General features: G+C 59.1%; 38 protein-coding genes and 3 pseudogenes (1 of these 41 running past the window's edge). 23 read left to right on the plus strand and 18 right to left on the minus strand.

Going from position 1 to position 57671, the window contains the following annotated elements; genetic code table 11:
- Window positions 1-76 (minus strand): annotated as a pseudogene (locus tag ACTHL0_RS24765) (RNA chaperone Hfq); the annotation flags it as partial.
- Window positions 77-436: 360 nt separating this feature from the next.
- Between ACTHL0_RS24765 and ACTHL0_RS24770 the strand changes: the two are divergent.
- Window positions 437-2017: an FAD-binding oxidoreductase gene (locus tag ACTHL0_RS24770; RefSeq protein WP_440569707.1), complete on the plus strand. Its 1581-nt coding sequence runs from the start codon at window positions 437-439 to the stop codon at window positions 2015-2017.
- Between the two features lie 26 nt (window positions 2018-2043).
- Complete coding sequence (locus tag ACTHL0_RS24775) at window positions 2044-2463, plus strand: hypothetical protein (RefSeq protein ID WP_440569708.1); 420 nt, start codon at window positions 2044-2046, stop codon at window positions 2461-2463.
- Here ACTHL0_RS24775 and ACTHL0_RS24780 read toward each other — a convergent pair.
- The 4 genes from ACTHL0_RS24780 to ACTHL0_RS24795 all read right to left on the minus strand — a co-directional run bounded on the left by ACTHL0_RS24780 (window position 2456) and on the right by ACTHL0_RS24795 (window position 9405).
- Entirely contained in the window at window positions 2456-4246 is a 1791-nt protein-coding gene (locus ACTHL0_RS24780; protein ID WP_440569709.1) for an AMP-binding protein, read from the minus strand. The two genes, ACTHL0_RS24775 and ACTHL0_RS24780, sit on opposite strands and share 8 nt — an antisense overlap.
- Before the next feature lie 97 nt (window positions 4247-4343).
- Window positions 4344-6908 carry an acyl-CoA dehydrogenase gene (locus tag ACTHL0_RS24785; protein WP_440569710.1) on the minus strand — a complete coding sequence of 855 codons (2565 nt, stop codon included), beginning with the start codon at window positions 6906-6908 and terminating at the stop codon, window positions 4344-4346.
- Window positions 6909-6950: 42 nt separating this feature from the next.
- Window positions 6951-7871 carry a TetR/AcrR family transcriptional regulator gene (locus tag ACTHL0_RS24790; protein ID WP_440569711.1) on the minus strand — a complete coding sequence of 307 codons (921 nt, stop codon included), beginning with the start codon at window positions 7869-7871 and terminating at the stop codon, window positions 6951-6953.
- A gap of 301 nt (window positions 7872-8172) precedes the next feature.
- A complete protein-coding gene (locus ACTHL0_RS24795) occupies window positions 8173-9405 on the minus strand; it encodes an MFS transporter (RefSeq protein ID WP_440569712.1) in 1233 nt (410 codons plus the stop codon).
- Between the two features lie 219 nt (window positions 9406-9624).
- On the opposite strand from ACTHL0_RS24795, the gene ACTHL0_RS24800 reads away from it, so the two are divergent.
- The 6 genes from ACTHL0_RS24800 (at window position 9625) to ACTHL0_RS24825 (ending at window position 27456) form a co-directional block, all read left to right on the plus strand.
- Entirely contained in the window at window positions 9625-10173 is a 549-nt protein-coding gene (locus ACTHL0_RS24800) for a GNAT family N-acetyltransferase (RefSeq protein WP_440569713.1), read from the plus strand.
- A gap of 192 nt (window positions 10174-10365) precedes the next feature.
- Window positions 10366-11715, plus strand: a complete 1350-nt coding sequence (locus ACTHL0_RS24805; RefSeq protein WP_440569714.1) for a hypothetical protein — start codon at window positions 10366-10368, stop codon at window positions 11713-11715.
- Window positions 11716-11872: 157 nt separating this feature from the next.
- Complete coding sequence (locus tag ACTHL0_RS24810) at window positions 11873-16336, plus strand: DUF6603 domain-containing protein (RefSeq protein WP_440569716.1); 4464 nt, start codon at window positions 11873-11875, stop codon at window positions 16334-16336.
- A 67-nt stretch (window positions 16337-16403) separates the two neighbouring features.
- Window positions 16404-18641: a hypothetical protein gene (locus ACTHL0_RS24815; protein ID WP_440569717.1), complete on the plus strand. Its 2238-nt coding sequence runs from the start codon at window positions 16404-16406 to the stop codon at window positions 18639-18641.
- A gap of 22 nt (window positions 18642-18663) precedes the next feature.
- Window positions 18664-22722, plus strand: a complete 4059-nt coding sequence (locus tag ACTHL0_RS24820) for a hypothetical protein (protein WP_440569718.1) — start codon at window positions 18664-18666, stop codon at window positions 22720-22722.
- Window positions 22723-22815: 93 nt separating this feature from the next.
- Window positions 22816-27456: a YncE family protein gene (locus ACTHL0_RS24825; RefSeq protein ID WP_440569719.1), complete on the plus strand. Its 4641-nt coding sequence runs from the start codon at window positions 22816-22818 to the stop codon at window positions 27454-27456.
- 178 nt (window positions 27457-27634) lie between these two features.
- On the opposite strand, the gene ACTHL0_RS24830 is transcribed toward ACTHL0_RS24825, so the two are convergent.
- The 5 genes from ACTHL0_RS24830 to ACTHL0_RS24850 all read right to left on the minus strand — a co-directional run bounded on the left by ACTHL0_RS24830 (window position 27635) and on the right by ACTHL0_RS24850 (window position 35219).
- Window positions 27635-28117 (minus strand): hypothetical protein, encoded by a 483-nt coding sequence (locus ACTHL0_RS24830; protein ID WP_440569720.1) that lies wholly within the window; start codon window positions 28115-28117, stop codon window positions 27635-27637.
- A 1057-nt stretch (window positions 28118-29174) separates the two neighbouring features.
- Complete coding sequence (locus tag ACTHL0_RS24835) at window positions 29175-31193, minus strand: PAS domain-containing sensor histidine kinase (protein WP_440569721.1); 2019 nt, start codon at window positions 31191-31193, stop codon at window positions 29175-29177.
- A 353-nt stretch (window positions 31194-31546) separates the two neighbouring features.
- Entirely contained in the window at window positions 31547-32680 is a 1134-nt protein-coding gene (locus ACTHL0_RS24840) for a porin (RefSeq protein WP_440569722.1), read from the minus strand.
- 118 nt (window positions 32681-32798) lie between these two features.
- On the minus strand, window positions 32799-34139 hold the full coding sequence (locus ACTHL0_RS24845; RefSeq protein WP_440569723.1) for an MFS transporter: 1341 nt from the start codon (window positions 34137-34139) through the stop codon (window positions 32799-32801).
- Window positions 34140-34316: 177 nt separating this feature from the next.
- Complete coding sequence (locus tag ACTHL0_RS24850) at window positions 34317-35219, minus strand: LysR family transcriptional regulator (protein WP_440569724.1); 903 nt, start codon at window positions 35217-35219, stop codon at window positions 34317-34319.
- A gap of 133 nt (window positions 35220-35352) precedes the next feature.
- Between ACTHL0_RS24850 and ACTHL0_RS24855 the strand changes: the two genes are divergently transcribed.
- From ACTHL0_RS24855 to maiA, 7 genes are read left to right on the plus strand one after another with little or no spacing between them, the layout of a single operon-like run.
- Window positions 35353-36339: a 2Fe-2S iron-sulfur cluster-binding protein gene (locus tag ACTHL0_RS24855; RefSeq protein ID WP_440569725.1), complete on the plus strand. Its 987-nt coding sequence runs from the start codon at window positions 35353-35355 to the stop codon at window positions 36337-36339.
- Between the two features lie 49 nt (window positions 36340-36388).
- The gene (locus ACTHL0_RS24860; protein ID WP_440569726.1) at window positions 36389-37645 is read left to right on the plus strand and encodes an aromatic ring-hydroxylating dioxygenase subunit alpha; all 1257 of its coding nucleotides are present in this window, start codon (window positions 36389-36391) and stop codon (window positions 37643-37645) included.
- Window position 37646: 1 nt separating this feature from the next.
- Window positions 37647-38120 (plus strand): aromatic-ring-hydroxylating dioxygenase subunit beta, encoded by a 474-nt coding sequence (locus tag ACTHL0_RS24865; protein WP_440569727.1) that lies wholly within the window; start codon window positions 37647-37649, stop codon window positions 38118-38120.
- Window positions 38121-38128: 8 nt separating this feature from the next.
- A complete protein-coding gene (locus ACTHL0_RS24870; protein ID WP_440569728.1) occupies window positions 38129-38440 on the plus strand; it encodes a non-heme iron oxygenase ferredoxin subunit in 312 nt (103 codons plus the stop codon).
- 16 nt (window positions 38441-38456) lie between these two features.
- On the plus strand, window positions 38457-39503 hold the full coding sequence (gene gtdA, locus ACTHL0_RS24875; protein ID WP_440569729.1) for a gentisate 1,2-dioxygenase: 1047 nt from the start codon (window positions 38457-38459) through the stop codon (window positions 39501-39503).
- Window positions 39504-39547: 44 nt separating this feature from the next.
- Window positions 39548-40246 carry a fumarylacetoacetate hydrolase family protein gene (locus ACTHL0_RS24880; RefSeq protein WP_440569730.1) on the plus strand — a complete coding sequence of 233 codons (699 nt, stop codon included), beginning with the start codon at window positions 39548-39550 and terminating at the stop codon, window positions 40244-40246.
- A 15-nt stretch (window positions 40247-40261) separates the two neighbouring features.
- Window positions 40262-40906, plus strand: a complete 645-nt coding sequence (gene maiA / locus ACTHL0_RS24885) for a maleylacetoacetate isomerase (RefSeq protein WP_440569732.1) — start codon at window positions 40262-40264, stop codon at window positions 40904-40906.
- A gap of 36 nt (window positions 40907-40942) precedes the next feature.
- Here maiA and ACTHL0_RS24890 read toward each other — a convergent pair whose 3' ends face one another.
- The 4 genes and pseudogenes from ACTHL0_RS24890 to ACTHL0_RS24905 all read right to left on the minus strand — a co-directional run bounded on the left by ACTHL0_RS24890 (window position 40943) and on the right by ACTHL0_RS24905 (window position 45031).
- Window positions 40943-43039 (minus strand): acyltransferase family protein, encoded by a 2097-nt coding sequence (locus ACTHL0_RS24890; RefSeq protein WP_440569733.1) that lies wholly within the window; start codon window positions 43037-43039, stop codon window positions 40943-40945.
- Window positions 42975-43535, minus strand: coding sequence for a hypothetical protein (locus ACTHL0_RS24895; RefSeq protein ID WP_440569734.1), 561 nt, complete (start codon window positions 43533-43535; stop codon window positions 42975-42977). Before ACTHL0_RS24895 ends, ACTHL0_RS24890 begins: the two co-directional genes overlap by 65 nt.
- A gap of 45 nt (window positions 43536-43580) precedes the next feature.
- A pseudogene (locus ACTHL0_RS24900) lies at window positions 43581-43985 on the minus strand (molybdopterin-dependent oxidoreductase); the annotation flags it as partial.
- Between the two features lie 44 nt (window positions 43986-44029).
- Window positions 44030-45031, minus strand: a complete 1002-nt coding sequence (locus ACTHL0_RS24905) for a bestrophin family protein (RefSeq protein WP_440569735.1) — start codon at window positions 45029-45031, stop codon at window positions 44030-44032.
- Window positions 45032-45586: 555 nt separating this feature from the next.
- On the opposite strand from ACTHL0_RS24905, the gene ACTHL0_RS24910 reads away from it, so the two are divergent.
- From ACTHL0_RS24910 to ACTHL0_RS24920, 3 genes are all read left to right on the plus strand, one after another.
- Complete coding sequence (locus ACTHL0_RS24910; RefSeq protein WP_440569736.1) at window positions 45587-46066, plus strand: carboxymuconolactone decarboxylase family protein; 480 nt, start codon at window positions 45587-45589, stop codon at window positions 46064-46066.
- Between the two features lie 71 nt (window positions 46067-46137).
- Window positions 46138-46545 carry a cupin domain-containing protein gene (locus ACTHL0_RS24915; RefSeq protein ID WP_440569737.1) on the plus strand — a complete coding sequence of 136 codons (408 nt, stop codon included), beginning with the start codon at window positions 46138-46140 and terminating at the stop codon, window positions 46543-46545.
- A gap of 136 nt (window positions 46546-46681) precedes the next feature.
- The gene (locus ACTHL0_RS24920; RefSeq protein WP_440569738.1) at window positions 46682-47890 is read left to right on the plus strand and encodes an NAD(P)/FAD-dependent oxidoreductase; all 1209 of its coding nucleotides are present in this window, start codon (window positions 46682-46684) and stop codon (window positions 47888-47890) included.
- A gap of 122 nt (window positions 47891-48012) precedes the next feature.
- Here the strand turns inward: ACTHL0_RS24920 and ACTHL0_RS24925 are convergent, their stop codons facing one another.
- Window positions 48013-48513 carry an Ohr family peroxiredoxin gene (locus tag ACTHL0_RS24925; RefSeq protein WP_440569739.1) on the minus strand — a complete coding sequence of 167 codons (501 nt, stop codon included), beginning with the start codon at window positions 48511-48513 and terminating at the stop codon, window positions 48013-48015.
- 669 nt (window positions 48514-49182) lie between these two features.
- On the opposite strand from ACTHL0_RS24925, the gene ACTHL0_RS24930 reads away from it, so the two are divergent.
- The 5 genes and pseudogenes from ACTHL0_RS24930 to ACTHL0_RS24950 all read left to right on the plus strand — a co-directional run bounded on the left by ACTHL0_RS24930 (window position 49183) and on the right by ACTHL0_RS24950 (window position 55708).
- Window positions 49183-50208, plus strand: coding sequence for a LysR substrate-binding domain-containing protein (locus ACTHL0_RS24930; protein ID WP_440569749.1), 1026 nt, complete (start codon window positions 49183-49185; stop codon window positions 50206-50208).
- A 403-nt stretch (window positions 50209-50611) separates the two neighbouring features.
- A pseudogene (locus ACTHL0_RS24935) lies at window positions 50612-50917 on the plus strand (lecithin retinol acyltransferase family protein); the annotation flags it as partial.
- A 264-nt stretch (window positions 50918-51181) separates the two neighbouring features.
- A complete protein-coding gene (locus ACTHL0_RS24940; RefSeq protein ID WP_440569750.1) occupies window positions 51182-52699 on the plus strand; it encodes an efflux transporter outer membrane subunit in 1518 nt (505 codons plus the stop codon).
- 34 nt (window positions 52700-52733) lie between these two features.
- Window positions 52734-54050 carry an HlyD family secretion protein gene (locus ACTHL0_RS24945; protein ID WP_440569740.1) on the plus strand — a complete coding sequence of 439 codons (1317 nt, stop codon included), beginning with the start codon at window positions 52734-52736 and terminating at the stop codon, window positions 54048-54050.
- A 104-nt stretch (window positions 54051-54154) separates the two neighbouring features.
- Window positions 54155-55708: a DHA2 family efflux MFS transporter permease subunit gene (locus tag ACTHL0_RS24950; protein ID WP_440569742.1), complete on the plus strand. Its 1554-nt coding sequence runs from the start codon at window positions 54155-54157 to the stop codon at window positions 55706-55708.
- 17 nt (window positions 55709-55725) lie between these two features.
- Here the strand turns inward: ACTHL0_RS24950 and ACTHL0_RS24955 are convergent, their stop codons facing one another.
- The 3 genes from ACTHL0_RS24955 to ACTHL0_RS24965 all read right to left on the minus strand — a co-directional run.
- Window positions 55726-56241 (minus strand): Ohr family peroxiredoxin, encoded by a 516-nt coding sequence (locus ACTHL0_RS24955; RefSeq protein ID WP_440569743.1) that lies wholly within the window; start codon window positions 56239-56241, stop codon window positions 55726-55728.
- Between the two features lie 210 nt (window positions 56242-56451).
- Entirely contained in the window at window positions 56452-57456 is a 1005-nt protein-coding gene (locus ACTHL0_RS24960) for a LysR substrate-binding domain-containing protein (RefSeq protein ID WP_440569744.1), read from the minus strand.
- 161 nt (window positions 57457-57617) lie between these two features.
- Window positions 57618-57671: the end of a DedA family protein/thiosulfate sulfurtransferase GlpE gene (locus tag ACTHL0_RS24965; protein ID WP_440569745.1), read on the minus strand. 951 nt of this gene lie beyond the right edge of the window; the window shows 54 of its 1005 coding nt (coding positions 952-1005); its start codon lies beyond the right edge, outside the window — the gene reads right to left on this strand; the stop codon is at window positions 57618-57620.

Below are 57671 nucleotides of genomic sequence, written 5' to 3' on the forward strand. Positions count from 1 at the left end.
TTTCGACGCGCTTGCGCTCCTTGCGCGCGGCGTTCATGAAGTCGTTCTGCGGATGCGATTCGGACGGATTCGGCATTGCTGGTACAGCAGCGAGGGCTGCTCCACGGTTGGTTGGCGGCTGCGCGACAAGACGCGCACGATTCACAGTTGGCCGGGATTTTACCCCGGGCGCGAGAAGCGCGTGTCGATTTGGCGAAGATCGACTATATCCGCGCGCGCCGAAGTCGTTTTTCGACGATGTTTCGCACTGTCTCGGCGCACGGCGCGTCCCGATGGGGCGGATGCGCCTGCTCGGGGCCGCGAAAAGCCGCATATCGCACACACGTTTTCTTGATGCCGCGGCACGGATGCCTATCATGAATGAACAATATTCAGGCGGCATCGTCCGGTGCGAGGGCCGCCGCGCCATTTGACCCATCCCGCGGACGACAGCCGAATGACGAACGTGCGCCCTCCGAACCTGTCCGAACCGCGCTTTTTGCGGGCGCTACGCGAATGGATGTCGATCGTGGGCCCAGCGAACGTCCTGACGTCGGCCGACCGGCTGAGCGATTATGCCGATCCGTTCACGCCGCATCCGATGTCGAGGCCGTTCGCCGCTTCGGCAGTCGTTCTGCCCGGGGCCGTCGACGAAATTCGTGACGTGCTGCGCGTCGCGCGATCGTATGGCGTGCCGCTATGGCCTGTCTCCACCGGGAGAAATTTCGCATATGGCGGCGCCGCGCCGCGTTTGCGAGGCTCGGTCGTGCTGGACCTGAAGCGGCTGAATCGGATCCTGGAAGTCGATGAGACGCTGGCGTATGCCCTCGTCGAGCCGGGCGTCACTTATTTCGATCTGCATCTGTATCTGCAGCGGCATGGCGCGAAGCTGTGGATCGACCCGGCCGCCGCGGGGTGGGGCAGCGTCGTCGGCAACACGTTGGAGCGCGGCTTCGGCTACACGGCCTACGGCGACCATGCGGCCAACCAGTGCGGCATGGAGATCATGCTCGCGAACGGCGAACTCGTGCGTACGGGGATGGGGGCCATCGAGATCGGTCGCGCATGGCAGCTCTATAAGGCGGGGTTCGGAGCATCGTACGACACGATGTTCATGCAATCGAACTTCGGCATCGTCACGAAGCTTGGCCTATGGCTGATGCCGCGGCCCGATGCCTATCTGGTCGCGCACGTGAAGGTGCCGCGCGAAACGGATCTGGAGGCGGCGGTTGAAACGCTGAGGCCGCTGAAGCTCGACGGGACGATTCGCAACCATGCCGTGATCGAGGGTGCGATTCGCTATGCGGCGGGCGTGTCGGTGCGTACGGACTGGTACGACGGCCCGGGGCCCCTGCCCGACTCGGTTGTCGACGAGATCGTCAAGCGGCTCGACATCGGGTACTGGACCGTCAACTTCGCGCTCTACGGTGCGCCCGATGTGGTCGATGCGCAGTTTGCGGCGGCCGGACGTGCGTTTGCGCGTCTTCCCGGGGCGAGGCTCGATGCGCGCCGCTACACGGCCGGTATGGTGCCGGCCGGCGGCGGCGACGGGAATATGGCCGGCGTGCCAGCCATGAGTGCGTTTCGCATGCTCGACTGGCGTGGCGGGGCGGGGGCGCACGTCGATTTTTCGCCGATCTGCCCGTTCACGGGGCGCGATGCGCTGCGCCAATACTGGGTCGCGAAGGCGCGCTTGGCCGAATACGGCTTTGACTACCACGGCGGGTTCACGGCCGGGGATCGCCACTTGCACCACATCGTCGCGACGATTTTCGATCGAGGCGATCCGAACGAAACGGACGCGGCAGCGGCTGTGCAACGCGAGTTGATGAGCGACGCGCGTGCCGAGGGCTACGGTGTCTACCGCACGCATCTCGCGACGATGGATTTCGCCGCGTCGCAGTACGATTTCAACGACGGGGCGTTACTGCGCCTGTCGGAGACGATCAAGGACGCGCTCGATCCCGACGGCATTCTGGCGCCGGGCAAGTCCGGGATTTGGCCGCGTGTGTGGCGCGGCAAACGCGGCGAAATCTGAGCGGCGCGACATTCAGGAGTTCGACGTTGAAGCGACGCACATTCACGTATGCCAGCCTCGGTGCCGCCGCGATCGCCTATGCATGCCCTTGGCGCGAGGGTTTCGCTGCCGATCGAGCATCGCACGAGCGGGTGCTCGTGCTGACGGATTCGACGTTGCCCGCCAGCCGCGCCTACGCGGCGATGTATATGGCAGCAGGAAGGCATCGCCTGGAAACCGGTTCGGACGTCGGAGCACTATGGCACAGCCGCTTGCGCGAGTGGGCGGGGACAATCCGGGGCGTGCTGCGACCATCGGATTGTTTCGTTCTCCAAAATTTATCGGTATCCGAAGGGCGGGCATTTTTCTCGATGCCGATCGACCCGCATCGGGATGCGGTCTCCGAAGAGGCCTTTGCGAGTCGGCACGCCCTCTTGGCGAGCGCGGTTGTATTCGAGATCAGGTAGGTTGACGCACCGTCCCCATCTTGGCCAGCTCTTCGTCACGCAAGGCGCGGCGCAGAATCTTGCCGACGTTCGTCTGCGGCAACTCATCGCGGAACTCGATCAGCTTGGGCACCTTATAGCCCGTCAGATGTTGGCGGCAGTGCTGCAGGATCTCCTCGCGCGTGAGCCCCGGTGCGCGCGGCACGATGAATACCTTCACGCGTTCGCCATGCGTATCGTCGGGAATGCCGATCGCCGCGACTTCGCGTACGCCAGGATGCATTGCGATCACATCCTCGATTTCGCTCGGGTAGACATTGAAGCCCGAGACGAGAATCATGTCCTTCTTGCGATCGATAAGCTTGATGAAGCCGTTCGAATCCATGGCACCGATGTCGCCGGTCGCAAGCCAACCTTCGGCATCGAGAACGTTCGCCGTCTCATCAGGCCGCATCCAATAGCCTTTCATGACCTGCGGACCTTTCACGCAAAGCTCGCCGGCCTCGCCGATATTCGCCCAGGTGCCGTCTTCTTTACGAAAGCGCACGATCGTCGATGGCGCGGGCAACCCGACCGAGCCGTCGAACTCGCGCAGGTGCTTCAAATCGACGGGACTCAACGCGACGATCGGCGAGCATTCAGTGAGGCCGTATCCCTCGACGATCGGCTTGCCCGTGACGGCCTTAAACCGATCCGCCACGGCCCGCTGCGTCGCCATCCCGCCGGCCATCGCGAGCTTCAGGTTCGAGAAGTCGCGTTTGCAGAATTCCTCGTTGTCGAGGAAGGCTTTGTAGAGCGTGTTGATGGCAAGGATGCCCGTGAAGGTTTGATTGCGCAAAATTCGCATGACGCGCTTCATGTCGCGTGGATTGGCGATCAGGATATTGCGCCCGCCCAGGCCGAGGAAAATCAAGCCGTTCACCGTCAGCGAGAGGATGTGATAAAGCGGCAGCGGGGTTAGCACCGTTTCGATGTCGGCGGTCAACTGCGTTTCGGCCCAGGCTTTCGCTTGCAGCAGATTCGCGACGATGTTGCGGTGCGTGAGCATCGCGCCTTTGGCCACGCCCGTGGTGCCACCTGTGTACTGCAGAAACGCCAATTCGTCGTGCGTGAGAATCACCGGTGCAAGCGGCGAGCGCGCGCCCAGCGTGAGTGCTCTGCGCATTCGCACGGCTTGAGGCAGGTGGTAGCGCGGCACCCTCTTTTGCACGTGCTTCACAGCGAAATTCAGCAGCCGGCCCTTGGGATTGATCTGCCCGCCCAGCAGATCGCCGAGCGCCGTGATGACAATATGCTCGACAGCCGTGCCCGGTAGCGCTTGTTCGAGCGTCTTTGCGAAGTTTTCGAAGACGACGATCGCTTTCGCGCCACTATCCTTCAGTTGGTGTGCGAGTTCGCGAGGCGTATAGAGCGGATTCACATTGACGACGACGGCACCCGCCTTTAAAGCACCAAACAAGGAAACAGGGTACTGAAACGTATTGGGCAGCATGATCGCGACCCGGTCGCCGCGCTGAATGCCGATGCGTTGCAAATAGGCTGCGAATGCTTTCGCTTTTCGGGCGAGGGTGTCGTACGACATCTCCGAGCCGATGCTGACGAAGGCTGTCCGGCCGCGAAAGCGGGAGGTGCAGTCGTCGAAGAAATGGACAACCGATTGATACTGTGTCACGTCGATGTCGCGCGGTACGTCGGGCGGATACGAGGCGTACCAGACGCCGTCAGTGTTCGGGGCATCGGCTTGCGCGAGGGCCGTTGCGCCTAAGGCGCTCGATGCCTCCTGCGGAGCAATGCGTTGATCCATTTTGTTTTCTCCCTGGGTTGTCATCGCCGCGGCGACCGGGGCGGCGCGCTTGCGCATGCGGCGGCAATCGGTATCGAGCAGTGTCGATCAGTATCGATCAATGTGGATCGGTGTGGCTGGGGAGACCGGCCGGCATCGCGGCCCCGGCTGCGCCTTCGCCTTCACCTGGCACCGTTCCCGGCGCGGCCTCGTGGTTGCCGCCTGTGCGGCCCTCGGAGCGGTCAAGATCGGCGGGGAAATCGTCCACGCGCACGAATGCTTCGCCATCCCGTGCGTAGCGAATCAAGACGTCGCGGTCCGTGCGATCGATCCAGCCGAGCGCTTCGGCCGTCTGCGCCCATAGCGGCAACTGTGTCAGACTTTGCGGCATCGGCTGGGCACGGCCCGCGCGCACGTCCTCATGCAGCTTTGATTCGATTTCAGCAACTTGCTGACACAGTTCCAGTAAACGCTCGCCGCAGGCGATCGGATCGTCTGAATCGGTCCCGGCCGGTACGTATGAATCGGCCAATAGCCGATCGCGCGCGCCGCAGGGTGTTTGGATCAAGAGGGCGATGGTGCTGACGAGGCCGTCGGACGGCGGGCGCCGATGCAAACCCCACGGGAATGCCAGCGCGCGAATGATCGCGGCGGCGAATGGATTCGGATAGTTCGCAAACAGTCCTTCGAATGCCTGATCGGCGGCCAACAACGCATCCTTGAGCCCCCACCGGACGAACGGCAGATCTTCGGGGTGCGCGCCTTCGTCCTCGAAGCGTTTCAGTGTGGCGGACATCAGCACGAGTTGCGATAGCACATCGCCCAACCGCGCCGACAGCCGCTCGCTCCGTTTCAACGCGCCGCCCAGCAACAGCATCGATATATCGGCGACGAAAGCGAAGGCGATGCAAAGGCGGCTCACGGCGCGATAGTAGCTCGCGAGCACCGCGCTCGCACCGCTTGGCTGTTTCAGGAAGGCGCCGCATGTCGCGCCGTGGACGAAGCTGCGCAGCGCATTCGAGGCAAGAAACGCGGCGTGGCGGAAGAACGCGTGATCGAACGCGATCGACGCGCGTTCTTGATCGTCATCGCGCGCGGCTGTCATTTCCTTGAGCAGATAGGGATGGCAGCGGATGGATCCTTGTCCGAAGATGATCAACGAGCGCGTGAGGATGTTGGCACCCTCGACGGTGATCGAGATCGGCAACTGCTGATACGCGCGTGCGAGGAAGTTCGAGGGCCCCATGCAAATGCCTTTACCGCCGGCAATGTCCATCGCATCGGTGATGACGCGGCGGGCGCGCTCTGTCACATGGTATTTGGCGATCGCCGAGAGCACGGCGGGCTTCTCGCCGAGATCGACGGCCTGCGCGCAAAGCCGTCGCATGGCATCCATGACGTAGAGGTTGCCGCCCATGCGTCCGAGCGCTTCATGAATCCCTTCGAATTTGCCGATCGGTGTTTTGAACTGCCGGCGCAGCGCCGCATAGGCGCTCGTTCCGCGCACGGCGAGCTTCGCCGTGCCGACGCTGGCCGAAGGCAGCGAAATGGCGCGGCCCGCCGCGAGGCATTCCATCAGCATGCGCCAGCCGTTGCCGACTTGCGCGGGACCGCCGATGACCCAATCGATCGGGATGAACACATCGTTGCCCGAAGTCGGGCCGTTTTGGAAGACGGCGTTGAGCGGCCAATGGCGGCGGCCGATCGTCACCCCCGGAACAGAAGCAGGAATCAGGGCACAGGTGATGCCGGGCTCGTCGGCGCTACCGAGCAGATGATCGGGATCGCGTACGCGAAACGCGAGGCCGAGCACGGTGGCGATCGGGCCCAACGTGATGTAGCGCTTATCCCAGGTGACCTTGAACCCCAGCGTTTCGCGGCCCTCATGCATGCTCTTGCAGACGATGCCGACATCGGGAATGGCGGCGGCGTCGGAACCGGCGTAGGGGTTCGTCAAGGCGAAACAGGGGATTTCTTCGCCGCGCGCGAGGCGAGGCAGGTAGTGTGCCTTCTGCGCATCGGTCCCGTAGTGAAGCAGCAATTCGGCGGGGCCGAGCGAGTTCGGCACCATGACCGATACCGCGGCGGCCGAACAGCGCGACGCCAGTTTCATGACGACTTGCGAATGCGCATAGGCGCTGAAACCCTTGCCGCCGTACTGCTGGTCGATGATCATGCCGAGAAAGCCTCGGGCTTTGACATACTCCCAGGCTTGCGGCGAGAGGTCCTGCCAGCGTGCGGTCGTCTCCCAGTCGTTGGAGAGATCGGCGAGCCTCGCACACTCGTCGTCGACGAAGGCGCGTTCTTCGTCCGATAGCACCGGTGGGCCGTACGCAAGCAACGTATCCCAATCGGGCCGGCCCGTAAAAAGCTCGGCGTCCCACCAGACTGTGCCCGCTTCGATGGCGTCGCGTTCGGTTGGCGACATCTCGGGTAACGCGCGGCGAAAAAGCGCAAGGATGTTTCGGCTGATCAGCGTGCGACGCAATGGCACGAGCGCGAGGACAAACGCTGGCACGACGAGGACAATACCCAGTACGACGCTCCCGGCGATGCCTACCGCGTGAGTCAGCGTCACGATAGCCAGCCATGCGCACAAGGCGATGAGCCACCAGAACGCGGCCGCCTCGCTGAAGATCAGGATCGCGCCCGCGACGGCGAGCGCCACGACGAGCCATGCCATGAGCCGTTCCCCCCGGCGGCGCGCACGGACGCGCCGCCCTCGTTAGCGTGCCGGGCGCGAACCTTCTTGCTGCGCTGCGGGCAAGGCGGCTGCTTGCAGCGCCGAAGCGGCCACGAGCGGCGAGGTTTCGGCCTCCACAGAGTGATCGACGCTGCGCGGGTCCGGGTCTTCGCCGTCGCTGTCCACATGGGTTCCTGCGTGCAAGGGCGGGGCGTCGAGGGGCCCGCACGCCGTGATGCCGGCGGCGCTGTCGGAACCATCATCCGCATCGCCGAGTACGGCCGCGAAGGCGGAAAGCTGAGCCGAATCGGGCAGCGGGGCTTTGAGCGCGGCAACCATCAACGAAGCGAGCCGTGCGATGAGATGCAAGTCGCTGATCGTTTGGCCCTTCGAGAACTCGGCGATCAGGCTATCCGTATCGGTGCCCGCGAGCACGCCCGACAGTGCGCCGATCGCGAAGTGCAGGCGCCAGCCGAGCTCCTCGCGTGGCAAGTGCGGCAGTGCGCGCTGAAACGCATCGAAGAAGCGTTCCGACACGTCGGCATAATGCCCGTTCAGAAAATCGTGAATAAAGGCGGACGGATCCGTATAGGCTCGTCCGAGCAAGCGTAAGAACGCGGGGCCGCCTGCGCGTGTGTCGCGCGACAGACGCAGGGCCGGAATAAACATGGCGCCCAGCACATGCTCGCAGGTCAAGCGATCGCCCAATTGGCCATTGAAGCGGTCGAGCAGCTTCAAACGCTCGACGTTGAGCTTATCGAGGCGCCGCGCGAGCATCGCGTGAATGAGCGCTTCCTTACTGCCGAAGTGATAGTTGACGGCGGCGAGGTTGACATCGGCTCGCGACGTAATCTGGCGCAGCGACATCGCCTCGTAGCCGCATTCGATGAAGATATCTTCGGCCGCGTCGAGAATGCGTGCCTTCGTATCGCCGGTGCTCCGGCCCGGTGTTCGAACTGCCATGTGCGCCTCCTGTTGATCCCGAGCGCGCGCCACGGCGCTCGCTCAAGTCTCACTGCACAGCCACGCCGGTTGCCCGGCTGCGAACAAGCGATTGAAGTCTCTGATTGAAATTTGATTATTTTTAGCACGATAAAAACGCTCGAAAATCACGGCAAGCGTTGTTTATCGACGGACTCCTCTAGAGGAAGTCTTGGAGCAGTGTTGCGCTGCGCTGCAGCACAACAAGCATAGCGCGGGATTGACGGAGAAGAAAGGCGCTCGATCAGGGAGCGCCTTTCTTCGGTGGCGGCAGGTTGAACGATTAAACCGCGGACGACGAGGCGACTTGTTCCGCGGAGCGCGTCATGTCGATGCCGCGACGCTCGGGGCCGAACAGGATGAAGATCGCGATGACCACGGCGGCGATTCCAGCGACGACGGCCAGGGCCAAGGCATAGTTATTGCCCGAGCTGACGGCGAACGACGCTTGCATCGTGGCATTCACCGACGCAATCAGATTGCCCAGTTGATAGACGAGGCCGGGGAACGTCGCGCGCACTTCGTCGGGCGAGATCTCGTTCAAATGAACTGGGATGACGCCCCACGCGCCTTGCACGGAAATCTGCATGAGGAATGCGCCGACGGCGAGCAATACGGCACCGCTGGAGAAGGCCCACAACGGCAGGACGGGCAGTGCGATCAATGCGGCGATGCAGATCGCGCGACGGCGCCCGATTTTTTCCGACAAGGTACCGAAGAACAACCCGCCGACGATCGCGCCGATGTTCAACACGATCGTGATGATCGACACCGTGTGCGGATCGAAGTGATGTTGTTCACGCAGGAACGTGGGGTAAAGATCCTGGGTGCCATGCGAGAAGAAGTTGAACGCGGTCATGAGGATGATCGAGTACAGCGCGAGCGTCCAATTCTTTCCGATCGTGGTCAGCAGGCCCACGCGGTGATGCTGCTTGTTCTCCATCGCCTTCCAGGCCGGCGATTCCTGCACGTTGCCGCGGATATACAGCACGAGCAGCGCCGGCACCACGCCGACGAAGAACATGCCGCGCCAGCCGACATACTGATACAGCAAGCCGAATACGATCGATGCGATCAGATAGCCGCTCGGGTAGCCGGCTTGCAGGAGGCCTGAGACGATGCCGCGCGAACGGGCCGGAATGGTTTCCATCGTCAAGGCCGAGCCGACGCCCCATTCGCCGCCCATGGCGACGCCGAACAGCGTGCGCAGGACGAGCAGGGTGATCAGATTCGGCGAGAAACCGGAGAGCAGTTCAAGCAGCGAGTAGATGCCGACGTTGATCATCAGGGTCGGGCGGCGGCCGAATTTATCGGCGAGCCGGCCGAAAATGAGTGCGCCGACGGGACGCGCCGCGAGGGTCAGTGTGATGGCAAAGGCGACTTCGGGGATTTTTGTATGGAATTCCGTCGCGATGTCCTTGAGCACGAACACCATCAGGAAGAAATCGAATGCGTCGAGCGTCCAGCCCAGGTAGGCGGCGATCGTCACGTTCCGTTGTTCCTTGGTCCATTTCATTTGATGTCTTCTCCTTGTGTCTCCAGGTCTTGCGCGCTGGTAGCTCCACTTGCATGCTTATGGCGCCAAACGCGCAACACCCCGTGGGGTAGTCAAAGTGTAGGCGCTCTTTAAGCGGACGCAGGGTTGGAGAGCCGGGTTATAGGGGCTAATCCCTAGACGTATGACGTGCACGGTGTGCGGTGAGTAACTGAGTGTTGGGTATCTGAAAGGATGTTCATGAGTTTCGATTCAATACGGGAAGGTTCGGGATTGCCGGCGCTCGATACGCCGCGGCTCTTCATACGCGGGCGCACGCTGGCTGAGCTTGAATCGTGCCTCGTCATGGATCGGGATCCGGAGGTGACGCGGTTTATCAAGGGGCCGTGGGGCGATCCGGTCGTGCATCGGCGCTTCGTTGAATTTCGGATCAACCGGGCTTATCCGCCGGGGCTCGGGTATTGGTCGATTTGGGAGCGGTCGGCGCCCGATGTTTTTGTCGGGTGGGTCATGTTGATTCCGGATCATGGGGTGGGGCCGGATGTCGAGATCGGCTGGCGGCTGGTGAGGACGGCTTGGGGCAGGGGGCTCGCTAGTGAGGCGGCGAGGGCGCTTGTTCAGCATGCGTTTCAAACGGTGCGGCTGGCGAGGGTGATTGCGGATATCGACGCGCGGAATACGGCTTCGCGCCGCGTTGCCGAGAAGATTGGGATGAGATTGGTGGGGATGGTTGATGACGAGGGGGGCGCGTCGTGCGCTCGGTATCGGGTGGAGCGGGGTGATCGGTAGGTGTGCGACGGGGGGCATCTCAGTCGTTGCATCCAAGTCGAGTGTCGGCGTCCAGTCAAAGGGCTTGATTGGGGCATTTTTACATCGACGCTACTCATAAAACAAGATATTCAATATTTGAAAACTTGGCGGCCGAGGTGAAACCTTGGGGGTTTCTCCTGCGTTCGACATGCTTTAGCATTTCGACATGTCGTGAAAAATCGCGAAAAAGTGATGGCTATGTTAATAAATGTGAGTGATAACAAAGATGTGGGCGTATTCAATCAAGTTAAAATTAATGCTGAGATAAATGAGATATATATGGGCGGTGATGTAACGAAGAAGTACACGCCGTTGCACGGTGTCAGTATTTTTGATAATAAAATCCAAGATGTTACCCGTTTGATTCGGAATCGAATCGATCTGATTAAAAATAAAGGAATGTGGGCGGCAGGCGGACTAAAGATGTTGTGCACGAACTGGCAGCAGCTACAGAATGAGGCAAACGGCAGACGGGAAACGCCACCTTTCGTTGTGATATCGGCGAATCGTTCTGAGAATATGAAAAAATGGCTGTGGAACGCCAAGATACTTGAAGATCTACCGAAAGGATATATCGATCCGACGACCTTCAATATGGGCCCCTCACCGTGGTATGCACCGCAGCGATCGGGACACCGATTGGTCTATGTCGTCGTGCACTGGACGGAATTTATTAAATATCGAGCGGCACTGCGTGAGTTCGATGACGTCCGCGTGGTTGGTTATGGAGGCCACTCTGGAGACAAGCGAAAGGCATCGGAGCTCGTCGGTTTCGGTGCCAGCCGTTACGCGGCGATGAAACTGGTAACCACGCTCGGCTACGATTGGGTGTGGATGGTCGATGATAATGTCGTTCATGTTAATGCGTTTCCTCGCACTCTGGCAGAAGTTGAAAATAAAATAATGAGCTCGAACTGCTTGGGAATGGGGCCTAATGGAGATACTAAATTTACCGAGGTCGCAAATATACATTCAGTAGAATTTAATGAGCCTACTAATGAATGGACAATCGAAAGTCTGGATAATAAAGACAAATTGATGCAGCAAGTGATGTTTTGGCATGTTTCACGATTGGTTGAAAAGGAGCTGTTTTACAGCCCCATTTTCGTGACATCCAACGAGGATTCGAGTTTTTGCTACTACTTGCGGCGGGTCGATGCGGATTACGGCGGTGTTGCGACTGAGTATGCGGTCAAAAAGTGTGTTCCGCAGTTCGTGGATGAGCCGTGGACGAAAAAGGCACCATCGCGCGATGAAAGGCTGGACTACGTTTTGAAGGAGATTTTGCTGGCCGGCGAGAAAGAGATGGTCCTGGTCGTTACAAAAAACGAGATGCTAGACCAATTTCTTGCGGGTGCGAATTGGAGGATAACTGACGCTCAACTGCGACCGGCACATGAAACGCATGCCAGGGCGATCGAGCAGGTAATGATGCAGGGGATAACCCATGGTTGCGATCCTGCCGGGTGTTTCTCAATGAAAACAGCGCCTCCACAAGTAGAAGACGTGCCGGCGCCCTAGAACGTAGCGCTTAGCGTTGCGCCCCTCGGCATCCGTTCCCGGCGTGTCGACACGTCGTCCATTGGGGCGGCTGATCGAAATGTGTCATCTGTCGTTCCTTATCAGGGCAAAATTCATCGCTGCAAGATCGTGCGAGGGGGCAATGGATATACTGAAGTTGCTTGATATTATTAAGAATCAAGCTCAAAGCAGCACGATCATATTCAACAATGATTTTTTAACGGATGCGCAGATCACCGACTTGCGCAACGGCTTTGCGTTGGGCAAGAACGAGTACCTGGAGGTTCATGGTGTCACGCCCGACGAGGTAACGCGCTCTGGCAATGAAGTGAATGTCATAGCGGGAAAAGTCGATGTGCTTTCCCGCACGGGCCTCTCAGTGGGTCAGGTGAGCTTGACAATAGACGAGAATCAAAATGTCCAATTCATCGTTTCAGTGATTTTGGACTTGGCCGGATCGGTGTGGCAGTTCGGCGATAGTTTCCCCAAGCTAACCATTTATCCGTTCGACGAGATCGTCGCGAATGCAAGCCGCGCGATCTACGATTCTCGCGATGGCGACTCCTTGGCGCCGTGGACCGACAAGCCGGATCGCAAGATCCAGCTATCGAAAGGGTTGAACCTCGCCAGTTGGCTGACACTGGATATCTTCAACGGCGCCGCGACTCTGCTGCAAGAGGTGTTGAGCGCGACGCAAGCGTATTGCTTCTCCGGGCCGGTCGTGATCGATCCGAGTCTTTCGTATCCGATGATGTTGCTCTCGTCCCCGCTGCCGGGGGCTGCCTTTACGGTGCCACCGAGTCTCGCCATCGACGATCTTGCCGTCATCATCGAGATCTCGGATGCCGATCAAACGTTTGGAATGCAGGAATTGAGCTTACGGCTGGCCGGCGACGTCGACGTCTTGTCGCTGCAGTTCGGAGCAGAGATCCAATCGTACAGTGACGTGCTGAGCTTCTACGCCGAGCCGATGGCGGGCAAAACGGTCGGAATGACACAGATCATGCAACTGCCCGGCGGTGACAATTTTTCGCAGTACATCCCGGACCTGTTGAAGACGGCATTCAATTCGGCGACCCTCCAATCCTTCCGGATCAATGAGGCGCCCGACAAGTCCATAGCGCTGACGAGTTTGTTGATCGGCAGCAATGCAGGGTATCGGTGGGAGGTTGTCCCGCAAGTATTCGTGCTGGATAGCGTTGCGCTGCAATTGGACGTTTGGAACTTGAGTTCGATTGCCGTTGCCGTTTCGTTCAAAGCTTCCGCAAAAGTATTGCCGAACCTGTTCGACGGCAACTTCGACGTCTACGTCTCCGTGACGAACCAATCGGTCGGCGGCTGGCAAGTCGAAACAGCCAGCGGGAGATACGAGGGGTTGATCAAGCTCGGCGATTTCGTCGATAAAGTGGTGGGCGTTGGTGTCTCCTTGCCGCCCGAACTCGCCGCCCTGACGTTTTACGATTTCCGGGTTGTTGCGCAGAACAAGGGCTCAGACTATTCGCTGATGGTTTGCGGGACCAGCGAACTGGGCCTGCCCATCATGGATACCGAACTGGTCGCGGTGCTTTATGCCGTCGCCACTTATGAGGCGGGCCAGTATTCGGTCGGCCTGGAGGGGTGCTTCGCGATCGGCGGCCAGACTTTCGGCGTAACGCTCAACTTCGGAAAGAGCGGCACCCGGGCAGTCATGTCCGAAATCGTGCTGTCGGCGAGTTGGGAAGCCGATGGCCCCGACGATTATCTGAATTTCAGCGATCTCGCGGAGGCGTTCGGCTTTGCCGACGACCTTCCGAAAATTCCGTCCGGCCTCGATTTGGCGCTGACATCCGCCACGTTTACCTACGACTACACCGCAAAGGAACTGTTCATCGGTTTTACGTCGGCCAACTACGGCAAGGCCGATCTGATCGCGCTCAAGAACAGCGGGGGGGAATGGCGCTTCTTCTTTGGATTGGGCATCGATAGCATCGTCCCGATCAGCAACTTACCCTTGATCGGCGATTTACTGCCCAGTGCCGATACGGTGCAAATCGGGAATCTCCAAGTGTCGATCGCGGTGGGGGATTTCGATGACGGTTTGGCCACTCGGGCCAATAGTCTGGTCGCCAGCGGTTACCCGAAAATTCCCGATACCGATGGAGCGGGCATGAAAGCCGGGCTCGACATCGGGTTGAGCATCTCCATCGGTGGGCAGGACGTCCCGTTGGCGTTGCCGCTAGGCCCGCAGGATGGCGGAGGGTGGCGCGTGCGGAGCCTGGCGCCGATCGGATCGACGACGAATGGTTGGATGCGGCTCGCGAACCCGTCCGTCAATGTCGCCGCGTCGTCTGATGGCACCTTTTGGATCGATCTTCAAATGACGTTCGGTCCCGTGTTCATCCAGAAGATCGGCGTGCGATACGACGGGGCAGCGCAAAAGCTGCAAGTGCTCGTCAATATGAGCCTGACGACAATGGGCCTGACGGTCGGCTTGTTGGGTTTCGGCATCGAGTCTCCGCTGTCGAGCTTCAAACCGAGTTTTTCGATTCGCGGGATGGACGTCACCTACTCGGGCGAAGGGGTGACCGTGAGTGGGGGGCTGTTGGGCACGTTCGACCCGTCGGTCAATTTCGTCGGTGAGCTGCTCGTGGATGCCGAAGGATTCGGCGTTTCAGGGCTGGCTGGATATGCATCGACCGACGGCACGCCGTCGCTGTTCGCTTACGTCGTCGTCGATGCGCCGCTAGGGGCATTGCCTTGCTTCTTCGTGACCGGCTTAGGCGGCGGTCTCGGCTTCAATCGGACGCTGCTCGTGCCCGATATCAACGGTATCGAAACCTTCCCACTCGTGCTGTGGGCGAAAGACCCGACGGCCGCACCGCCTTACGACCCCGGCGCCAACATCGGGCTGCAAGTCAACGACGCGCTGGAAGGATTGATCAGCAACGGAGTGATCGCGTCGCAGCCCGGCGAATTCTGGTTGACGGCCGGCGTGAAGTTTACGTCGTTCGACATCGTCAATTCGCTCGCGCTGGCGATCCTCAAGTTCGGCCGCGAAATCGAAGTAGACATCCTCGGCGTGACGACGATCGCACTCCCCTCGGACTTCCCCGTCATCTATGCCGAGTTCGATCTCCTGGCTTCGTTCAGGCCGTCGGAAGGCGTCGTCGGCATCGCCGGAAAGCTTACGCCCCGATCGTATGTGCTCGAGCCCCAGTGCCACTTGACGGGCGGCTTTGCCTATTACCTCTGGTTCGATGGAGCCCATGCAGGCGATTTCGTGATGACAATGGGCGGATACAACCCGCACTTCGTTGTACCGGATCACTACCCCAACGTATCGGCACTCGGCATCAATTGGAACGTCTCGGGCGCCCTCGTGGTAAAGGGCTATGAATATTTCGCCGTGACGTCGGCGGCGGTGATGGTGGGCGGTGGCCTCGTTGCCAGTTGGCATAGTGGGGGTGTCAAGGCTTGGTTCAATTTGTGGGCCGACTTCTTGATGGTGTACCGCCCATTCCACTATTACATCGATGCGCGCATCGATCTCGGGGCGTCCTTCACGATCAAGCTGCTGTTCGTGCACATCACGGTCAGCGTCCACGTCGGGGCCTCGCTTGCGATCTGGGGCCCCGAGTTTACGGGCACGGCGACGATCGATCTCGGCCCGATCACGATCACAATCGCTTTCGGCTCGTCCGGCAAACAAAACGATACGACCGTGCCTTGGCCCACGTTCGTGAATCAAATGCTGCCGGGCATCGGGCAGCGTAAGTCCCAGTCGTTGCTACCGGGTATCGATGGCACGCGCGTATCGCATCCGGATACGCGAGATGCCGCGAACGACGGCAGCGGCATTCGCGTCAGTGTCACCGCCGGGCTCGTGAAGACGTTAAGCACGGACGCAAGCAAGCTCGATTTCATCGTCAATCCCGAAACGATCGAACTGACGATCGTTACGACGATTCCTCTAAAGAAGGAAGCGGAGCAGGTTCACTTCGTCGGCCTCGTCGAGTTGGCGGACCAAAGCTTGCAGCCGGTGTCTACGCCGAACGATGCTTTCGGCGTAGGCCCGGTCGGATTGAGCGACGATGCATTTACGCCTTCGTTGACGATCTCGATCAAACGTACACCGAGCGCCACACGCTCGCGCAGTGCGCCGGAGGAAAGCGATGACTTGATTCCGATGAAAGCCGTGCGAATCTTGTCTACGGCACCCAACTCTCTATGGCACAAGGTCGACTTTGATGGTCATGGGCGGCCTCGGATCGCCGATCCGCTGGGCGACACGACGATCGGCGACGTCCTGGTGGGGTACCGCATCTTCGCCACCGCCTTGGTGCCGGATCACACGCAGTTGATCGATCTGGCGAATCTGCAATACACGGTCGACGTCAACATCCAACACTTCACATGGTTGACGCCGTATGTGCCGGCAAAGCATGACTTCGGCAGCGAGACGCTCGAAGGCTCGATCATGAGCTCGCGCGCACAAGCCAATCGTGCCCAACTGCTTCCCGTGCTCGATCAATACGTCTCCGGCCTGATGAAGTCGGTCGATGTGGCCGGGATGACCGACAAGACCCACGCAGGATTGCTGTCCGACCCGTTGCTCAGGCTGCTCGGAGAGGAGGTTGCGTGAAATCCCCGAACGATTGCGCGATAGCGGTTTCTTTTCGCATTGCCGGCGATTGCCGGGAGAGTGAGACGTGACAGCCACCAAACTTATCCCCAGCAGGGTCGCGGCAACGTTGTCGGACGCGGCCGCGGCAAAATTCGTCAGGTTCATTCAATTCGACGACCCTCCGTTGAAGGATGACGAGTACACGCTGACGGTGACTCAAACCACCAATACCGTAGCGCCGAACACGTTCGAAACTTCGCGCAACTTCGCGATTCGCGGGGAGCGCTTCACATTCAAATCCGGCGAACTCGCATCGGTCTATCCGCCGCATTTGGCGAACGGGGAATTCGACGGGGTGTTGGCGAACGTCGTTTTTACGCGCGGCACGCTGCCTTGGGAACGCTATCTCACCACGGATCGGCCCGAGGTGCCCTGGTTGGCCGTATTCCTGTTCAATGCGGATCAAAAGCCGACGCTGGAACAGCGCACAGCGCGGGATCTTGTGCCGGACGGGCAGCGTATTACGGTCCAGGGCAACGATGGACTAACGGACATCGGAACGCTTCCCTCGAATACGCTGTCCTATCCGACCATCAATCCGCTTGCCTACGGGGAACGGCCGGACGAGGCGTGTATCACGATCGACATCGATCTGGCCACGTTCAATCTGATCGCGCCGAGCATAAACGACATGGGCTATCTCGCCCATATTCGCGAGCTCGACACCACCGATGCGGTCCAAAACGGCGACGAGAGCACGCGATTTTCAATCGTGCTCGCCAATCGCATCGCGGCGGCCGATGGCCAGCCTTCGTACGCCTGCCTCGTGTCGCTCGAGGATATGGGCATCTATCTGCCGGACGACGAAGGCACGCCTGCGAATTTTCCGAATGGCATCGAGAAGGTTCGATTGCTGTGTTATCGGTCGTGGCAATTCACGGCGAATACGCTGGGAGAAGACCTGCGGCAACTGCTGGAAGGGCTGAACGGCCCAGCGATCAACGGCCAGCAGTTCACCACGTTGCAATTGCCCGTTCCTGCCACGCTGACTCCGCCCACCCCGGATCAGGTGCAAGCCGCGCTGTCCGCACTGGGCAATGGCAAGCTCGATTCCAATGCGGCCAAGGTGTTGGGCGCCAATGCAGTGGGGATGGGCTACGTCCCCATGAACGCCGAATTGCGGCACGGCGATACCACGGTCTCTTGGTATCGGGGCCCGCTGAGTCCGTATTTGAAGACGCAATCGTCGTTTTCCCACGCGTTGTCGCCGGACGCATGCAATCGCTACGATCCCTACGCGGGAATGTTCGATGCCTCCTACAGTGCCGCGTGGCAGCTCGGGCGCCTGATGGCGTTACAAAACAAGACGTTTTCGACCGCACTGTTCAACTGGAAGCGCTCGGTCAACGTCGCCAACGGATATCAAGCAGAAATCCAATCGTTGCAGCAAGCGTTGGGCTTCGACGAACGAACGGGGCAGGGCAACGCGTTCGTCGAGTTGAACCGTAGGCGGCAGGCGCGCCGTCGCATCCCAGCTCAGCCGCGGAGTATCGACGAATGGCTGGCGAAGCTGCGGCTTTTGCACGGTGTTCCGTTCCAGTATCTGGTGCCGCACGAGGACATGTTGCCGCTCGAATCGATGCGGTTCTTTCATCTCGACCCGGAGTGGATCGATTACTTGATCGATGGCGTGGTGAGCATCGGCCTGGACGATCGTCGTCAAACCGAGATCAATGCTTCGCTGTTCCAGGTGCTCAAGGACGCCTCCGATCCGCGCAAGTTTAATTTTCGGCGTCGACGTAAAGGACAGCGGTATGTGGCCAATGATGCTGGCAATTATTCCGGCCTCTTGCTCAGATCGAAGATCGTATCCGGCTGGCCGAATCTTCCGATGAACGGCTATGCCGCCGTCGGCGACGAAACGTCGGAAGTCCATAAGATCCGCATGGACCGGCTTTCGCCGGACTGCATGATTTGCATCTTCGACGGTGTCGTACAGCAAGTCGTTTTTCATGAACCTCCCGAGCAACTGCGCTGCGGCGTGCAAATCGGCGTATCGGGGGGGCCGCCATACGCCGCATCGCTGCGCGAAATCAGCGGGGAACAGCCTGGGATCCAATACCTGAATGATCCGAAAGGCGGTCTACCGCTCGCCGAGGTTCAGATGCGAGACGGCAGAACGATTCGCGTTTCCGATGCAGCAACTTCGATTTGGAACAAGTTGAAGAACGACTTCCAACAAACGATTCCGAAGTTCACCTCGGCGGAATTTGCCCTGGAAATGGCGATGGGTGCCTTGAAAGTGGATTTCAACAAAAAGTAATGAGTTCAGATACGGTGAACGAATGATCATTCCGTCCAATCCACTCGTTGTTCCCATGAACGTGCAGGCGCTCGCGGTCAACGAGCGAGACGCGCGCGATGCATCGCCGTTCCTATCGGGGGCAAGCGCGATGTTTGACCGGCAGGCGGGCGTTGATAACGACGCGTTCCTAGGCGCCAACGTCAATCGTAGTTTGATGGCGGGGGCGGCCCAGCCGTTGGAGCCGGGCGTCCATCTGCATTGGGCGTTGCCCAAAGCGCTCTGCAATGGATTGGCGCGCGATAGCGAGCTTCAATTTCCTGCCGCGCCGAATCGCTGGCTCGTGAATCGTATTGTCGTCAGCGGCCGCAGCGCAACCCGGACATCGTGGGTCGTGCTCAGCGATCTTCTGAACGACGACATGCCGACTGGGCAGATGTCGATCACCTTGCCGACGGTGCCAAGCGAATCCGGACAGAATTTTCAATATTGCGGCGAACACCAGCCATTCGATGGGCAATGGCAAGAGCCCGTCATCCCGAGCGGGCAGACATTTGCGGCGATGACGGGTTCGAATTTGACCGCGGTGGCGAACGGTCATCCAACCTTCGCTACGTTCTATCCGAACTGCCGCGGTGTATTCGGATTCACCGACACGCTCGCCGATCTCGAAGTGCCGAGAGGGCAATCGATCGACTTGATGTACACGGTGACTGGGTGGTATAGCGACATGGCATTGGACCCGCTCGGCGGCGGCAAGCTGGCGCTCGCGGATATCCAGGAAACGCTCGGTTGGACGTTTGACTTGCCCGATAGCAGGCCGGGAGGAAAGGAACCCGACTGTTCGCTATTTCACGGCAACGTCCAAGGTGTGTCTTGGCACCCCGATCGAACGTACTTGCCTGACTACACCGCGGCCACGCCGGTCGCGCAAATGGATCTGAGCCTGGGCTGCAATCCGCCGGAGGCAATGTCCAGCTACCTGTTGGGGAAGATCGAGTCGCCCCCTGAGTACTGCGAGCTACTGCTGGACGCCTACTTCGAGGGCCTGCTAACTAAGCTGAATGAGCCGCAGTCGAATCAATTGAATCGGCTGCGGGAAGAACTGCATGAATTGGGATTCAGGTCGGATAAGGCCGAGTACCTCTATTCGATCACGGAGCAAGTCGGTACCGATTCGATTCAAGTCGAAGCCGAGGATCTGCCGCCGGCGATAGGCGATGCGTTGAACGCGCTCAACATGAGCGAGCGGCGCCTCGCCTTGCTGATCGAGAGCATGGCGAAGTACCAGTGGCAATTGTTCTCGGACTGGTATCGGATCTTCATGGTGGATGACGTAACGCTGCAGCAAGGCAGCTACGACGTGGCCAATAACAAGCTGAAAGAACTGCCGCGATTGCATAGAACGATCGAGCTCGCGGCTCGCGCCGTCCAGATCGAGCGCGGCGCGCTCATTGAGCAATTGCTCGACAACCAGCAACTGCAGCAACTCCCCGCTCCGCGGTTTTGGCAGCCCACGGATCTGTCCTGTTTGCTCAGTGGCGACGCCGACGCGTTGCCGTCGATCAACCGATACGACAACGGCGAGCAACCGGCGGCGCCCGGGGGCTATCTGCGGTGTAGGCTCAATGACCAGCTGGTGACGCGCGCGACGGTGAACGGCTTGCCGGTGGGCGCGGCAAATTTCGCGAATTGTGCGTTGCCGGAGTCGAACAACCTGCCCGTGTCGGATACGTTCAATTCGCTGCTGATCGAATCGTTGATCCTCAACGTCGATTTGCTGAGTAGCCTGGGCGGCGGGAAGGTGTCGTTCCAGGACTTGTTGCAAGGGCTGCTCGGTCGTTCCAAAAGCATTGCCGTGAAAGGCCGGGCCCCTGCATTTTGCTCTTTGAACGACTGGACGAGTAACCCTTGGGTGCCGCTGCTTGCATATTGGGAGGTGGAGTTTGCCCCGGTGTTTCCGCTAACGGACGCGGTGCACGACAACTATTCGGCGAATTTCTTCAACAGCCAGTTTACGATCGGGCAGAACGAAGGCGCGGCGATCGGGTATGTGCCGCCCGGTGATCCGGCAAACAGCGCGTTCTGCCAAAGCTACACGGGAGTGGCTTACCTTTCGACGAGCGCAATCGATAATTTCACCAAGGATCTCGCCGAGAGCAACGACCCCTTTCTTCAGGAATGCCTAAGGCTCATCCGACAAAAAAACATGGTGGTGCAAGCGCTGAGCGGATTCAACGAAGCGCTTGTGATGCACGATCAGCAATTGCAGCTCGATATCGCGGTGCCGAGCGGCGCCGCATACGAATTTTTTACGCAAGCGGTGGCTGCGGCGGTGGGCGTGCACTCGCACACAGGACCGAACTTCAACAGCTTTTTCAATCCGGTACGTGCGGGCTACCTCAAGGTAGGGGTGACGCTGATCGACGTATTCGGTCAAAAGCGCCGCGTCGAGCCCATCACGATGAGTATTGCGGAATCCCTTACGGCAACGTACCACGAACGCGCTGTTCCAAACATCGCCTTCCTTCCGCCGCGCATGTCGGAGGAAGCGCGACTGCTGTTCCGGTTCATCGCGGCGGACAGCTCGGGCGTTCAAGAAATGAACGCGCACCCGGCTACGTCGCCGATTTGCGGCTGGCTCATGCCGAACCTGCTCGCGCGCAGCTTGTTCGTTTACAACGCGCACGGCGGGAGTGTCGGTTCACTGTTTCTCAACGATGCCGGTACGGAACTCATGTGGCAGTCGGCACCGGGCAACGACGAGACGATCGACCTCGACGCCGAGGCGACCATGCAAGACCAGCAACCGCAACTGCGCGATTTGATCATGGCCTTGCGTAATGGATCGCCGCAATTCTTCAAGGATTTCATCCAGTCGATCGACAACGTCAGCGCGTATGTGCAGCCGCAGTCCGTGATGAGCGACAGCCCCGTCCCTTTGATCATCGGGAGGCCGTTGGCGATCGTTCAAGCGGCCCTCGCGCTCGAGTTGATGGGCACCGCGCACTGTAACCAATCGATGGGTGTCCTGGATCTGCCGCCCTCGAACACGCTGTGCGAAACCGATAATGGGTTGACGCAAATCGACTTTCCGGTCGTACTCGGCAACTTCGAGGACCTCGAGGATGGACTGTTCGGCTTCTTCAAGTTTGAAGGAGGCGATTACCGCTACGGCAATTTCTACACAATGGGGGCCGATTCGGCGTGGGAGAGCGGCGTTCAATTGCCCAGCCAATCGACGATCACAGTCAAGCCGCGGCCGGAGTTCGGTGCGGTCACGTTGGAGGACGCCGCGTTCCAAAAGGTGTTGATGCTCCTGGACCCGCATGCGACCGTCGCCGCGACCACGGGCATCTTGCCCACCAAACGCGTCGTCATCCCGCCGAACATGTTTTCGGACTCGATCAGAAAAATGGAGGTGACGTTCGAGACGGCCCCGATCCTGGGTGGCTCCAGCGCATTGACGATCCCGTTGATTGCAGAGGCCGGCTACGGCTGGAGCTGGGTGCAAGAGCGCAAAGCGCAGCCGCGGTCGTATTGGGACACGAAGAGCGAAATCAGCGCTCATCCGCCCGAAGCGCTATGGACTTACTCGCCGCAGACGCTGCTGGAGGGCTGGTTGCGGCTGGCACCCGACCTCTTGCGGTTCTCCCTCGTCAATACGGACAAGAAGGCGCTCGTCATGCAAGGCGTCAACAACGGCATGTCGATTACGTTCGTCAACGAATTGCGGCAGGCGATTACGCTCGTTCCCGGTCGAGCCGTCGAGGTCGGTACACAGGCGGTGGGATCGATCTTTTACCTGCACTTCGGCCAAGCCGTACGGGACGCGGATGTACCGAGGATTCAACTTAGGGGCGACGGTTGGTCATTCACGCCGTACCAAAGCGAGCGATACGGCGGCTATATCGCGGCGGTGAGGACGGAACCTTTGACGTTGGGCGGCGGCGTCGAGTCGGTGCCTATCTCTGTCGATAACTTGACGATCACGACAGACAAGCAGTTGTTTCGTGCTTACTTTGACTGCTACGGCATTCCTGGCGTGGATTTCGTTTCTTATGTCGACAAACTGGCGGTTGCTGCGCCGTCGCAAACTTGATCGTGCAATTCGTTTGGAATCGCAACGCGTCGGCGCGGCTGCACCGCTCCGGCTGAGGCAAACCGAATGTTCATTCAATCGAGGGGTGCAAAAATGAAGTCATCAGCCTTCCTTCCCGAGCCGCAGATTACCTTTGAGATTTCGAACGCGAGCGCGATCGCAAAGAAGGACGAGAACGTCGACGTGATTTACATGCCGACCCAGGACGCGAGCCTTAACGTGCTGTCGCTTACGATTTCGAACAATACGGAAGAAGCGATCGGGCTGAGCCCTGGAACGCCCGTTGCGGAGACAGAGGCGGATAGCGCTTCAGGTTCGCTGTTCTATCTGAAAGTAAGCCAACTCAACTTGGCCCAATCGGAGCTGTCGCAGATTGCGGTTTCTCTCGATGGATGGACGTGGAAAGTATTTGCCGATACAGCGATGATCTGCCTGGCGCCGACACGCGAGACGAGTATCAGTCCTGGCGGTAACATCGTATTCACGCTGAGCAATCTGACGCCGAGCGAGCTACCGCCGGAGATGGGCAGCGCGAAGGTGTATATGGACTTCTTTCGAGCGGGCTCGGTGTCGACGGGTACCTTACCGTACTCGTATGCGAGCCAAGTCGCGCTCGAGCGCCCGCCGAAATCGCATGCGGATTTGACAACGGTGATCGCGGCCGGATTGCCCCAAGGCAATACGGTCGTGCAGACGATTCCCGATTACCCCAAGGTCAAAAATACGCTGACGTTGACGTTGTCGCCGATCGAGTCCGACCCGGAGGTATACGCGGATGCGGACACCTACTTTGCAATCAACTTCGTTTACCCGAGCCACGCAGGCGATTCCTACGGCTATGGCGCCCTGACGACAGTTGCGCGTGCGGTGCACTTCGTTGTGACGGCGCCGACAGGCTGGACGGTCATGACGCCGTCCCCCGATTCGCAGGATCCCGCTTGGATCCTGACGCCACCATCAGGATCCTTGTTCACGAGTACTACCACAATCGACATCACGATCAGCAACATCGTGACGCCATACGGCGGCGGCTCGACGTTGATGCTCGTGACTTATAGCGGAGTAAAAGGGCCGAACGGGACCCTATACGACGATGGTGCGTTCAAGCCGCTCCTGCTTTGGAAAGAACGTCACGTCTACGTGCATCGGCTTAACGCTACGCCGAATCCGGCCACGCTCGAAAAGGTGGACGGGGAGCGGGTTGCGTCGGTGGATGTGAAGTGGAATGCCATGGGCGATCAGTTGAAGCTAACGTGGGATGGCGGCGGCCTCGATGTAACGGGTCGAAGCGACTACAGCACGAAAATCGAGCGCACCCGTCAGTTTACTTTGGAAGCGATTGGCGCCTCGAGGGGGAACTACGCCTCGGACAATGTTTGGGTTGAAATCTTCCCCGCGATCAATTCGATGATCGCCAACCCACAGTTCATCCATTACCAAGACTTTCCGCATGAAGTCGTGCTCGACTGGACCGTCGACACAAATGACGGCGTCTGGCTCACTTCCAGCGCGAAATCGTTTGGGCAGCAAGGCCCCTATCAAGGCGACGGCCTCGTATTCGAGCAGGCAGACCAGCCGCAGATGTACACCATTACGCCAGCGAAGAACAAAGTGCCGTTGCGGCTCGCGCGCCACGAGGTGATCTCGGCGTTCGATCTTCAGTCACAAACCGTGCCTTTGAGTGGGGCGCCCTGTTCTGTTGCCTTGTCGCCCACGGCGAATCTGTGCGCGGTGGCGATCGAAAACGACGATGACGTGCACATCCTGGAAACCATCTCCAACACCGCATATACGACCGTGTCGGTCAGCGATCAGCCAGCCGCCGTGGCATTCTCGAACGACGGACAGTTTCTGTTCGTGGCTGTCGGGGGGGACAGCCCCATGTTGTCGGTCTTCGCTGTCGCCATTGATTCCCGCACCAACGCGTACACATTCACTAAGAGTGGCGATGTTACCTTGTCAGGGAAGCCCACCGCAGTGCGAGTCTCTCAAGACGGCACAGCATTCGTCGCGGTGAACGGCAAGCAGACGGGCGCACTCGATATCGCGAAACCGAACAACGACATCTACTCGACACGTACAACCGTCACATTCGACGCGGGGCCAGTTACCGCTTTGGCCGTTTTACCTTCAGGCGCGCAAGCGTTCGTCTTATGTCCTGCCAAGCAGGGGTTTAGCGCATGCGTTTATCTCGTCGGCCATGATAAGCAGAGCAGTGGCTACCAAAACGTGCAAACGATCCTTTTCGGGAAAGGCGATTTGCCTGCCGATATCGCAATCGCCGGTCACGATTTCTCTACGCTTCTCGTCGCGTGCCAAGGGAGCGGATTCCTATACTCGGCTCCACTGAACATCGAGACGTTCGCCGACGGAAACGCGCAATATATTGCGTTGGACCACGTGCCGAGCAGTTTGGCCGTGAGCAACAATGGGGCGTACGCGTATATCGGCATGCATGCTGATAAAAAAATCGGTCTGCTCAACGCTTTTGTGGGTTATGACTTCTGCAAGGTGGTCGAGGAAGGGCGAGACAACGGGGCGAAGCCAAACGCGATCAGCGTTGCGAGCGACGGCTGCGCAATCGTCGTAGGTAACGACGACGCCACTTTGACCGTCTGGAAAGCCAAAACGTTCAAGGAGGCTGGGACTGCCCCCTCCGCGGACGGCGCAACCAACATCGTCGCTGGCAATGATTACGTCGTGTCTTTCCAAAATGCTCGAGGCGGAAATACGTCTTCGCCTGGCCTATGGCTCTATGATCGCAAGAGCGGGACGCACGGGAGCGCGAACGACACGATGTCGTTCACGACATTTCATTTTTGGCCAGACTACAGTAAAAACAAGGCGATCGCGACCGTTTATGGCGACAACTTATTGTATGTATTAGACGACAAGTTCGGGATTGTGAAGCAAACGCCATTTACCGACTCCAGCACCGCCCAGGCCGTCTCGGCAACGATTTCTCCGTTCTCGAACATGGTGTTCGTCGTATTTTGCGATGGAGATAACTATTCCTTGGCTGTGGTTACTTGCGATATCGATAGTAACGATTTGTCCTATGGCAAGCCAGTCCCGCTCTTTCAGGATGCAAATAGCCCTGGATGCCGTGTGGTTTCGATTTCGGATGGGACGAAGGTGTTCGTCACGAATGCTAATTCGAGAGAAATGAAAGTTGTCTCGGGAGGCGCAGCTGGCTACTCCATGTCGAGTACCCATTCTTGTCCGTTTACTCCTCTTTCCATGAATATAAGTCCGGATGATCGTGAAATTTATGTCTGGATGAACGATGCGCCTGGCAACGGACAACCGAACCGGTTCGCAATCGGACGGTTCGATGTGGAAGCCGACACCATGTCGACCGTTGCATTTCCTGGTCAGAAAAATATGCAGATCACGAGCACTGATATATCATCGGACGGGGCTCGAATTTTCGGGGTTGATGGGAATATGCGCCTCATTCATGTTTTCTCGACTTCTTCGATGCAGGAAATCGAATCGATTGCGATACGGAACCCGGATGCCATTTATCCGTTTGCCATATCTGTGACTCCAGATAGTTCGGCTGTGTATGTCGCAAACGTAATAGGGTCGTGTATATCGATATTCGATCAGCTTCTGCCAAAACCTTCCCATCGGGAGAGCAAAATTTCACAAAGGGATGGGCAAAGTTATAAGGGCATTTTCTTGCGCAGCTGTGTCGGTGATACGGCTGAAAAATATAATGGGGCGGGATCGTCGCATTCTCCGGATATTATTGCAGTTGGACCTACTGATACGCTGGATGCGACCTTGCTTGGTAAGTTGGAGAACTACGATACGTATTACGACACTACGGAGATAGGTTTAAACAAATATAACACAGTATATATTCGCGGTGTAAATAGCGCCGATAGCACGCAGCAGCAGAAAACGCAATACTCGAGAATTTACGTCTACGCCTGTCCTGCATCGGTGGTTTGCGTGCCGAAGAAGTGGAAGGCGAAGCAATTGACGTATGGAGCTGATGTGAAGCAAAATTGGGTGGACGTGTATTCCAGTGAGACTGGTGAGATCATATATACTGATCCGCCTCTTAATTGGGTGCCGGATTCTAATCTTGCGTCTCACTACTGTTTGGTGGCATGGGTCAGTAACTCCGACCTCGGTGTTGATCCTCCTGTCTATGATCCCCCTAACTTAGATTTATTTCCCGATCCGTTCGATTCATTTGATGATCTTATTAAGTTTGTTGCGAATCAGAGAAACATGGCATGGTGTAATACGAGCGATATTCAGATGAGCGCAGGGGTATATACGGACGTTGTCGCCGCACAGGGCGTGAAGGCTGGCGGGGAATCGTATTTCGGCCTCAAGTGGACTAATGTTCCCGCCGGGTCCACGCTGAAATGGAAGTTGCAGGAGCAGAAGCAGAACGGGTGGTTCCACTCATCTAATCCAACTACCGTTGGTGAAGATAACACGGATGGGTCGGAAACGGAGCTGGTGTCTTGGCCTAGCGATTTGGGAGATGTCGCACTCCAATACTGGTGTAAATGTCCGGATGGGGAGGTTCTGACAAGTGCATCGAAGTTTGTTCAAGTGAATATCGCCTTGGCGAGCGATTATCGTAATATGTTAATGCATCTTGGTCTGAGAGGGGGGCGATGCCTAGTAAAATTCAAAACTCAAGATGGATTTGAGATGACTGGTGTGCAGGTAGGTGCAGTGTTTTTTGTTAATAATCGAAAACAATGACTGCACGTTAGCAGTGCGGTTCCTTCGGCTCGCAACCACAGCGAACGCGATGTGGTTGCGAGGGGGTGAATGAGCTGACCGGCGTCGCCACGGAAGCGCTAGTCAGCTCCGACCGGAGAAGCGCTGTCCGACCCGCTGTCCGACCTTATGGGAGACAGCGGGGCGAGGCTAATCCGATTTAGTCTTTCGGTGCAGCCTCAGGCGGGCAGTCAATGACACCGGTGGCCTTGCGCAATTGCTCCCAAGAAATGGACGCGCTGGTTTTGCCCTGCCCAAAGAATGTGACAGTGTGGTTGTCTTTATTCACATCGACTTTCCAAATATAGCGCGTGCCGGGAACGTAGACGTTTTTAGCTTGATTGCTGTCATCAACACGACCGGAAGCCACGATCGCATACCGGTTGTCGCGGAATACCATGGGCCAATAGGTGAACCCTTGGTACTTGACGACATCGCAGGTTTGACTCAGTGCGGTTGAGGTCGAGTCGGTCAAACATTCGACTAGTACAGTACTGCGGCACGCCAGAAAACGAGCGGGTGCTTTGTCGACCGATTCCTTTACTACGACAGGGTCATCGGTAGGTGCGTTATTAGCGGCGGCGAGGATGGGTCCTGCCGACAGGGCTGCCATCAGGATCACCGTAAGTTTCTTACCGTTCATTAGAGTTGGCTCGGTATGTTGGTCAGCAACGGAACGAGCGCCGACAGGGGACTGCATCGTCGAGTCGGCGTGCGCCGTTGAATGGCGACGATGATCTGAGTGGGCTTTCGGCCGGCACATGGAACGTCGCTGGGGACAAGCATACGAGCCAACTCTTTGCGCCGCGCTATGAATTCTTACAGGTGTTCCGTCGCGCGTGTTGCGAGGTTGCGCATGCGGTGGCGAACGAGCTAACCGGCGTCGCGAGGCGAGACACCGAGGGGGTATTCAACCCACATTGAGCACGCGCTGTCCGCCTTCACGGCGGGCAGCTGAGTCGAATTCAATCCGATTTAATTTTTCGGTGCAGTGGGTTGGCAGTCAGGCACACTCGGGGCATTCTTTAGCTGATCCCAAGAAAGGGACGCGCTGGAATTACCCTGCCCCCAGAACGTGACCGTTTTTTTGTGTTGATCCACCTCGACTTTCCAAATATAGCGTGTCCCAGCTGCATAAGCTACTTTGGTCGGTACTACGTCGGTCAGTGCGCTCGTTTCTGGGACGCCTGCAGCCAGGATCGCATAACGGTTGTCGTCGAATGACATGGGCCAATACGTCACCCCTTGGTACTTGACGACATCGCAAGTCTTACTCGGAGGCCATCCCCGGGCATCTTCCGAGCATCGTGCTCGTGCGGTACTGAGGCACGCCCCAAAGTGAGACGGTGCTTTGTCGACCAATTCCTTGACTATGATTGGGGCGTCAGAGCCGGATGCATCATCAGCGGCCGCGAGGATCGGTGCTGCCGATAGAGCTGTCAGCAAGAGCATCGCAAATTTTTTACCGTTCATTAGAGTTGGCCTCGGTATGTTGATTGGCAATGGCGCCGATACGGGACAGTGTCGTCCGAGTCGGCGTGCGCCGTTGAATGGCGACGATGATCTGAGTGGGCTTTCCGCCGGCACATGGAGCGTCGCTGAGGACCAGCATACGAGGCAATTCTTTGAGCCGCGCTATCAATACTTACAGGGCTCCGTCGCAAATTTCTCGATTAGTTATCGATCCTATATCTACTCTTCTACTGCACCGCCTGCGTCTCAATCGCCGCGAGCGGCAGCGTAGCGGTGAGCGAGAACCCGGCTCCCGGAGACGTTTGAATTTGAATATCCCCGCCTAAGCGCGCCGCGCGCTCGCGCATCCCGAGCAGGCCGAACGATTGCCGGCCAGGGCGCGTGCCGCGCTCGGCGCCGCGGCCGTTATCGGCGATTCGCACGACGCAGTTCGATTCGTGGCGCGTGATATCGAGCACGACTTCCGTCGCGCCGGAATGGCGTGCGACGTTCGACAGCGCCTCCTGGACGATCCTGAAGACCTCGATCCGGCTCGATCGACTGAAGGTGATCGTTTGCAGGTCGAGGTGGCGAATCACGCGCACCGGGTAGCGCCTCGAGAATTCGGTGGTCAACCAGTCGATTGCCGGCCCCAGACCGAGATCGTCGAGCATGGCGGGACGCAGGTCCGCCGCGATTTCCCGTACCGAGTGGATGAGCTTGTCGATCAATTCCGACGCGGCATGGGTGTGATCCCGCCGGCTCGACAGCTTCGGCTCTTTCGGGATTCTTTGCTCCACTCGTGTGATTGCCATCTTCAGCGCGGTCAGCTGTTGCGCGAAGTCGTCATGCAATTCCCGAGCGATGCGGGCTTTTTCTTCCTCGCGGACGTGAAGAATATGGGCGGACAAGCGCCGCAGTTCCTCGCGTGAAACGTTCAGGGCTTCCTCCGCGCGCTTTCTTTCGGCAATGTCCGCGATCACGGAAATGAAATAGTCGGGCTTGCCGGCGTCGTCGCGCATCAGCGCCACGGTCAGCGCGATCCAGATCTCGCTGCCGTCTTTGCGCAGATAGCGCTTTTCCATCGTGTAGGTATCGATCTGCCCGCGCAGCATTTCGTTCAAGAGCGCGAGATCGGCGTCCAAATCGTCGGGGTGCGTGATGTCCTGGAAGGTCCGAGAGAGCAATTCCTCGCGTGTATACCCCACGATGTCGCATAGTTTCTGATTCATGCGCAGCCAATGGCCGTCCGGACCGACATGCGCGATGCCGACCGCCGCTTGTTCGAAGGTGGCGCGAAAGCGCTTCTCGCTTTCGGACAACGCTCGCTCCGTTTCCTTCCGTTCGGTAATGTTGCGCAGAAAGCCGCTGAAGTACTGATGCGTACCCGTGCCGATTGGCGTGATGGCGATTTCGATGGGAAATTCATGGCCGTCGCGGTGTATCGCAGTCGATTCGAACCGTCGATGCAGCAGCTTCGCTTCGCCGGTTTCCAAGTATCGCTGCAGCCCCTGCTTATGGGCCTCGCGATGGGAGGGCGGCACGATCAGTTCGCCGAGCGAGCGCCCAATCGCCTCATCGGCTTGCCAGCCGAACGTGGCCGCCGCCTGTCGATTCCACCCAAGCACGCGGCCGGCGCGATCCATCGTGATCACGGCGTCGAGCGCCGTATCGACGATCAGTCGAGTTCGCGTTTCACTGTCTCGCAACGACTGCAAGGCCAACTCGACTTGCTCACTTTTGCGCCGGAGCGTTTCGGCCAAATTGGCGAGTTCGGCTGTGCGTTGCGCGACCCGCTGCTCCAATTCGCTGTTGAGCGCTTGCAATTGTTCTTCGGTCTCGCGACGGGCGGCGATCTCGTGTAGCAGGCTCTTGTTGGCTGCTTCCAATTGTTTCGGGCTCGGCAAGGCGAGCGCCTTCGGCACCAAGGGCCAAATGACGGCAGCGGTAGCGATCGAGGCGATGGCGGTGATCGATTTGACCCCGGCATCGAGCCAGTACACGGGTTGCCAGATATCCAGAATGGCCATCAAATGCGTCGTCCCGCACGCGAGGATGAAGACGGCGAACATAAGAAACAGCCAACTGAACGGCAACTCGACACGCCGGCGCGCGAAAGTCCAGAGCGCAATTGGGATCGAGTAATACGACAACGCGATCACCGCGTCGGAGCCCACGTAAGTCCAGATCAGCCCTGGCGACCACTGAAGGCAATAGCCGTGCGGCACGAATCCCGCCGAGGTGAACAATGTCGCGATAGCGTCCATGACCTCCCGCCGATAGCAGGGTTGACGTGTCCTTGGAGCGAATCTCATCCGCGCTCACCGATCTTCGTCGATGACGATTCGCTTAGGCGCAAGACCGGTGCTGCAAGACGAGGCGCAAAAATCGGAGGACGTATGTCAACCCCTCGGCTGCGCGTACAAAGTCTGGGAAAACTAGACCGAAGCGGTCAGTTCGTATGAAGTATAGTCAAGCGCTCGCAATTTGGTAGTGGCGCCCCGTCATGCGGCTGGCCGCCGGGCCGGGTGGGGGAAGGTGGCCTGCTGCCGAGGGAACGGCAGGCCCGCGTGTGACAGTCGCCGGCCGCACTGCGTGCGGCCGGCAATGACACGCTCACTCAAAACATGTGCCGAATGCCTGCCATGACGCCCAACTGGCCTGTCCCCGCGGCCGGCGTCGTACCGCCGCCGCCCGAACTCAAGCTGTAATGCGCACGCGCGCTGTTCCACAAGTAAGACGTCTGCAGATAGACCGCAGTGGCTTTGGATAAGAGGTAGGTACCTCGTAACGTGGCCATGGTTGCGCGAGTGTCCTGCTCCCTGTTGATGATCCGGAACGCTTCACCATCGATAAGGACGGCGGGCGTGGCGCGATACGATGCGCCGGCGAAAAAGAGATTGGAGCGGACATCCGGCACCGCAGGCGAAACCGTCTCCACATGACGCCCGATCCAGCCGGCGCCGAGCTTGACCGGACCGAGTGTTCCATATCCGCTCAATTGCATGCGCGTGTCTTTATCTCCCTCGTTCGTCAGCGCAAAGGGCGCGATGCCGTTGAAGAAGTTGGCCGCGGCTCCCGAGCCGCCGCGTTGTTCGTCATACGCGGCTGAAACGCCGAATGCCTTTGCGTCGTACTTGATTAACGCGCTCCATTGGCGGCACTGGCTGGCATGCCCGGCTACCTGGCCTGCACAGGTGCCTTGACCCGGCGAGTTACCGGTTCCGGCGGAGTCGCGTCCGAAAGAGTACGTTGCGCCGAGCGTCAACCCATGGAACATGCCCTTGTAGGCCACGGTGTTATCGCTGCGCGAATTGGGGATATACGCGTCGAGCGACGCGCTGCCGTAGATGTCGGGGCCGAGGATATCGGAATCCGCCAAACCCCAGAACGTCATCGTGTACTGGCGCCCGAACGACACGGTACCCCACGGACCCTCGAGGCCAACCCATGCTTGCCGGCCGAACAGCCGGCTGCCTTGCCCCATGTCGCCCGCTCTGGGATTGAAACCGCTTTCGAGCTGGAAGACGGTTTTCAGCCCGCCCCCGAGATCTTCGACACCTCTCAGTCCCCATCGAGACGGCAATTCGCCCGTATTGCCGGGCATGCGGATCAAGCTGTCGCCGGCAGTATTGCTATGCGACACATATTCAATGCCCGTGTCGATGATGCCGTACAACGTGACGCTGCTTTGGGCGAACGCCGAGGCGCTGGACGCGGCAAGTCCAGCGGCGATCCATATCGATAACTTCATTGTCTCCAAACTCCGTTCTTGATGGAGCGTTTCGCTCTCGTTATATTTAGGATTACTACCTAAAAGAAAAGCGCTACGCGACTGCCGGTTGATACATGATTTCAACGTTGTAAGAAGGTTATGAGCAGGCCCGGATCAAGGCCGTGCGAGGCGCTTGTCGCCCACAGGCAAAGATCGAAAGCGAGGCAATGACTGCCGGTACCGCGACGATCGCAAAGAGCACGGGGAAGCTGATATTGGCGGAGAGCAATGCGCCGCCCACAAGCGCGCCGACGACCGACCCGAGCCGGCCGATTCCCAGCGCCCAACTGATGCCGGTCACGCGGCTGGACGTCGGGTAGTATCGAGCCACATAGGCATTGGCGCCGATTTGCGATCCGCTGATACAGAAGCCGACACCCATGATCGTGGCCGCCAGCAACGTACCTGTCGCCGTGCCGGTCGCAACGAGAAAGAGCGCGCCGAACCCGTAGGAGGAGGCCAGCACTACCGTCGGATTCGCCTTGTCCATTAAGCGGCCGATAACCAATGCGCCGATGGTGCCGCCCACCTGATACATCACAGCCACTTCCGACGCGATCGAGAGCGGCATGCCGGAGCTATGGACGATCGTCGGCAACCAGTTCGTCAGCAAGTACACGATCAGCAGGCTCATGAAGAAAACGATCCAGAGCAGCACCGTTCCGGAGCGATAGCCGGACGTGAAAAGCTGTCGAACGGGCGACCCATTTTGAACGGTTTCGTCGAGCGTGAATTGCACCGGCGCCGGGACGGGGAGCGGGGCGATCCTCTTCAGAATGTGTGCGATGTATTCGGCGCGTACATTCTTTCGCAGCACGAGATAGCGCACCGACTCCGGCAACGCCATGAACAGGATCGGAACCAGCAGCAACGGTAGCGCGCCCCCGAGCAGCAAGATGCTGCGCCAGCCATGCGAAGGCACGAGTTGCGCGGCGGCGACGCCACCGAAGCCGGAGCCCAGCGTGAAGCCGCAGAACATGACGGTGGTCAGAAAGGACTTCTTTCGTTCGGGGCAATACTCCGACGTCATGGCGATCGCGTTCGGCATGGCGCCGCCCAGGCCGAGGCCGGTGACGAAGCGTAACGCGATCAGTACGGAGATATTCGGAGCGTACGCGGTAAAAAGGCTCGCTACGCCGAAGAACGCGACCGTCGCGAGGAGGGTTCTACGCCGCCCGATTCTGTCGGCAAGCGGGCCGAACACTAGCGCGCCGACCATCAACCCGATGAGACCCGACCCGAAGAGAACACCGAGGGCCGCCGGGTGAAGATGCCATTCCCGGCTCAGCGCAGGGGCAATGAATCCGACACAGGCGGTATCGAATCCGTCCACCGCAACAACAGCGAAACACAACAGCAATACGGTCCATTGAAAGAGGGAAATGCGTTGGCGATCGAGCCAGTCGCGAATCTCGAGCGTGCCTTCGGGGCGGGTCATGTTTCGTCTCCGTGATCATCGTTGCTGTCTTATCAGTGTCACGAAGGTTGCCGAGTTGCCGCTGGCGCGTCTACGCGGGTGCGTGAATGCGCATGATTCACACAGGTTATTTTGGTGCGCCCCCGGCCTCCGGTAAGTGAATGTCCGGTACGGAGCACAGAGCGCCTAGGGAAAGTCCTAGATCGAAAACTCGTCGAACACCAACTGCCGAAGCCATTGATTGCCGGGTTCCCGGTGATTGCGCGCATGCCATAGCACGTTGATGGTGATATCGGGGATCTTCAACGGGCAAGGCGCACTGATCAGATCGAACGGCGCAAGCGTGCGCACTGCATAGGCTTCCGGCACGACCGCGACGAGATCGGTCGTCTGCAGGATGTGGCCGACCGCAACGAAGTGCGGCACGCGCAAGTGCACGTTGCGCTGGTGTCCCGCGCGCTGAATCGCGGAATCGACCATCCCATGGCCCGTTCCTTCGGCAACGATCGATACGTGCTCCGATTCCAGGAACGCTTTCATCGTCATGCCCGTTTTAGCGAGAGGGTGCCCCTTACGGAACAGGCACACATACTTCTGACGAAAGAGGCGCCGCTGAAAGAAACCCGATTTCAGATCGGGCAGGAACCCGATTGCCAGATCGACGTTGCCGCGCTCCATTTCATCGCGCAGGGCGTCCGATTGATTGCGCACGGTGCTGATCGACACACCGGGCGCGGCCTTGGCCAAGCGCTTCATGAGGTTCGGCAGAAAGTAGATCTCGCCGATGTCGGTCATGGCCACAGTGAATGCCCGCGTGACCGATGCGGGATCGAAACCCGCCTTCACGTTCAGCGCATCGTGCAGGGTACCGAGCGCGTATCCGACCGATTCCGCGAGCGCTTCGGCAAATGGCGTGGGCGTCATTCCCTTGGACGTGCGTAAAAACAGATCATCGCCGAGTACTTTCCTGAGCCGGTTGAGCGCATTGCTGATCGCCGGCTGAGAAATGCCGAGCGTGGCCGCGACCGATGACACGCGGCGCTGGCGCAGCAGCTCATTGAATACGACCAGCAGGTTCAGGTCGATGTCCTTCAGTTCCATACGTAGTCTCCTCCGTTTCTTTGGTCGCATTATCACTTCGGGTGATGTGCGATATCAACGTATTTCTATTTATCAATAGCGTGGTGGAGTGCATCATCCGCCCATAAGTTGAATGCTCAGGAGACGCAGGTCCATGGAAGTGTCTATTCTGCCGCTGCAAAGAACGCTCGACGTACGATCGGGCGACAACTTGCTGGAGGCCTTGCGCCATCACGAGGTTCCGATCTCGTACAGCTGCATGGCCGGACGATGCGGTACGTGTCGTTGCCGGATCGTGTCCGGCAACGTGCTGCTGACAGGCGCAGCGGAGACGAACCGCCCGGCCACCGATGGACAGTCGGTACTCGCTTGTCAGGCGACGCTGGTGGAAGATTGCGTGATCGAGATTCCCGAGGTCGACGAGATCGTCGTCCATCCGTCGAAGATCATCAAAGCGACGGTTGCCGGTATCGAGGATCTGACGCATGACATCAAGCGTGTGCGGCTCGCGCTATCCAAGCCGTTTGCGTTTTCTCCAGGTCAGTATGCTTCTGTGCAATTCGCTCCGGAGCTGGTTCGGCCGTATTCGATGGCAGTGACCGCGGGCGCAAGCGAAGCGGAGTTTCACATCCGTTTGGTGCCGGGCGGGCGCGTCACGTCGTATGTGGCAACGCAATTGAAGGTAGGCGATGCCGTTCGGTTGAGCGGACCGCTGGGTACCGCCTATCTGCGAACGAAGACGTCCGATCCCGTCATCTGTATCGCCGGCGGCACCGGGCTCGCGCCGATCCTGTCGATCCTTCGCGGGATGGCCGATCAAGGGGCCGCCTATCCCGTGCATCTGTACTTCGGCGTGCGCTCGCCGCGAGACATCTACGGCATCGAATGGCTCGACGAGGTCAAGGCGCGGTTGCCGAATCTGAACGTTCATGTGGTCGTCACTTCGTCGAACGAGCCTGGGCCGTACCGAATGGGTGTCGTCACCGATGCGGTCAAGCACGACTGGGACAGCTTGAAAGGCTGGCGTGCCTACGTGGCGGGTGCACCTGCGATGGTCGATGCCTCGACGATCCTGCTTCGTCAAAAAGGGATTCAAGCGGAACACGTATACGCCGATGCATTCTATGCGAGCGGTGTTTGATCACGGCCATTCACGAAGCTTTTGAAGTTTTAATATCAGGAGACGAATCATGAGTGAGGCGCCCGTTACTTTCGTGCGGCCGAGCTGGAAGGAGGCGGGTTCGAGTCGCATCCCGTTCTGGACGTACACGGATGATGCCACGTATCGACGCGAACTCGATCGCTTTTTCTATTCGAATCATTGGTGCTACGTCGGGCTCGAAGCCGAGATCCCGAACCCGGGCGATTTCAAGCGCACGGTTGTCGGCGAGCGCTCGGTGATCGTTACGCGCACCCAAGACGGTGAGATCGCCGTCGTCGAAAACGTCTGCGCCCATCGCGGCGTGCGCTTTTGCCGCGAGAAATTCGGCAACCGAAAGGACTTCACGTGCCCGTACCATCAGTGGAATTACGACCTGAAGGGGAACCTCGTCGGTGTTCCGTTCCGCCGGGGCATCAAGGCTGACGGCAAAGTGAACGGCGGCATGCCGGCCGATTTCGATCCGAAGGAGCATGGCCTGACGAAGCTGAACGTCGCTTGCCGAAACGGTGTGATCTTCGCATCGTTCGACTACGATCTTCCATCGCTCGAAGTGTATCTGGGGCCGACCATCCTCGCGTATTTCGACCGCGTGTTCAACGGCCGGAAGCTGAAGATTCTCGGCTACAACCGGCAGCGTATTCCCGGCAACTGGAAACTGATGCAGGAGAACATCAAGGATCCCTATCACCCAGGCTTGCTTCATACCTGGTTCGTCACGTTCGGTCTCTGGCGCGCGGATAACAAGTCCGAGCTGAAGATGGACGATCAGTTTCGCCATGCCGCGATGATTTCGACGCGCGGCGCGGGCGGCAAGAGCGAAGTCACGAGCGGCGTAACGAGTTTCAAGGACAGGATGACACTGAACGACGATCGGTTTTTGGACGTCGTGCACGAACCGTGGTGGGGCGATCCCACGGCTGTGATGATGACCGTCTTTCCGAGCGTGATCATTCAACAGCAGGTCAATTCGGTCTCCACACGCCACATTCAGCCGAACGGGAACGGTTCGTTCGACTTTGTCTGGACGCATTTCGGATTCGAGGACGATAGCGATGAAATGACGCGTCGGCGCCTGCGCCAGGCCAATCTTTTCGGTCCGGCGGGATTCGTGTCGGCCGACGACGGCGAAGTCATCGAGTTCTCGCAAGAAGGCTTCGAACAGAAGCCGTTCCATCGAACGATCGCGGAGTTGGGCGGTCGTGAGGTGGCCAATACCGACCACATGGTGACGGAAACGCTGATACGCGGCATGTACGACTACTGGCGCCGCGTGATGGAGGTTTGACATGCTCGATTTCGAGACCTATCAGGAAGTGCTTGCGCTCTATGCCGATTACGCTGCTGTCATCGACAACAACGAATGGGACAAGTGGCCGGAATTCTTTTCGGACGTATGCACATACAAGATCCAGCCTCGCGAGAATTTTGATCGGGGCTTGCCGCTGGCGACGCTCGCGTTCGAGAGCAAGGGCATGTTGAAAGACCGCGTATACGGGATCACCGAGACGATCTTTCATGATCCGTACTACCAGCGCCACGTCATAGGTGTGCCGCGCATTCTGTGTGTCGAACAGGGGCGCATCGAAACGGAGGCCAACTACGCCGTGTTCAGGACGAAGCCCGACGAACTGCCCACTGTATTCAATGTGGGACGTTACCTCGACACGATTCGTCGAACGCCGGCTGGCCTTAAGTTCGAATCGAAAGTCTGCGTTTTCGATAGCGAAATGATCGCGAACTCGATCATCTATCCCATCTAAGGTGAGTCATGGAAGTTCAATGGATGAAAGTCATTGAGTTGTCCGCGGTGCCGACGGACGACGTGACGGCAGTGAGTGCGGCCGGCCAGGAATTGGCAATCTATGGTGTCGAGGGAAAGGTGTTCGCAACCGACAACATCTGTACGCACGGCCACGCTCGGCTCTGCGATGGATTTCTGGACGGGCATGAGATCGAGTGCCCGCTGCACCAAGGCAAATTCGATGTTCGGTCCGGGAAGGCAATGTGCGAGCCGTTGACGACGGATATTCGCACCTATCCCGTGAAGATCGAGGACGGTTTCGTCTTCGTCGCATTATAGAAATCAGGAGACTCCTATGACTGATCGGAGGTTGGGGGAGCAGCGCGCGGCTTACTATCGGCAACTGGAAACGCGCGGCCTGTCGCCGCTTTGGGAATCGCTGCATAGCCTTGTCCCAAAGGCGCCGACACCGCAGGCCGTTGCTGCGATCTGGAAGTACGCTGAGATTCGCGATCTCGTGATGGAAGCCGGGACACTGATCAGTGCCGAGGAAGCGGTACGGCGCGTCCTGGTACTCGAAAACCCCGGACTGCCAGGAAAGTCGAGCATTACTTCCACGCTGTATGCCGGATTGCAGTTGATCTTGCCTGGCGAAATCGCACCGAGCCATCGCCATACGCAATCGGCGTTGCGATTCATCGTGGAGGGGCACGGAGCATGGACCGCCGTCAACGGCGAGCGAACGACGATGCGTCCGGGGGATTTCATCATCACACCGTCGTGGACGTGGCACGACCACGGGAATCCGACCTTCGATGACGGGGGAGAGCCCGTCGTTTGGCTCGACGGCCTCGATATTCCTTTGATAGGGCATCTCGATGCAGGCTTTGCGGAAACCTACCCGGAGCTGACACAGCCTGTGCTGCGCCCCGAAGGCGATAGCTACGCGCGATTCGGATGCAACATGGCGCCGGTTCGGCACCGTGTCACCGATCCCACCTCGCCGGTTTTCAGCTATCCCTTTGAGCGCAGCCGTGCGGCGCTCGACGAACTCTATCGGAACGGCGATCTCGACGAGTGCGACGGCGTGAAGCTTCGCTATGTCAATCCGATGACGGGCGGTTGGCCGATGCCGACGATCGCCACATTCATGCAGTTCCTGCCAGCCGGCTTTGTCGGTAAGCCGTACCGCAGCACCGATGCGACGGTCTATTGCGCGGTTGAAGGCAGCGGTGTCGCGCGGATCGGCGGAAAAGTGTTCGAATTTGATGCGCACGACGTGTTTGTCGTGCCGTCCTGGCAACCGGTCAGTCTTAGCGCGAACAGCGACTGCGTATTGTTCAGCTACTCGGACCGGCCGGTGCTGTCGGCATTGAACCTATTGCGCGAGGCGCGGCTGTAATCACGCAACCCACCCAACAGATCGATCAAAAAGGAATTTTTTTCATGACGTTTGCATTCCCTCCCGAGGCGCCGGTCGCCATGGCAGTCGCAGGAAGCGACGAGCAAGTCGCGGTGCGCCGCGTGTATTGTGTTGGCCGGAACTATGCGGCGCACGCGCGCGAGATGGGATTCGATCCCGATCGCGAACCGCCATTCTTTTTCTGCAAGCCCGCCGATGCGATCGTGCCGGTCGCGGACGGTCAAACGCTCGAGCTTGCGTACCCGTCACAGACGTCGAACTACCACTATGAAGCGGAACTCGTTGTCGTAATCGGCAAGTCGGGCTTCGACGTTCCGGTAGAGCAGGCGCTTGACTATGTATACGGCTATGCCGTTGGCCTCGACATGACGCGTCGCGATTTGCAGATGAAGATGCGCGAGATGGGGCGCCCGTGGGAAATCGGCAAGGCATTCGACCGTTCGGCGCCCATCGGTCCGATTCATCGCGCGTGCGACGCCGGGCACTTTGAAAGCGCGCCGATATGGTTGACGGTGAACGGCGAAACGAAACAGAAGAGTGATGTATCGCATCTGATCTGGAGCGTTGCCGAAACGATCGCCGATCTATCGAAGTTTTTCCGCCTCGAACCTGGCGATGTGATTTACACGGGTACGCCGGAAGGCGTGGGCCCGGTCACGGCCGGCGATCTCATGGTGGTGGGCATCGAACGGCTGGGCGAACTGCGTGTGCGGGTGGTTTGATCGGTGGGGCCCGCTATGCAACTCTATAACTTCTTCAACAGCTCGACGTCCTACCGCACGAGAATTGTGCTGGGGCTCAAAGGCTTGCCGTTCGACTATGTGCCGGTGAATATTCGCACCGGCGCGCATCGCGAGGCCGGCTACATCGACCGCATCAACCCATTCGGGGCTGTGCCGGCGCTCGTGGATGGCGATTTTCGCCTCGGGCAGTCCCTGGCCATCATCGACTGGCTCGATACGCGGTTTCCGAACCCGAAGCTGCTGCCGGCCGATCCCGACCTTCGCGCTCGCGTACTTGAGCTGTCGTACCTGATTTCATGCGATATCCATCCGATCAACAATCTTCGCGTGCTTCGGTACCTTGAGAACACGTTAAACGTTACGCCGGAACAGAAGAGCGCGTGGTACAAGCATTGGGTTGCCGAGGGGATGGCCGGGGTGGAGCGGCTGCTTGCCCAGTATGGAAACGGGCCGTGGTGCTTCGGCGATGCGCCGACGCTCGCGGATTGTTGCCTCGTGCCGCAGATGGCGAATGCGGCGAGAATGGGCTGCGATTTGGATGACTATCCGCTGAGTTGGGCTGTGTATCGGCATGCGAACGGGCAGCCGGCCTTCGTTGCCGCTCAGCCCAGCTCGCAGCCTGACTTCATTGCGTCGTAACCTCGTGGACGTTTGTGATGGCGTGAGGCGGGCCGCTTACATCGGCGGCTTCACGCCATCTTTTTCCACGACGATGTGTTGCGCCGCGTAATCCGAGCCCGAGCCGCGGGGAGAAAATATCGCCGCCAGCTCGCCGGGATGTTTCCTTTCATACTCGTCGAAATACAGTTGGCTTCCTGCTATGCCAAGGTGACCGTTGTCGCCGTAGCGGTACAGCGGGGCCCCGTTCAGGTCCATTTTGCAGACGGTGGGGCTACACAGCACATCGTACGTATGAACGACTGGAATATTCGGAAACTTCGCCGTCAGCCTCGACAGAATCTGCGATGCGGGTTGGTGATCCGCCTGCGCCGCAGATGTTGGATATTCGCAATCTTGCTTACGGGTCCGAAGCCAGCCATCTCTGTAGAACTCGCAGTTGGTCAGTTCCACGGGGGTGCTCGGTACATCGTCAAGTACGATCACGCGCTTGCCGGCCTGCTCGAGCTTTGCGATTGTGTTGGCCAAGGCCTCGTCGATTTCCCGAGGCATGAAACCATGTCCTTGCGGAACAGCATCTGCACGAGGCTCGCCATTCGAGTAAATCTGCCAGACAGCGTCCATAAAAACAGTTTTCACCTCAGGATGCGCGAGCAGATAGGCCATCGCGGCCTTGTCGTGTGCTGCGCAACTCAGGTGTGGGACCATCAGCGACTTGTTACCCGGTAGCGCCGGCATCGTTTCGATTGGCGGGCACATCGGGAACCCGAAGTCGTGAATCGAGAGGTTGTACTTCTTGCCGAGTCGATCGAAAAAGTCGATCAATTGGTACGCGTGCGAATCACCCCATAACGCCGCTTTGTTGTCGGATTGTAGAGCGCCGACCGAACAATCGGACGCGCTGGTCGCGTCGGTTTGCGCAAAGCACTTCTTCGCGCGCGGAAGGTCGAAAACGCCACGCCCGGCCAGCGCATAGTCAGTTTTGATTGCATTCGGGTAAGCGAAAATGAAGCCGTCTGTCGTCTTGCCCACGGCGAAGACCGTACCCGAAAACAGAATCGGGGCGACCATGAATTTGATCGCGCTTTTGCGCTTTGACGTCGGTGCGTAGCGCAATGGCTTTTCCACCAATACGTAGCTAAGCGCTGACAGGCACACCGAAACAACGATTCCGACGGCGTAGTCGACTGGCTTGCTGAGGCCAAAAGTGTGCAGCGCAAAGAAGATGGGCCAATGCCAAAGATAGATCGAGTACGAAAGCTTGCCGAGGCTGACGGCGGCTTTGTTTGCCAGCAACACTCGCGATAGGCGTGCATTTTCGCCGCTCACGATCACGGCTGCGGCTGCGGCGCAAGGAAGAAGGGCGCGCCAGCCAGGAAACGGTGTATGGGCGTCGAACGACCAGACGCACCAGGACAACAGAGCGATGCCGCAGAGAAACACAGCGTCCAGCATCCATTTATACGCATCCCGGCGCGTTCCAGCCGGCACCAACGCGAGTAGGACACCGATCAGCAACTCGAACGCACGATTCTGGAAGAGGTAGTAGCTGCCTGCCGACGCGTTGCGGACGTGGACCTCGGAAACGACGACTGACGCGACAAGCAACAGTGCGAGTGCGATCCGTGCCGTTGCTCGGCCGCGGCCCAGCAAAAATCGCAAGACCAGTGGAAAGACGAGATAGAACTGCTCCTCGACAGAGAGAGACCAGGTATGTAGAAGAGGTTGGTCTTCCGCCTGCGCCGCAAAATAACTCCACCCTTTGGATAGGTAAATGTTCGACGCCAAGAGGGTGTTGTAGCCGATGGCCTTCGCCACTTCGTACGCGTCGCTTGGGGCACGGAACAAAATGGAAAATACGAGAACGCTGGCGAGCATCAGGAACAGCGCTGGCGCAAGTCGACGCGCGCGGCGGATATAAAATCTCCCGAATGAGAACGTTCCGGCGTCCAGTTCCCGTGCGATCGACGACGCTACCACGAAGCCGGATATGACGAAGAAGACATCGACACCCACGAAGCCTCCCGAGAACCCGGAAAACCGGGCATGACAGAGCACCACGACAAGCACGGCAATGGCGCGAAGGCCGTCAATGTCTGATCGATATTTCGGGTGTTGGTCTAGTGTTTGATTTGTTATAGAGGCTGTCGACATAGGCGATCTTTGGAGCACTTCGCGAATCAGCGGAAAAAGGGCGAAGTTTAAACGATCTGGTTGGCGGATAGGAGAGCTTGAGGTCGCGGCCATGGGTGCTTTGCACGACTTCATCGACGTTCGCGTTGGTCATGGAACTGTTGGAGCCCATGTCCCACGCATAGTGGCCTTCGCCCATGCCGCGAGCGGATTCCGGAAACACCAGCACTTCGGTCGCGGTGAGTTTGCCGTCGACGCCGGTCATCGCGGCCGTGCCCACGAACGAGCCCGGTTTGATGTCCTGAAGCTTGATGTTCCTCAGCGCGGTAACGGGTGTGTCGGCCTTCACGGCGATCTTGACCGTATCGCCGCTGCGGCGATGCACGGTGAGCGTGTCGCCGCCGAGCGAGACGATTTCGCCTCGGATGCGGGACGGCTTCGCAGGCGTCTGCGCCAACGCCACGGATGCGAGCGAGAGCGTGAGTGCAGTGACGGCCAGCTTGATTCGAATCGACATGGATGCTCCTTGTAGTGGCGAACGTGTATAGGTATGAGGGAGGATTCAAGAGCCGCCGAACCAGTTGTAACCCTGGTTCTCCCAGTAACCGCCCGGGTACTCATTGGTGACGGTGATGCCGACGATATGCTTGGGATTCTTGTAGCCGAGCTTCGTCGGCATGCGCAGTTTCATCGGAAAACCATATTTTGGCGGCAGGACCTGGCCGTCGTAGGTGAGCGTGAGCAGCGTCTGAGCAGGAAGAGCTGTCGGCATATCAATGCTCGTCGAGTAGTTGTCCGCGCAGTGGAAGGCGACATACTTCGCGCGGGTGTCCGCACCGGTGCGAGCGAGGAAATACGCGAAACGCACGCCGCCCCACTTACCGATTGCGCTCCAACCTTCGATGCAGATATGTCGCGTGACCTGACTTTCCTGCGGCAGCGCATGCAATTCGTCCAGCGTCCTTGCGCTGTGTTTATTGGGGGCGATACCAGCCAAAGGCACTGGACTTTCTACAGTGCAATAATCGCCTGGCTCGATGGATCGCCGGCATGTTCCCCGAGCATCGCTTTCAGATCACGCTCGATGATGCCGCACAGCGTTGAAATGGGAACATCGTTTGCGCCGCCTTCAAATGGATTCTCCGTGCTTTCTCCGACCTGTTCGAGAGACGTGTACATCCACGATACTGCGACACTGCATGGCACCACTAGCCACACCATGTTGCCGTGCATGAAACCACTCACGCCATCATTCAGTTTGTCGAATTCTTGAAGCAGCCCGAATGGGAAAAGCAAACAAAAAAACCTCACGAATAGCGAACTGACCGTTGCATATTGACGTGGATAGGGGAAATTCTTGAAGCCTTCCGATCTTGATTGAAGGTCAATGAAGTCTCCGATCGCCCTTTGAAGCTCCATGTAGAAGCTCGAATTCAGGTGCCCTGCCACGTGGAGCATCTTGAGCGAAGTGCCTTGCAGGCTCAGTACGAATGTTGCGATGGAAGTGGAGGAGAGCGCTTGCGCTGTTTCCGAGGAGGACAAATATTCTGGCAACAATTCGTCAATGCCTCTTTCCCACTCCGGCACACGATAAAACCGGCGATATTCGGCATTGTGATGCTTGCTGGCGCTTTCCCAGATACGGGGGCGACGTAGCTCATATCGCAGCGCGGTCAGCCAGGCAAGGTGTCGATACACCAATTTTCGGGAGACCTCTTTGTCTTCGATAAGATCGCGTGCGATTTGGCCCCAGCGACGGCTTTTGCCAAGTATGTCGATCCAGACGTCCAAAGCATCCGTCGCCCGGTTGTATGTTTGAACGTTTTTGAAGCCGACGATAAACGACGTCGCGGTCCCGAGCAATACCACGATAGTCAGAGGCACCGACAACCATGTAACAGCGAAGAACTTGTACAGTACAACAGGTACGGAACCGCAAATCAGAAGCCCGTAGATTTGCCGGCGAGTCCAGATCAAAAACTCCGATACCTTATACGATTTTCCAAGGTGCATTTTGTGTGTCTCAGGCTAACGCAGGTGAGTAATGAAAAGGGCGTGGACAACGTGCTCACCCGGCGCTACCTGCTGCGCTCGATTGGCACTGACCGGACTGCGCCGTCCCCTAGGCGTTACGCGCTCGGTTTTTGTGACATATCTGAAAAAATTTTACATCACACTTCGTGTCTCACGGTTGATCAAGCATGTTGTAATTGTTGTTTTATCGGAAACACGGTGGCGCACGATACTGGTCTTCTATCGAGGACGAGACTCACCTATGTTCGCGGCCAGGTTCGATTCCGGTGCCGCACATCGTCCGTAGTCTCATCCAGCGCCATCCCGACAAGCTGGCGCGTATCGCCGTAGCCAACCGCAACACCGGAACACGGATATTTCTCCGGCTCTGCAGCGCCAGATTGTTTTTGATTGGTGCCAATGGGGCAACACCGTGATCCCGTTTGCATATCTACCGCGCTACACCGCGCCGTCCTACGATGACTTCGTGCGGCGTATTGCCGCTAGCGACATCCGCCAAGCGCGGGTGTTCACCGTCGCCGCAAGGAGAAATCAATGACTCAGCGTATCAACTACATTCAGCAATCGCCGGAGCTGTTCAAGAAGCTCCTCGAATTCAGCAATCAGCTGAAGGACAGCGCAATCGAAGAATCGATCCGCGATCTTGTTTCGATCCGGGCATCGCAGATCAATGGCTGTGGCTTTTGTGTCGACATGCACGTAAAGGAAGCACGCATGCACGGCGAGCGCGAACTGCGCCTCCATCATCTTGCAATCTGGCGTGAATCGACACTCTTCGCGCCGCGCGAGCGCGCCGCACTCGCATGGACTGAAGCATTGACCAAAGTCGCCGAGCTTGGCGTGCCCGACGATATCTACGAGCACGTGCGTACGCAGTTCTCCGAGAAGGAGCTGTCTGACCTGACGTACGAAGTGATGGCCATCAACGCTTGGAATCGCGCGAACGTCGCGTTCAGGACCGTGCCGGGTTCGGCCGACAAGGCATTTGGCCTCGACAAGGCGAACCTCACCTGAACCGTTCGATGCTTCGGTGCCTCCTCGTCTTCGTTCCGCGCGTGCGGGACACGCTTTTTGGAATGCACATCATGCTTGGACTGAAGAACACCGCAATCGCCGTGCTCGTCACGGCCAGCGCGCTTATCGGCGTGGCGCGCGCAGCGGCTCCCGAAGCCGCCGTGACCCCGCTGATGACAAAGCCGCTCGACGATTATCCCGGCAAGGAAGCACTGATGATCACCGTGACCTATCCGCCGGGTGCCGTCGATCCCGTCCATCGGCATCACGCACACGGCTTCATCTATGTGCTGGAAGGATCGATCGTGATGCAGGTCAAGGGCGGCAAGGAAGTCACGCTGACACCTGGACAGACCTTCTATGAAGGTCCGAACGACGTACACACGGTCGGGCGCAACGCCAGCCAGACCCAACCCGCGAAGTTCATCGTGCTTCTCCTGAAGGACAAGGGTGCGCCTGTGCTCGTGCCGGAGAAGTAAGGACGTTCGCTCATGCAGCGACGCTTGGGTTTTACTGTTTTGGCTTGACGCTGGCATCCGTGTTTGCGTCTTCGCGGCGTGCCTTGCTTCAGCGCGTCTCCAAGACATGGCAACTTTCCAACCAAGGACAATCATCATGTCGCAGAAAATCCTGATAGTGGGCGCCGGCTTTGCCGGAGTGTGGGGCGCGCTGGGCGCCGCTCGCGTGCTCGATGGTGCCGGTGTAAGGAGCAGTGACGTTGAAATCACCTTGATCTCCCCGAAGCCGGAATTACAGATCCGGCCACGGCTGTACGAAAGCGAGCCGCAACGGATGGCTGCGCCGCTGTTGCCACTGCTCGATGCCGTTGGCGTGAAGTTTCTCGAGGGCAGTGTCGAAGAGATTTCCGTTCATGACAAGACGGTCGGCGTCGTGTCTGTCAACGGGCTAAAACGTTCGCTCGCGTATGACCGGTTGTTGTTGACCAGTGGCAGCAGGTTGAGCAGGCCACCGGTTCCGGGGCTGACGGAGTACGCTTTCTCTGTCGATCGTATCGAGGATGCGGTGGCGCTCGATGGCCACTTCGCAGAGCTGGCGAAACTGCCGGATTCGCCGGCACGCAACACGGTCGCGGTCGCCGGATGTGGCTTTACGGGTATCGAGGTCGCCACTGAATTGCCTAAGCGACTGCGCGAGTCGTTTGGCGCTGACGCTGCGATTCGTGTCGTCGTGATCGGCGCGCAGGACGATATGGGTCCCGATCTCGGCCCCAATCCACGGCCGTATGTATCCGAGGCCTTTGACTCGCTGGGCATCGAGGCCGTACTTGGATCTGGCGTGGTGTCGATCGATGCGTACGGGGTCCGCACTGCGTCGGGCACTCGGATCGAAGCCAGGACGGTGATCTGGGCGGGTGGAATGCGTGCCAGCTCACTGACGGCGCAAGTTGCCTCGCGTCTTGACCCACTCGGACGGGTCGAGGTGACAGACGATCTTCGCGTGCCGGAAGCATCTACTGTGTTCGTGGCCGGTGATGTGGCGCGAGCTCGAAGCGACGATGACGGGCACTATGCATTGATGTCCTGTCAACACGCTATCGTGATGGGGCAATTTGGCGGGCACAACGTCGCCGCGGATCTAATCGGTCTCCCGACACTGGCCTATAGACAGCCGTTCTATGCGACCTGCCTCGACCTTGGCGAATGGGGCGCCGTTTACTCGGAAGGCTGGGATCGACAGATCAAACTGACGCACGCGGAAGGAAAGGCGCGCAAACAGATGATCAACACGCAGTGGATCTACCCGCCGGCGCCGAATCGTACCGAAGCTTTGGCGGCGGGTAACCCGCAAGCTTCTTTGGGCTAGGCTGTTGGCACTGGCTAAGCTGTGGCGGTGGGTGTAGCGGATCAGCCAAGCGCGGCGGCGGTAGCAATGAACGTCTTCAATAGACAATCAATCACACGCTGCTGCCGCCCGAGGGCATCGAGTCAGTCAACAACGGTCACGATATTGACGGTCCCTTGTCGGGTCATCTTTGCATACGGGCACAAGCGCTCGGCAGTTCGAACCATCTCTTCCGCCACGCTTCGGTCGACGCCCGGTATCCGGACCCGGACATCGATGACCAATGCATAGCCTCCATCCATGGGATCACGGCCGAACGAAACCTGCACCGCCACAACAGCATCGCTGATATCCATTGCGGCGCGTTTCCCGAGCAGGTTCAGCGCACCGTGGAAGCACGCGGCAAAGCCCGCCGCGAACAACTGCTCGGGATTGGTTCCGTTGCCGGGTCCGCCGAACTCGGTGGGTAGCCGCAGTTCCACAACGAGATTTCCGTCATCTGAACGGGCCACGCCAGATGCACGGCCATGTCCCGTCTCCCCACCGGAAACAGTGACGGTCGTTGTATAAAGGGGACAGAAATCCGGGCCCCGATACCGGTCGAGGAGGGAAAGCGGGGGGGCTTGCAGCTTCTTGTCGTCCATGATGCATTCTCGAGTTCAGTGACGGGCGTTCCGACCCTCAGTCGTCAATTCGTTGAAGCTTGGCTTACCGAGGCGGGTTGCACCTGCAGGAGCCAGGATCGTATCCGACAATTCGAGGGATAGCATGGAACGAACGATCGTGATCGTATAAGGGATACGGCCCATCTTCTGATGCGGCCCGATTCCAAGGCTACGGGACAAAGCCGCCTCCATGTTGAATGAACGTGCACGCCGACGATAGTGCCGTCGAGGGACACACGGTGTTTCCAAATTGGCGCCAATCCAGTGCTACACTGCCACACGCCAGACCTCACATCTCCAGGCGGACGGCGCCGCACGCAAACCGGGCTACTTCGACGGGTATCGATATTTGAGCGTCAAGCTTCCGCGGCTGCTCCCGAGACGAGACGGAGCACGACCCGGAGATACTCGCAGGAAAACCCGATCGTTCTCGATGCCGCCGCTGGCATCCGCTGTCCATCGGGAGGCTGGGTCCAGCATGGTGGCGCGACGGCCTCCGGGGCCGCGTTCCCCGCCGTTTCGGGTCCCGCCGGAACTGCGTCAATGACCGCCATTCACAACTGCAACACAACAGTCGCTGTCGGTGCCAGAGCGCATGCTGGCACGCCGGACGGCTCACCCGTTCATGTGTCGGTAGTGGGGCCAGCAATGGATCAATCGGATACGTCGCACCGAGGTTTTCGCGTTGTCTTGCCAAATAACGCGGACGCTTTGTCCACCTGTTTCGCGACGAGCTACGCGGGGATCATCGCTTTCATGGCGGTAGCGACCGAGGGAAGCTTCGCCAAAGCCGGCGAACGATTGGGCGTTGGACGCTCGGCTGTCTGCCGCAATGTTCAGAAGCTTGAAACGCAGCTAAGCACTCGCCTGTTTCTGCGAACGACCAGGTCAACGACCCTGACGCAAGAGGGCGAAAGGTTCTTCGAGAACTGCAACCAGGGCGTGACCCATATCGTCGAGGCAATAAACGACATGCTGGATCTCCGCAACGGTCCACCTCGTGGCTTCCTTCGAGTCCGCTCGACAGTTGGATTTGGACGCAAGGTGGTGGCGCCGCTGCTTTTCAGGTTTTCCGAGAGCTACCCCGATATCGCGGTTGACCTGCTTCTGGATGACAGGCCAGCCGATTTTGCCGCGGAACAGATCGATGTGGCGTTTCGCGATGGGCACATCGAGGACTCCAGCATCATTGCGAAGCAGTTGATCCCAATGCAGAGGGTACTCTGCGCGTCCCGCGCCTATGCCGAGGAGCGGGGACTGCCCTCTACCCTGGAAGATCTGGAACAGCACGACTGTATCAACGTGAGATTCAACGGTCGCGTCATTGAGTGGGATTTCAAGGTTGACGGCTATATGCGAAAGTATCTGCCGACCGCCAGGTTGACTTTCAATGACGCAGACCTGGTATTGAATGCGGTCCTGGAAGGCCGTGGCATCGCCCAGATGCCCGGATATCAGATATGCGATTACATTGCGCGCAATGAACTCGTCGTTGCTTTAAGGCGATATGTGCCTGACGACCGGGGGCACTACATCTGCTTTCTCAGCCGACAGAATTTGCCGTCACGCATTCGTGTGTTCGTCGATTTCATGACGGAAGAAATTCGGGCACTCAACTCACTTTGCCTCGGCGAATTTAATACGGATTATTCAGAAAGCCGGAATCAGGCCTGACGCTGTCCAAATGGCCCCGCAAGGGGGCCAATCGCATGGATGACGTACTTCGCCTCGCTGAGGTCGGTAGCAGACCGGTGGCGGCGCCTATTGGTGTCGACACGGCAACAGTGCGTGTTCCGATGCGTATCTACCAAGGCGGGGGCTCGACACCTACCATTCCTACATGGCATCGCGATCGGCTCCACTGAGTGGATGGGTCGTTGAGGTCGTGAGTGGAGAGCGTCATGTTTCGTCTCGGACCCCTGCCGGTGTTTGTAGGCTGGATCATGCTATCTGCGGTCAGTATCGGGCTTGCGATTGCCGTCTCGTTCAGCGGCATTTTATGAAGTCTGATATCCGCCTCCCAAATCGCGCCCTTTCGGCGCCAGCGAAGCATGACACATGACATGGGCGGTGCGCCATGGAAAGTTCGTACATAGATTGCCACGCGATTTCACGGGCATTGGCCAGTGCAGAATGCATTGTCGATGTGGGTGCGCATCTTGTTAGTGAACGGGAAGGCTATGCACACCACGGAATTTATGCGGGGAATGGGCAGGTTATTCACTATGGGGGCTTTCATCATTCCGCAAAACGACGCCCTATCGAATATATCCCGTTGCGCGGCTTTGCGGCAGGGAAAGATATAAAAGTTCAGCCTGAACCAGACGCCATTTATACCGGAATCGATGCCGTGGCGAGAGCCAGGTCCCGCTTAGGCGAAGACCGATATCAGTTGCTGACCAATAACTGCGAACACTTCTGCACGTGGTGTCTGCTCGGTGTCGGGCGCAGTGAACAGGTACGCCGAGGCTTAAGGAATCCATGGAAAGGAATCAAGACGCTGTTCGCGCTTGCGAGGGAGGGATGGATGCTTTCTATGCGTGCGCGACGCGTACCCGTCGGGACCGTCACCGGGCAGGTCGTCCCAAACGTACGTCGCGATGTTCGACCAAGCACCTTATTACTCCACTATCTGATAGGCCAGAAAATGAGCATTCAGTTAAACACCAGACGGCGCGCGTCACGTGCACTGAAACTCGGTGTATCGGTGATGGTCGCGGCGGTGCTATCGGCATGCGTGAACTACGCCGACATCCACAGCGACGCTAAAACGGCCGAGCCGACGCAGTATGCGACGCAGCGAAGCCTTCCCGCCGAACAAGGCCATTGGCCCGCCGCCAACTGGGCTGACCAGTTCGGCGACGCACAACTCAAGACGCTGATCGAAGAAGCGTTGAAGCGCAGCCCGACGCTGGACCAGGCGCGTGCCCGCGTTGCGGCTGCATCGGCTTACAGCGAAACGGCGAAGGCCAACACGATGCCGCGCGTCGACGCGAGCTATTCGCTCACGCGTCAACAGCTCTCGAATACGACATTCTTGCCGCCTGCATTTGGCGGCTCGTGGCAGACGGAGAACAAGGGCCTGCTGAGCGCATCCTACGATCTCGACCTGTGGGGCAAGAACCGCGAAGCGCTGAAAGCGGCAATCTCGCAGCATCAGGCGAGCCGGGCTGACTGGGAAGTCGTCAAGCTGACGCTGACGACGTCGATTGCCCGCACGTACAACCAGTTTGCGCGCCTGTATGTGCTACGCGACATCGCGCAAGAGGAAATCTCGCAGCGCGAGCAGATCGACCGTATCACCGCGGGCCGTATCGCGATGGGGTTAGATACGGAAGTCGAGCGCAAGACCGCGCAGGCCAATCTCGCGACGAGCCGCGCCGCGCTGAAATCGCTCGACGGCCAGATTCTCGCGACGCGCTATCAGATCGCTGCGCTGCTCGGCGCGGGTCCCGACCGTGGTTTGCAGATCGCGCGGCCTGCGCTCGGCACCGGCGACGAAGTGCGCCTGCCTGACAACCTCCCTGCCGATCTCCTGAGCCGCCGCCCGGACATCGTGGCCGCGCGCTGGCGCGTCGATGCGATGACGCACGATGTGAAGGAGGCTAAGGCCGAGTTTTATCCCGACATCAACCTGAGCGCCGCGATCGGGCTCGACGCATTCGGCTTCGGCCGATTTCTGACGGCGGCGAGCCGCACGGCCTCGATCGGTCCGGCAATCCATCTGCCTATCTTTGACGCAGGCGAACTGCGCGCGCAGCTGAAGGGCCGCTACGCTGACTTCGATTACGCCGTCGCGACCTACAACCAGTCGCTTGTGACCGCGCTGAGCGAAGTCGCCACACAGCTCGCCGACGTGCGTTCGACAGACGCGCAGCTGTCCGATGCGCAGACCGCGCGGGATGCCGCGCGCCAGGCCGACACGCTCGCACTGGTGCAGTACAAGGCCGGTCTCACGAATCAATTGACGGTCTTAAACGCCGAGGTCAACGCGCTTTCAGCCGATCAGACCGTCGCTAATTTGCGCATGAACCGCCGCGATCAGCAGATTGCACTGGCTTCAGCACTCGGCGGAGGTTTTGTCGACGCGTCGAACGCAGACTCTGCAGCGGCGCCGCGCGCCGATGCGTCCGGACCCAACACGCCTGTCGTTGCCGCGCGCTAAGCGGCTACCCATCGAATCTGCCTGGAGAATTGAAATGACCGAAACCAACACTACGGAGCGCCAGGAAACCCAGGCGACCGGTGTCAAACGTGACGCGCCAGCCGACCTTAAAACCGCAGTCGCGACCGGGCCAGATCTACGCAAGCGCAAGTTGCTGCTCGAGCTGCTGGGCGCGGCTGTCGTAGTGTCGGCGGCGGCTTATGGTGCGTACTACATGACGTATGCGCGTTACCACGAATCCACCGACGATGCGTACGTCAGTGGCAACCTCGTGCAACTGACGCCGCAGGTGACGGGCACTGTCATTGCCGTGAATGCTGACGATACCCAGATTGTGAAGGCAGGCGATCCCGTGGTTACGCTCGATAACGCGGATGCGAAAGTCGCGCTTGGCAATGCAGAAGCGACGCTCGGGCAGACCGTTCGACAGGTGAGCAGCCTGTACGTGAACAACGATTTCTATGCCGCGAACGTTGCTCAGAAGCAATCCGAGCTGAGCCGTGCACAGGACGATCTGCGCCGCCGCCAGGCGGTTGCCGGTACGGGCGCTGTGTCGGCCGAAGACATCGCGCACGCGCGTGACACGGTGACCGCCGCGCAGGCAGCGCTCGAAGCCGCGCGTCGACAGGCACAAGCCAACCGCGCGTTGACCGACCGCACGACGATCGACCAGCATCCGAACGTGCAAGCCGCGGCGTCGAAAGTCCGCGATGCGTATCTCGCGTATGCGCGCAACACGTTGCCCGCACCCGTTACAGGCTATGTCGCGAAGCGTTCGGTGCAGGTCGGACAGCGGGTGTCGCCGGGCACGCCGTTGATGGCGATTGTGCCGCTCGAGGGCGTGTGGATCGATGCGAACTACAAGGAAAGCCAGTTGCGCAACATGCGCATCGGTCAACCCGTCTCACTAACAGCCGATGTTTATGGCGGAAAGGTTACCTATCACGGCCGCGTCGTCGGCTTCTCGGCGGGCACCGGCAGTGCATTTGCGAGTTTGCCGGCGCAAAACGCGACGGGCAATTGGATCAAAATCGTGCAGCGTTTGCCCGTGCGCATCCGGCTCGATCAGAGGGAACTCGAAGCGCATCCGCTGCGCATCGGCCTGTCGATGGATGTCGATGTGGATACGCACAGCAACACGGGCCCGCAGCTCGGCGCGGCCATGAACACGTCATATCGCACCGATGTGTTCGCCGGATACGGCGCACAGGCAGACGCCGAGATCGAGAAGATCATCGCGCAGAACAGCGTCCCAATGCATGCGGGGTCCACGGGCAATGGCGTATCGTCGAGTCCATTCGCCAAGCGCGACGCAAGCGACACGAGTGGCGCTAAACAGCACGCAGGCTAAATCGCATCCTCGAGCGCGCCTCGCGGGCGCGTTTGGGCTTACTCAATAGTTCGACAGGCCGGAGAAACACGCGGACCTGTCGAACGGTTCAGACTGGAAGCGCCATGAATCCCTCGAAGCAACTTGCACCGCCTCCGCTGACAGGCGGCAAGCTGGTCCTCGCGACTATCGCCGTCGCGCTCGCGACTTTCATGAACGTGCTCGATTCATCCATTGCGAACGTTGCCATTCCAACCATCTCGGGCAACCTTGGCGTATCCGTCGATGAAGGCACGTGGGTGATCACGCTGTTCTCGGCGGCCAATGCCGTCGCGATTCCGCTGACGGGTTGGCTCACGCAACGCGTCGGTCAGATCAGGCTGTTCGTGGCCGCGATCGTGCTGTTCGTGTTCTCGTCGTGGCTGTGCGGCGTCGCCCCGAACCTGATCGTGCTACTCGCCGCGCGCGTGTTGCAGGGGGCCGTCGCAGGCCCGCTGATTCCGCTCTCGCAGGCCATTCTGCTCGGCTCGTATCCGAAGGAAAGAAGTTCGACGGCGCTGTCGCTGTGGGCGATGACGGCGACGGTCGGGCCGATTGCTGGCCCTGCACTGGGCGGTTGGATCACCGACAGCTATAGCTGGTCGTGGATCTTCTATATCAACATTCCCGTGGGCCTGTTTGCCGCCGCCGTGACCTGGGTAATCTACCGCGATCGCGACTCCTCGCCGCGCAAGCTTCCCATCGACAAGGTTGGCCTGCTGTCGCTGATCGCATGGGTCGCGTCGCTGCAGATCATGCTCGACAAGGGGAAGGATCTCGACTGGTTCAATTCGCCTGTGATCTGCACGCTCGCCGTCATCGCCGCCATCAGCTTTCTGTTCTTCCTGATCTGGGAGTTCACGGAGAGAAACCCGATCGTCGATCTTCGTCTCTTTGCAGAACGCAATTTCCGTGGCGGCACAATCGCGATCTCAGTCGCGTACGCGGTGTTTTTCTCGAACCTGGTGATCTTGCCACAGTGGATTCAGGGTTATCTCGGCTATCGTTCGGTGGATGCCGGTCTCGTGACGGCGCCGCTCGGAATCTTTGCCGTCCTGCTTGCGCCCGTGATGGCGAAAATCATGCCGAAGTCCGATGCGCGGGTCCTCGCGACGCTGGCCTTCCTCGGCTTTGCAGGCGTGTTTTTTATGCGCGCGCATTACACGACGGACGTCGACACCTATACCCTGGTTCTGCCGACGCTGCTGCAAGGCATTCCCATGGCACTCTTTTTTACGCCACTTACCGCGATCGTCCTGTCTGGACTGTCGCCCGATAAGATTCCGGCGGCCGCTGGCCTATCCAACTTCGTGCGCGTGTTTGCGGGCGGCGTTGGCACGTCGTTGATCTCCACGGGCTGGAACGACCGCACGATCCTGCACCATGCGCATCTGGCGGAGCAGTCGAGCGTGAACAACCCCGACTATTTGAACGCCATTGCTAACCTCCACGCGACGCTCGGCGGCGGCATGGATCGGGCCGCGGCGTCTTTCGAGCACGCCTTGAATGCGCAGGCCGCGATGCTCGGACTGAACGATATCTTCTGGCTCTCGTCGATCATCTTCATCGTGATCGTTCCGCTGGTCTGGCTTACCAAGCCCGGCAAGGGTGGCGCTGGCGCGGCGGCGGGTGCGCACTGAGTGCGAGGCGCACGGCGTTACGACTTGCCGGCGTCGTCCGGCCGCATCAGGGCGACGACGTTCTCGATTCCGTGCCGTGCCATCTTCGTGTAGGGGCAATAGCGTTCGGTGTCGCGTACCAGTTCCCCGGCGATGGCGGACTCGACACCGGGCAAACGGACGCGAGTGTGCGCCGTCAGCATGAACAGGCCGTCGATCGGATCGCGGCCGAAGTCGACCGTGACTTCCACCGAGGCGCCGGGAATCGGAATGCCTGCCCGTGCCGCAAGCAGACTCAGCGCGCCATGAAAGCAGGCCGCGTAACCCGCCGCGAACAACTGCTCTGGATTGGTGCCGCCGCCAGGCCCGCCTAGCGCCTTCGGCATGCGCAAGTCGAGTGCGAGCTGGCCGTCGTCGGAGCGGGCAATGCCCGACGCCCGCCCGTGGCCCGCGTCGCCGCCCGTTACGGTGACAGTGGTCGAATACAGCGTTTGCGCGTCTTGCCCATGGTGCTTGTCGAGCAGTGTCAGCGGCGGTGGACGCAATGTGGTCATTGGTGCGCCTCGTAGGTGATTGCCACTCGTTTCGTGGCGTGCTTCTCTTTGAATCACGCGTCGAAGGTCAGCGGGGCCGATAGGTGCGTTGGCGCCCTGTGACGAGCGGGTTATGGCATCGTAGGCGTGCGCTCGGTCATGCGCTAGGGGCGCGGAGAGACCCACCGTGTTGCATCAGAAACATCACTCGACGCCGCGTCGTTCGGGGCGTCAACCTTCGACTGCCGATAGCGTCGTCATCATCGGCAGACACTGCAGATCGAGTGCTCTGGTGTGCTCGGTCATGTAGTCGATGAACACCCGGATTCGGGCCGGAAGATGCTTGCGGCTGAGATAGCAGAGGTAGTGACCGCCATCGTCGGGTGCGTGCTGCGGGACACAGCTGATCAGATGTCCGTCGCCAAGCAGATGGCACACTTGGTAGGCGGGCAACTGCGCGATGCCCAACCCGTGGAGTACCGCCTGCAACATCAGATCCGCGTCGTTGAACGTGTGCTGCGCGACAAGCTGGCGTCGCTGCGCAACACCGTCGATCTTGAACTCCCATTCCCTGATGCGGCCCGATGCCGTCCGGAAGTTGATGCAGCGATGATTCGCGAGCTCGTCGACATGGCGCGGCAAACCGTGAATCCTTGCATAGGCGGGCGACGCGCAAACGATCATCTGCATCGGAATCAACTGACGCGCGATGATCCCGCTGTCTTCCATGCGACCCTCGCGAAACGACACGTCTATGCGATCGGCGGTGAAGTCGGCGGGATGATCGTTCAACAGCAATTCCAGCTCGATCTCGGGATATTGCGTGTAAAAGCCCTGGAGCAGCGGCGCGACGACTTTACGACCGAAGCCGGGCGTCGAGCCGATGCGCAGATGGCCGCGCGGCGGACCGTTACGCAGCTCCCGCATGTCTTCCAGCGCCTGGGCGATGCGCTCCATACCTGGCTGACAGTTCTCGTAAAAGAGTTCGCCCTCGCGCGTCAGCGACGTACTGCGCGTCGTGCGCAGAAAGAGACGCGTATCGAGTTGGGCCTCGAGTTTCTGCACGTTTCGGCTAACCGAGGAACGACCGATACCGAGGCGATCGCCCGCGCGGGAAAAGCTGCCTTCGCTGGCAACGGCCAAAAAAGAGACGACGCAAGCGAAACTGGTCGCAATTTTGCTTGCGAACTGATCGTCGGCGCCCGCGATGGGGCCGCGTGATGGGGAAGTTGACATGGGAGCGCAAGTCGGGGAGTCGATACGGGACCAGACGTATCAGGGCTGCGGTTTGTGACAGAGTGCGCCGCTTTTATTCGGTGGATGGGTGAGCGTGCTGAGCCATCGTGGTCAGCGCGCTTCCGGTGGGCTGCTCGGGCGCTTGGTGGACACGACTGCAATCAATGCGTGAAAAGTGGCCGTGCTGCTCCGCTGATCGCGGCGTCGTTCACCGC

Origin of the sequence: Trinickia sp. (genome assembly GCF_051961175.1) — a bacterium.
GTDB lineage: Bacteria > Pseudomonadota > Gammaproteobacteria > Burkholderiales > Burkholderiaceae > Trinickia.

Coding starts and splice junctions, on each gene's coding strand:
- ACTHL0_RS24770 (WP_440569707.1), top strand. CDS start 437: ATGACGAACGTGCGCCCTCCGAACCTGTCCGAACCGCGCTTTTTGCGG.
- ACTHL0_RS24780 (WP_440569709.1), bottom strand. CDS start 4,246: ATGGATCAACGCATTGCTCCGCAGGAGGCATCGAGCGCCTTAGGCGCA.
- ACTHL0_RS24785 (WP_440569710.1), bottom strand. CDS start 6,908: ATGGCATGGCTCGTCGTGGCGCTCGCCGTCGCGGGCGCGATCCTGATC.
- ACTHL0_RS24790 (WP_440569711.1), bottom strand. CDS start 7,871: ATGGCAGTTCGAACACCGGGCCGGAGCACCGGCGATACGAAGGCACGC.
- ACTHL0_RS24795 (WP_440569712.1), bottom strand. CDS start 9,405: ATGAAATGGACCAAGGAACAACGGAACGTGACGATCGCCGCCTACCTG.
- ACTHL0_RS24800 (WP_440569713.1), top strand. CDS start 9,625: ATGAGTTTCGATTCAATACGGGAAGGTTCGGGATTGCCGGCGCTCGAT.
- ACTHL0_RS24820 (WP_440569718.1), top strand. CDS start 18,664: ATGATCATTCCGTCCAATCCACTCGTTGTTCCCATGAACGTGCAGGCG.
- ACTHL0_RS24825 (WP_440569719.1), top strand. CDS start 22,816: ATGAAGTCATCAGCCTTCCTTCCCGAGCCGCAGATTACCTTTGAGATT.
- ACTHL0_RS24830 (WP_440569720.1), bottom strand. CDS start 28,117: ATGAACGGTAAGAAACTTACGGTGATCCTGATGGCAGCCCTGTCGGCA.
- ACTHL0_RS24835 (WP_440569721.1), bottom strand. CDS start 31,193: ATGGACGCTATCGCGACATTGTTCACCTCGGCGGGATTCGTGCCGCAC.
- ACTHL0_RS24840 (WP_440569722.1), bottom strand. CDS start 32,680: ATGAAGTTATCGATATGGATCGCCGCTGGACTTGCCGCGTCCAGCGCC.
- ACTHL0_RS24845 (WP_440569723.1), bottom strand. CDS start 34,139: ATGACCCGCCCCGAAGGCACGCTCGAGATTCGCGACTGGCTCGATCGC.
- ACTHL0_RS24850 (WP_440569724.1), bottom strand. CDS start 35,219: ATGGAACTGAAGGACATCGACCTGAACCTGCTGGTCGTATTCAATGAG.
- ACTHL0_RS24855 (WP_440569725.1), top strand. CDS start 35,353: ATGGAAGTGTCTATTCTGCCGCTGCAAAGAACGCTCGACGTACGATCG.
- ACTHL0_RS24860 (WP_440569726.1), top strand. CDS start 36,389: ATGAGTGAGGCGCCCGTTACTTTCGTGCGGCCGAGCTGGAAGGAGGCG.
- ACTHL0_RS24865 (WP_440569727.1), top strand. CDS start 37,647: ATGCTCGATTTCGAGACCTATCAGGAAGTGCTTGCGCTCTATGCCGAT.
- ACTHL0_RS24870 (WP_440569728.1), top strand. CDS start 38,129: ATGGAAGTTCAATGGATGAAAGTCATTGAGTTGTCCGCGGTGCCGACG.
- gtdA (WP_440569729.1), top strand. CDS start 38,457: ATGACTGATCGGAGGTTGGGGGAGCAGCGCGCGGCTTACTATCGGCAA.
- ACTHL0_RS24880 (WP_440569730.1), top strand. CDS start 39,548: ATGACGTTTGCATTCCCTCCCGAGGCGCCGGTCGCCATGGCAGTCGCA.
- maiA (WP_440569732.1), top strand. CDS start 40,262: ATGCAACTCTATAACTTCTTCAACAGCTCGACGTCCTACCGCACGAGA.
- ACTHL0_RS24890 (WP_440569733.1), bottom strand. CDS start 43,039: ATGTCGACAGCCTCTATAACAAATCAAACACTAGACCAACACCCGAAA.
- ACTHL0_RS24895 (WP_440569734.1), bottom strand. CDS start 43,535: ATGTCGATTCGAATCAAGCTGGCCGTCACTGCACTCACGCTCTCGCTC.
- ACTHL0_RS24905 (WP_440569735.1), bottom strand. CDS start 45,031: ATGCACCTTGGAAAATCGTATAAGGTATCGGAGTTTTTGATCTGGACT.
- ACTHL0_RS24910 (WP_440569736.1), top strand. CDS start 45,587: ATGACTCAGCGTATCAACTACATTCAGCAATCGCCGGAGCTGTTCAAG.
- ACTHL0_RS24915 (WP_440569737.1), top strand. CDS start 46,138: ATGCTTGGACTGAAGAACACCGCAATCGCCGTGCTCGTCACGGCCAGC.
- ACTHL0_RS24920 (WP_440569738.1), top strand. CDS start 46,682: ATGTCGCAGAAAATCCTGATAGTGGGCGCCGGCTTTGCCGGAGTGTGG.
- ACTHL0_RS24925 (WP_440569739.1), bottom strand. CDS start 48,513: ATGGACGACAAGAAGCTGCAAGCCCCCCCGCTTTCCCTCCTCGACCGG.
- ACTHL0_RS24930 (WP_440569749.1), top strand. CDS start 49,183: ATGGATCAATCGGATACGTCGCACCGAGGTTTTCGCGTTGTCTTGCCA.
- ACTHL0_RS24940 (WP_440569750.1), top strand. CDS start 51,182: ATGAGCATTCAGTTAAACACCAGACGGCGCGCGTCACGTGCACTGAAA.
- ACTHL0_RS24945 (WP_440569740.1), top strand. CDS start 52,734: ATGACCGAAACCAACACTACGGAGCGCCAGGAAACCCAGGCGACCGGT.
- ACTHL0_RS24950 (WP_440569742.1), top strand. CDS start 54,155: ATGAATCCCTCGAAGCAACTTGCACCGCCTCCGCTGACAGGCGGCAAG.
- ACTHL0_RS24955 (WP_440569743.1), bottom strand. CDS start 56,241: ATGACCACATTGCGTCCACCGCCGCTGACACTGCTCGACAAGCACCAT.
- ACTHL0_RS24960 (WP_440569744.1), bottom strand. CDS start 57,456: ATGTCAACTTCCCCATCACGCGGCCCCATCGCGGGCGCCGACGATCAG.